Origin of the sequence: Streptomyces albipurpureus (assembly GCF_023701525.1) — a bacterium.
GTDB lineage: Bacteria > Actinomycetota > Actinomycetes > Streptomycetales > Streptomycetaceae > Streptomyces > Streptomyces albipurpureus.
The window spans coordinates 6,538-63,407 of the sequence record NZ_JAMQAW010000024.1 but is presented as its reverse complement, the minus strand read 5'-3'; the positions used below and the strand labels follow the sequence as shown (position 1 = coordinate 63,407).

49 protein-coding genes and 1 pseudogene (1 of these 50 running past the window's edge) are annotated in these 56,870 nt (G+C 68.7%); 20 read left to right on the top strand and 30 right to left on the bottom strand.

Annotated features, from left to right (window positions below):
• Together NBG84_RS18725 and NBG84_RS18720 are read right to left on the bottom strand one after the other, a co-directional pair.
• Positions 1-1,221: the 5' portion of a CitMHS family transporter gene (locus NBG84_RS18725; RefSeq protein WP_250920641.1), read on the bottom strand. 300 nt of this gene lie to the left of the window's left edge; the window shows 1,221 of its 1,521 coding nt (coding positions 1-1,221); it begins with the start codon at positions 1,219-1,221; its stop codon lies off the left edge, out of view.
• Positions 1,222-1,419: 198 nt separating this feature from the next.
• Complete coding sequence (locus NBG84_RS18720) at positions 1,420-2,034, bottom strand: TetR/AcrR family transcriptional regulator (RefSeq protein WP_250920640.1); 615 nt, start codon at positions 2,032-2,034, stop codon at positions 1,420-1,422.
• 82 nt (positions 2,035-2,116) lie between these two features.
• Here NBG84_RS18720 and hmgA point away from each other — a divergent pair, with 82 nt between their 5' ends.
• The 3 genes from hmgA to NBG84_RS18705 all read left to right on the top strand — a co-directional run bounded on the left by hmgA (position 2,117) and on the right by NBG84_RS18705 (position 5,584).
• Positions 2,117-3,499 (top strand): homogentisate 1,2-dioxygenase, encoded by a 1,383-nt coding sequence (gene hmgA / locus NBG84_RS18715; protein ID WP_250920639.1) that lies wholly within the window; start codon positions 2,117-2,119, stop codon positions 3,497-3,499.
• Positions 3,500-3,511: 12 nt separating this feature from the next.
• Positions 3,512-4,264: a GntR family transcriptional regulator gene (locus NBG84_RS18710; RefSeq protein WP_250920638.1), complete on the top strand. Its 753-nt coding sequence runs from the start codon at positions 3,512-3,514 to the stop codon at positions 4,262-4,264.
• Between the two features lie 144 nt (positions 4,265-4,408).
• Positions 4,409-5,584: a type ISP restriction/modification enzyme gene (locus NBG84_RS18705; protein ID WP_308312082.1), complete on the top strand. Its 1,176-nt coding sequence runs from the start codon at positions 4,409-4,411 to the stop codon at positions 5,582-5,584.
• A 218-nt stretch (positions 5,585-5,802) separates the two neighbouring features.
• Here NBG84_RS18705 and NBG84_RS18700 read toward each other — a convergent pair whose 3' ends face one another.
• Positions 5,803-6,153 carry a hypothetical protein gene (locus NBG84_RS18700; RefSeq protein WP_250920636.1) on the bottom strand — a complete coding sequence of 117 codons (351 nt, stop codon included), beginning with the start codon at positions 6,151-6,153 and terminating at the stop codon, positions 5,803-5,805.
• The gene (locus NBG84_RS18695) at positions 6,150-6,578 is read right to left on the bottom strand and encodes a hypothetical protein (protein WP_250920635.1); all 429 of its coding nucleotides are present in this window, start codon (positions 6,576-6,578) and stop codon (positions 6,150-6,152) included. Before NBG84_RS18695 ends, NBG84_RS18700 begins: the two co-directional genes overlap by 4 nt.
• Positions 6,579-6,838: 260 nt before the next feature.
• Between NBG84_RS18695 and NBG84_RS18690 the strand changes: the two genes are divergently transcribed.
• Positions 6,839-8,035: a CaiB/BaiF CoA transferase family protein gene (locus NBG84_RS18690; RefSeq protein ID WP_250920634.1), complete on the top strand. Its 1,197-nt coding sequence runs from the start codon at positions 6,839-6,841 to the stop codon at positions 8,033-8,035.
• Between the two features lie 81 nt (positions 8,036-8,116).
• Here NBG84_RS18690 and NBG84_RS18685 read toward each other — a convergent pair whose 3' ends face one another.
• The gene (locus NBG84_RS18685; RefSeq protein WP_250920633.1) at positions 8,117-8,383 is read right to left on the bottom strand and encodes a hypothetical protein; all 267 of its coding nucleotides are present in this window, start codon (positions 8,381-8,383) and stop codon (positions 8,117-8,119) included.
• A 504-nt stretch (positions 8,384-8,887) separates the two neighbouring features.
• Here NBG84_RS18685 and NBG84_RS18680 point away from each other — a divergent pair.
• Positions 8,888-10,564 carry a serine/threonine-protein kinase gene (locus NBG84_RS18680; RefSeq protein ID WP_250920632.1) on the top strand — a complete coding sequence of 559 codons (1,677 nt, stop codon included), beginning with the start codon at positions 8,888-8,890 and terminating at the stop codon, positions 10,562-10,564.
• On the opposite strand, the gene NBG84_RS18675 is transcribed toward NBG84_RS18680, so the two are convergent.
• Positions 10,548-11,357, bottom strand: coding sequence for an SGNH/GDSL hydrolase family protein (locus tag NBG84_RS18675; protein WP_250920631.1), 810 nt, complete (start codon positions 11,355-11,357; stop codon positions 10,548-10,550). The genes NBG84_RS18680 and NBG84_RS18675 overlap by 17 nt on opposite strands.
• Positions 11,358-11,519: 162 nt before the next feature.
• Here NBG84_RS18675 and NBG84_RS18670 point away from each other — a divergent pair, with 162 nt between their 5' ends.
• From NBG84_RS18670 to NBG84_RS18650, 5 genes are all read left to right on the top strand, one after another.
• Complete coding sequence (locus NBG84_RS18670; protein WP_250920630.1) at positions 11,520-11,954, top strand: hypothetical protein; 435 nt, start codon at positions 11,520-11,522, stop codon at positions 11,952-11,954.
• A gap of 436 nt (positions 11,955-12,390) precedes the next feature.
• On the top strand, positions 12,391-13,242 hold the full coding sequence (locus NBG84_RS18665; protein WP_250920629.1) for a glycosyltransferase family 2 protein: 852 nt from the start codon (positions 12,391-12,393) through the stop codon (positions 13,240-13,242).
• A complete protein-coding gene (locus NBG84_RS18660; protein WP_250920628.1) occupies positions 13,239-14,303 on the top strand; it encodes a glycosyltransferase family 2 protein in 1,065 nt (354 codons plus the stop codon). The genes NBG84_RS18665 and NBG84_RS18660 overlap by 4 nt, the downstream gene beginning before the upstream one ends.
• Positions 14,300-15,103, top strand: coding sequence for a polysaccharide deacetylase family protein (locus tag NBG84_RS18655; RefSeq protein WP_250920627.1), 804 nt, complete (start codon positions 14,300-14,302; stop codon positions 15,101-15,103). Before NBG84_RS18660 ends, NBG84_RS18655 begins: the two co-directional genes overlap by 4 nt.
• A gap of 94 nt (positions 15,104-15,197) precedes the next feature.
• Positions 15,198-16,325: a DUF5925 domain-containing protein gene (locus NBG84_RS18650; protein WP_425608658.1), complete on the top strand. Its 1,128-nt coding sequence runs from the start codon at positions 15,198-15,200 to the stop codon at positions 16,323-16,325.
• Positions 16,326-16,627: 302 nt separating this feature from the next.
• Here the strand turns inward: NBG84_RS18650 and NBG84_RS18645 are convergent, their stop codons facing one another.
• Positions 16,628-17,002 (bottom strand): GntR family transcriptional regulator, encoded by a 375-nt coding sequence (locus tag NBG84_RS18645; protein WP_250920626.1) that lies wholly within the window; start codon positions 17,000-17,002, stop codon positions 16,628-16,630.
• A 56-nt stretch (positions 17,003-17,058) separates the two neighbouring features.
• Between NBG84_RS18645 and NBG84_RS18640 the strand changes: the two genes are divergently transcribed.
• Together NBG84_RS18640 and NBG84_RS18635 are read left to right on the top strand one after the other, a co-directional pair.
• On the top strand, positions 17,059-17,265 hold the full coding sequence (locus NBG84_RS18640) for a hypothetical protein (protein WP_250920625.1): 207 nt from the start codon (positions 17,059-17,061) through the stop codon (positions 17,263-17,265).
• Positions 17,246-17,761 carry a ribonuclease FAU-1 family protein gene (locus NBG84_RS18635; RefSeq protein WP_250920624.1) on the top strand — a complete coding sequence of 172 codons (516 nt, stop codon included), beginning with the start codon at positions 17,246-17,248 and terminating at the stop codon, positions 17,759-17,761. Before NBG84_RS18640 ends, NBG84_RS18635 begins: the two co-directional genes overlap by 20 nt.
• Here the strand turns inward: NBG84_RS18635 and NBG84_RS18630 are convergent.
• The 4 genes from NBG84_RS18630 to NBG84_RS18615 are packed head-to-tail and all read right to left on the bottom strand — an operon-like array spanning position 17,737 to position 21,203.
• The gene (locus NBG84_RS18630; protein ID WP_250920623.1) at positions 17,737-18,186 is read right to left on the bottom strand and encodes a GNAT family N-acetyltransferase; all 450 of its coding nucleotides are present in this window, start codon (positions 18,184-18,186) and stop codon (positions 17,737-17,739) included. The genes NBG84_RS18635 and NBG84_RS18630 overlap by 25 nt on opposite strands.
• The gene (locus NBG84_RS18625) at positions 18,183-19,679 is read right to left on the bottom strand and encodes a tripartite tricarboxylate transporter permease (RefSeq protein ID WP_250920622.1); all 1,497 of its coding nucleotides are present in this window, start codon (positions 19,677-19,679) and stop codon (positions 18,183-18,185) included. The genes NBG84_RS18630 and NBG84_RS18625 overlap by 4 nt, the downstream gene beginning before the upstream one ends.
• A gap of 4 nt (positions 19,680-19,683) precedes the next feature.
• The gene (locus NBG84_RS18620; protein ID WP_250920621.1) at positions 19,684-20,223 is read right to left on the bottom strand and encodes a tripartite tricarboxylate transporter TctB family protein; all 540 of its coding nucleotides are present in this window, start codon (positions 20,221-20,223) and stop codon (positions 19,684-19,686) included.
• Entirely contained in the window at positions 20,220-21,203 is a 984-nt protein-coding gene (locus NBG84_RS18615) for a Bug family tripartite tricarboxylate transporter substrate binding protein (protein WP_250920620.1), read from the bottom strand. Before NBG84_RS18615 ends, NBG84_RS18620 begins: the two co-directional genes overlap by 4 nt.
• Positions 21,204-21,329: 126 nt before the next feature.
• Here NBG84_RS18615 and NBG84_RS18610 point away from each other — a divergent pair, with 126 nt between their 5' ends.
• Positions 21,330-22,010 carry a response regulator gene (locus NBG84_RS18610; RefSeq protein ID WP_250920794.1) on the top strand — a complete coding sequence of 227 codons (681 nt, stop codon included), beginning with the start codon at positions 21,330-21,332 and terminating at the stop codon, positions 22,008-22,010.
• Positions 22,011-22,317: 307 nt separating this feature from the next.
• Here the strand turns inward: NBG84_RS18610 and NBG84_RS18605 are convergent, their stop codons facing one another.
• On the bottom strand, positions 22,318-22,755 hold the full coding sequence (locus NBG84_RS18605) for a pyridoxamine 5'-phosphate oxidase family protein (protein WP_250920619.1): 438 nt from the start codon (positions 22,753-22,755) through the stop codon (positions 22,318-22,320).
• Positions 22,756-23,021: 266 nt separating this feature from the next.
• Between NBG84_RS18605 and NBG84_RS18600 the strand changes: the two genes are divergently transcribed.
• Both NBG84_RS18600 and NBG84_RS18595 read left to right on the top strand, forming a co-directional pair.
• Complete coding sequence (locus NBG84_RS18600) at positions 23,022-24,017, top strand: lytic polysaccharide monooxygenase auxiliary activity family 9 protein (protein ID WP_250920618.1); 996 nt, start codon at positions 23,022-23,024, stop codon at positions 24,015-24,017.
• Positions 24,018-24,245: 228 nt separating this feature from the next.
• Complete coding sequence (locus NBG84_RS18595) at positions 24,246-25,349, top strand: ABC transporter permease (protein ID WP_250920617.1); 1,104 nt, start codon at positions 24,246-24,248, stop codon at positions 25,347-25,349.
• A 23-nt stretch (positions 25,350-25,372) separates the two neighbouring features.
• Here the strand turns inward: NBG84_RS18595 and NBG84_RS18590 are convergent.
• Positions 25,373-26,252: pseudogene (locus NBG84_RS18590) on the bottom strand (S1 family peptidase).
• A gap of 319 nt (positions 26,253-26,571) precedes the next feature.
• Here NBG84_RS18590 and NBG84_RS18585 point away from each other — a divergent pair.
• Entirely contained in the window at positions 26,572-27,459 is an 888-nt protein-coding gene (locus NBG84_RS18585) for an alpha/beta fold hydrolase (protein ID WP_250920616.1), read from the top strand.
• 74 nt (positions 27,460-27,533) lie between these two features.
• On the opposite strand, the gene fxsT is transcribed toward NBG84_RS18585, so the two are convergent.
• From fxsT to NBG84_RS18560, 5 genes are all read right to left on the bottom strand, one after another.
• Positions 27,534-31,472: an FxSxx-COOH system tetratricopeptide repeat protein gene (gene fxsT, locus NBG84_RS18580; protein WP_250920615.1), complete on the bottom strand. Its 3,939-nt coding sequence runs from the start codon at positions 31,470-31,472 to the stop codon at positions 27,534-27,536.
• Positions 31,456-32,790 (bottom strand): TIR-like protein FxsC, encoded by a 1,335-nt coding sequence (locus tag NBG84_RS18575; RefSeq protein ID WP_250920614.1) that lies wholly within the window; start codon positions 32,788-32,790, stop codon positions 31,456-31,458. Before NBG84_RS18575 ends, fxsT begins: the two co-directional genes overlap by 17 nt.
• Positions 32,791-32,902: 112 nt before the next feature.
• Positions 32,903-33,679: an AAC(3) family N-acetyltransferase gene (locus NBG84_RS18570; protein ID WP_250920613.1), complete on the bottom strand. Its 777-nt coding sequence runs from the start codon at positions 33,677-33,679 to the stop codon at positions 32,903-32,905.
• Positions 33,672-36,161 carry a radical SAM/SPASM protein FxsBH, inactivated beta-hydroxylase extension form gene (gene fxsBH, locus NBG84_RS18565; RefSeq protein WP_250920612.1) on the bottom strand — a complete coding sequence of 830 codons (2,490 nt, stop codon included), beginning with the start codon at positions 36,159-36,161 and terminating at the stop codon, positions 33,672-33,674. Before fxsBH ends, NBG84_RS18570 begins: the two co-directional genes overlap by 8 nt.
• A 9-nt stretch (positions 36,162-36,170) precedes the next feature.
• A complete protein-coding gene (locus tag NBG84_RS18560; RefSeq protein WP_250920611.1) occupies positions 36,171-36,335 on the bottom strand; it encodes an FXSXX-COOH protein in 165 nt (54 codons plus the stop codon).
• Between the two features lie 204 nt (positions 36,336-36,539).
• On the opposite strand from NBG84_RS18560, the gene NBG84_RS18555 reads away from it, so the two are divergent.
• Positions 36,540-37,481, top strand: a complete 942-nt coding sequence (locus NBG84_RS18555; RefSeq protein WP_250920610.1) for a DUF4231 domain-containing protein — start codon at positions 36,540-36,542, stop codon at positions 37,479-37,481.
• A gap of 116 nt (positions 37,482-37,597) precedes the next feature.
• Here NBG84_RS18555 and NBG84_RS18550 read toward each other — a convergent pair whose 3' ends face one another.
• From NBG84_RS18550 to NBG84_RS18525, 6 genes are all read right to left on the bottom strand, one after another.
• Positions 37,598-38,077 (bottom strand): hypothetical protein, encoded by a 480-nt coding sequence (locus NBG84_RS18550; protein WP_250920609.1) that lies wholly within the window; start codon positions 38,075-38,077, stop codon positions 37,598-37,600.
• A 137-nt stretch (positions 38,078-38,214) separates the two neighbouring features.
• Positions 38,215-39,126, bottom strand: a complete 912-nt coding sequence (locus NBG84_RS18545; protein ID WP_250920608.1) for a S1 family peptidase — start codon at positions 39,124-39,126, stop codon at positions 38,215-38,217.
• A gap of 242 nt (positions 39,127-39,368) precedes the next feature.
• Positions 39,369-40,157, bottom strand: a complete 789-nt coding sequence (locus tag NBG84_RS18540; RefSeq protein WP_425608657.1) for a DUF1684 domain-containing protein — start codon at positions 40,155-40,157, stop codon at positions 39,369-39,371.
• Positions 40,158-40,377: 220 nt separating this feature from the next.
• Positions 40,378-41,682 (bottom strand): NtaA/DmoA family FMN-dependent monooxygenase, encoded by a 1,305-nt coding sequence (locus NBG84_RS18535; RefSeq protein ID WP_250920606.1) that lies wholly within the window; start codon positions 41,680-41,682, stop codon positions 40,378-40,380.
• Positions 41,679-42,761 (bottom strand): LLM class flavin-dependent oxidoreductase, encoded by a 1,083-nt coding sequence (locus NBG84_RS18530; protein WP_250920605.1) that lies wholly within the window; start codon positions 42,759-42,761, stop codon positions 41,679-41,681. The genes NBG84_RS18535 and NBG84_RS18530 overlap by 4 nt, the downstream gene beginning before the upstream one ends.
• A gap of 1,508 nt (positions 42,762-44,269) precedes the next feature.
• Entirely contained in the window at positions 44,270-45,508 is a 1,239-nt protein-coding gene (locus tag NBG84_RS18525; protein ID WP_250920604.1) for a DUF5685 family protein, read from the bottom strand.
• Between the two features lie 299 nt (positions 45,509-45,807).
• Between NBG84_RS18525 and NBG84_RS18520 the strand changes: the two genes are divergently transcribed.
• On the top strand, positions 45,808-46,254 hold the full coding sequence (locus tag NBG84_RS18520; RefSeq protein WP_250920603.1) for a cell division protein SepF: 447 nt from the start codon (positions 45,808-45,810) through the stop codon (positions 46,252-46,254).
• A gap of 124 nt (positions 46,255-46,378) precedes the next feature.
• Here NBG84_RS18520 and NBG84_RS18515 read toward each other — a convergent pair whose 3' ends face one another.
• Entirely contained in the window at positions 46,379-47,569 is a 1,191-nt protein-coding gene (locus NBG84_RS18515) for an acyl-CoA dehydrogenase family protein (protein ID WP_250920602.1), read from the bottom strand.
• A gap of 116 nt (positions 47,570-47,685) precedes the next feature.
• Complete coding sequence (locus NBG84_RS18510; RefSeq protein WP_250920601.1) at positions 47,686-49,449, bottom strand: MFS transporter; 1,764 nt, start codon at positions 49,447-49,449, stop codon at positions 47,686-47,688.
• Between the two features lie 488 nt (positions 49,450-49,937).
• Here NBG84_RS18510 and NBG84_RS18505 point away from each other — a divergent pair, with 488 nt between their 5' ends.
• Positions 49,938-50,990 carry a phosphatase PAP2 family protein gene (locus NBG84_RS18505; RefSeq protein WP_250920600.1) on the top strand — a complete coding sequence of 351 codons (1,053 nt, stop codon included), beginning with the start codon at positions 49,938-49,940 and terminating at the stop codon, positions 50,988-50,990.
• Positions 50,991-51,102: 112 nt separating this feature from the next.
• On the opposite strand, the gene NBG84_RS18500 is transcribed toward NBG84_RS18505, so the two are convergent.
• A complete protein-coding gene (locus NBG84_RS18500) occupies positions 51,103-51,318 on the bottom strand; it encodes an I78 family peptidase inhibitor (protein ID WP_250920599.1) in 216 nt (71 codons plus the stop codon).
• A gap of 406 nt (positions 51,319-51,724) precedes the next feature.
• Between NBG84_RS18500 and ctaD the strand changes: the two genes are divergently transcribed.
• Positions 51,725-53,437 carry an aa3-type cytochrome oxidase subunit I gene (ctaD, locus tag NBG84_RS18495; protein WP_250920598.1) on the top strand — a complete coding sequence of 571 codons (1,713 nt, stop codon included), beginning with the start codon at positions 51,725-51,727 and terminating at the stop codon, positions 53,435-53,437.
• Here the strand turns inward: ctaD and NBG84_RS18490 are convergent.
• The 3 genes from NBG84_RS18490 to NBG84_RS18480 all read right to left on the bottom strand — a co-directional run bounded on the left by NBG84_RS18490 (position 53,397) and on the right by NBG84_RS18480 (position 56,792).
• Entirely contained in the window at positions 53,397-54,353 is a 957-nt protein-coding gene (locus tag NBG84_RS18490) for a helix-turn-helix transcriptional regulator (protein WP_250920793.1), read from the bottom strand. The two genes, ctaD and NBG84_RS18490, sit on opposite strands and share 41 nt — an antisense overlap.
• 116 nt (positions 54,354-54,469) lie before the next feature.
• Positions 54,470-55,771: a glycosyltransferase family 4 protein gene (locus NBG84_RS18485; RefSeq protein ID WP_250920597.1), complete on the bottom strand. Its 1,302-nt coding sequence runs from the start codon at positions 55,769-55,771 to the stop codon at positions 54,470-54,472.
• A 316-nt stretch (positions 55,772-56,087) separates the two neighbouring features.
• Positions 56,088-56,792, bottom strand: coding sequence for a LysM peptidoglycan-binding domain-containing protein (locus NBG84_RS18480; protein WP_285367120.1), 705 nt, complete (start codon positions 56,790-56,792; stop codon positions 56,088-56,090).
• Positions 56,793-56,870: the final 78 nt, after the last annotated feature.

The window sequence follows — 56,870 nt, the reverse complement described above, 5'->3', positions numbered from 1 at the left end:
GATGGCCATGTGCGGGCCCATGCCTTCGGGGATGGCCCCCACGAGCCAGTCCGCCATGTGCTTGACCATGCCGGTGCCGGTGAGCACCCCGGTGAAGACCGCGGCGGCGAAGACCATGCCGGCGACATTGAGCACGTTCTCGGCGTGCGCGCCGATACGGGCCCGCTGGTCGTTCATGTTCGGGTAGTTGACCGTCAGAGCGAGTGCCGCGCCGAGGAGGAAGAGCACCGGGATGGGCAGCAGCTCCATGATCATCGCCGTGAGAAGGGCGATGGTGAGGCCGGCGTTGAACCAGTAGAGCTTGGGACGAAGGGTCTCGCGGTCGGGGTCGAGGCCCTGGAATCCGTCGTCCTGGCCGTCGAGGCCGTCCGAGGCGTCCATGGCACCGGTGGACCCCGCGGTCTGGGAGGAACCCTCCGGGCCCGGGACTCCCGCGCCGCCCCGCCCGGCCCTCTTGCCCGTGCCGGCCGCCTTGCCCCCCGTGGCACTGGCGCCCTTCCCCTTCGCCGAAGCGCCCCGGCCCAGCGGAGCGGTGGCGTCTGCTCCGCCACCGGTGGCGACCAGTACCGTGTCCGACTCCGGCGCCAGCACCTCGTCCAGGGAGAGGTACCCGAGCCGCTTGCGCTCCCTCATGCCCAGCACGTACGCGAGGATGAAGACGAAGAGCAGCCCCACGGCGAGTGCCGGAATCATCGGTACGAAGATGTCGGCGGCGTCCAACTTGAGGGCGGTGGCCGCCCGTGCGGTGGGCCCGCCCCAGGGCAGGGTGTTCATCACCCCGTTGGCGGTCGCGGCGATTCCGGTCATGACGACCAGGCTCATCTTCAACCGCTTGTAGAGGGGGTACATCGCCGAGACGGTGATCATGAAGGTGGTGGAGCCGTCGCCGTCCAGCGAGACGATCGCGGCGAGCAGGGCGGTACCCACCACCACCCGCATCGGATCTGCTTTGCAGAAGCGCAGGATGCCCCGGACGATCGGGTCGAAGAGACCGACGTCGATCATCACGCCGAAGTAGACGATGGCGAACATCAGCATCGCCGCGGTGGGGGCGAGGTTGCCGACGCCTTCGATGACGTAGTCGCCGAGGTGCGCGCCCTTGCCGACGAGCACGCAGAAGAGGGCGGGTATGAGGATCAGTGCCGCGATGGGCGACATCTTCTTCATCATGATCAGGACCAGAAAGGTCGCGATCATGGTGAAGCCGAGGATTGTCAGCATGGGGGGTACCTCACGTTCATCCTTGAACTCCCACCGGTTCGGCGGTCCGGACGACGTTAGGGGGCGCCAAAAGCTGTTAACAAGGTGTTGACATGCGAGCAATACGAGCAAAACACCAGGTCAACGCGGACACCGCGCTGACCTCCGGCTTCTTTGGCTTCCCTCGTTCCCGGCCCTTCAACCCAGCGCGCTCGACCCTCAATCCAGCACCCGCGCCAGATACGCCCGCAACAACTCCCTGGTCTCCCCGATGATCACCTCATCCCCGGTGGACTCCATCCGGAAGGCCAGTCGCAGCAAGGCGTCCGCGGCTTCCACGGCGATCAGCACCACCCGGCGCAGTTCCTCGTCCACCGCGCGCCCGACGTGGGCGGCGACCAGGTCAACGAGGGAATCGGCCACATGGCCATTGGCGCCGCCCGCAGGGGCCCCCGCGGGGAGCTGATGACCGAAGTCGATCAGCGAGAAGCCAGGGGCGGTTCGCTTCATCGCCAGATACTCGTCGAGTGCGGCATCGAGGAGCCCGCGCCAGTCCCCGTCGGGCGGTACCGGTAGCCGCTCGGTGATCCGCGTGGTGTACCGATCGAGATTTCGCTCGGCCAGCGCATCGGCGAGCGCCCTCTTGTTGCCGAAGAAGCGGTAGACCGAACCGATGGGCACCCCCGCCCGCGCCGCCACGGCACGAGTCGACAGTTCCTCATAGCCGACTTCGTCCAGCAGATCCGCACACGCATCCAGTATTCGGGCGAGCCGTTCGGCGCTGCGCCGCTGCACCGGCGCACGGCGTAACCGGCCATGGAATCCGCGCCTCATCGTGCCGTTCCGACGCCGTTGACGGGACAGTTCTGCAATCCTACGGTTGTCCATAGGATTCTTTCGGCACCGGGAGCGGACGATGAGCGGGATCGGGCAGACCCAGCAGACGCGGGCCGGGCAGGCGGGCACCCTGTCCACACGGGCCGAGCAAGCACGCAAAGACACCGAATCACTGACGTACTCCTCCGGCTTCGGCAATGAACACAGCTCCGAGGCGGTCCCCGGAGCTCTTCCGCTGGGTCAGAACTCACCCCAGCGCGCTCCACTCGGGCTGTACGCGGAACAGCTCAGCGGCTCAGCGTTCACCGAGCCCCGCGCCCGCAACCGTCGTTCCTGGCTGTACCGCATCCGCCCGTCAGCCGCGCATCCGCCCTTCAGCCGCATCGGCAACGGCTCGCTGCGCAGCGCCCCCTTCACCGAATCCGTACCCGACCCCAACCGGCTGCGCTGGAGCCCTCAGCCGGAACCGGCCCCGGGTACGGACTGGCTCGCCGGACTGTGGACGCTGGGCGGCAATGGGGACACCACCCAGCGGTCGGGCATGGCCGTGCACCTGTACCACGCCAACGCCGCCATGGACCGGGTCTTCAGCGACGCCGACGGTGAGCTGCTGATCGTCCCCGAGCACGGTGGCCTGCTGCTCGTCACCGAGCTGGGCCGGCTGGCCGCCCGCCCCGGCGAGGTGGCCCTGATCCCGCGCGGTGTGCGGTTCCGCGTGGAACTGCTGGACGAGCGGGCTCGCGGCTATGTCTGTGAGAACTACGGACAGCCCTTCCAGCTCCCCGATCTCGGCCCCATCGGAGCGAACGGACTGGCGAACGCCCGGGACTTCCTCGCCCCGACCGCCGCGTATGAATCCGAAGCCGATCGACCGGTGCAGGTGATCACCAAGTTCTGCGGCAACCTCTGGTCCGCCGACTACGCCCATTCACCGCTCGATGTCGTGGCATGGCACGGCAACCATGTGCCGTACGTCTACGACCTGCGCCGATTCAATGTCATCGGGACCATCTCCTATGACCATCCCGACCCTTCGATCTTCACCGTGCTCACCTCCCCGTCGGACACTCCCGGGCTCGCCGGCGTCGATTTCGTGGTCTTCGCGCCGCGCTGGCTGGTCGGTGAGGACACCTTCCGGCCGCCGTACTTCCACCGCAATGTGATGAGCGAGTACATGGGTCTGATCGAGGGTGCGTACGACGCCAAGACCGCAGGCGAAGGCGGCTTCGTCCCGGGCGGCGGGTCGCTGCACAACATGATGTCGGCCCACGGCCCGGACCGCGAGACCTTTGACCGAGCCAGTGCCGCCGAGCTGGCGCCACAGAAGATCAATGACGGTCTTGCCTTCATGTTCGAGACCCGCTGGCCGGTGACCGCAACCGAGCAGGCGGCCAACGCCCGCCATCTCCAGAAGGGTTACGACAACGTGTGGCAGGGTCTTGAGCGTCATTTCGAGTCCTGATACGGAGTCCCCGTGCCCTCCTCCTTCGCTCCCGACTCACTGGTCCTCAACCGCAAGTTGCCGTTGTGGTACCAGGTCTCGCAGTCGCTGCGCGCGTCCATATTGGGCCGGACGCCCGAAGCCTCGCTGCGGCTGCCCACCGAGGAACAACTCGCCGCGCACTACCGCGTGAGCGTGTTGACCATGCGGCAGGCCCTCAAGGAGCTGGAGGAGGAAGGGCTCATCAGCCGGCATCGACGGCGGGGGACCTTTATCGAACCGGGGGCCCGGCGCGGCGCCCCGAGACGGTTGCTGGGCTCGATCGACGCGATCGTGGCCCAGCAGTCCGGCGAGCAGACCACGATCCTCGGCCATGGGCCCGAGCCGGTGCCCGGCGAACTGACCGAGCACTTTCCCGATCTGGCCGAGGTGGTCATGTACCGGCGGCTGCGATGCGACGGTGAGAACGGTGAGCCGACCAACTGGGCGGAGAACGCGGTCCGCCCGGACATCGCCGCCAGCCTCGATGTGAAGGACCTGGAGCGCTGGCCGATGACCAAAGTGCTACGGGACGCGGTCGGGGTGCGGATCGGCAGGATCACCGACACGGTGGAGGCGCGGTTGGCGGACCCGCTGACGGCGGAGTTGCTGAAGGTGCCCTTGCTGAGCCCGATCCTGCACTACACCGGCGTCACCTGTGATCTGGCCGGCCAGGTGGTCGATGTGGCGCGCATCCGCTACCGGGGCGACCGGTTCTCCTTCTCGGTCACCGTCGACGCCGAGTGAGGCTCCTCCGCCACGGACTCCTCGCGGCCAGGGACTTTCGGCTGGATCGGGGGAGCCCGTCAGGATCCAGCCGGGAGGGCCCCGGCCCCCAGCCAACGACCCATGGGTGGCGACGGGTCACGGCAGGTCGGGCAGGATATCCCCATGCTGATGCTCGACGACCTCATGCCCTGGGGCGTACGACCGCTGCGAATGGGACGTTCCTGGGTGCTCTCCCCGGACGCGGGTGCGCTCAGGGCCCGCTGGGACGCGGTGCTCAGGGCGCGGGGCGCCGAGCAGGACGCGCTGTTCGGCTGTACCCGAACCAGGACACCGCACACAGCCGTGGGGCAACTGCCCGGACAGCGATCGGCAACGGGCCGCTTCGCCCGGGAGAGCGGCCGCTGCCCCGAGCCGATGCGGATCCTCCACGGTGCCTTCGACCACCAGTGGCTCATTCCGGACCATCGGCTCATCGACCTCGCCCGCCCGGAGCTATGGCGCGTCGCGGACGACCGGCAGGTCTTCGTCATCGAGCAGAACGCGGAGCGCGCGGAGACCCGGGGCCCCTCGGTCGTGGCGTCCGCGCTCCTGCCCGATGGCCATGCGCTCTCCGGTAGGGCCGGCCGCATCCGCCCGCTCTACCGTCGACCGGACGGCGCAGAGCCCAATGTCGCACCCGGGCTGCTGCCGACACTGAGCAAGCTGTACGGGAGCGAGATCACCGCGGACGATCTGCTGGCCTGGATCGTGGCCGCGGCCGGACACTCGCCCACGGGCTGCACGGTCCCGTTGCCCGCCGACCCCACCGTCTGGTCCGCGGGCATCGACATCGGCCGCCGCATGCTGGAGATCCAACTGCGCGGTGCTCATGGCAGGGCGCGACCGAGACTGCCCGGTGGCCGCCGCCCCTATGTGCGCGCGGCGGTCGACGCACAGCCGACCGGTATGGCGTATGACTCCACCGAAGAGACGCTCGCCATCGGCGCGGGCCGGATCTCGCCCGTACCGGCCGGGGCCTGGGAGTTCTCCTGCGGTGGGGTACGCGTTCTCGACCTCTGGTTCGGCAGCCGCACCGCAACCGCCAGTGCGGGAACCCTGGAAGCGCTGGGCTCCCTGGCCTGGCCGCAGGAGTGGACGTCCGAACTGTTGGAGCTCATCACGGTCCTGGCGCTGCTGGCCGAGGTGGAGGCCGATCGCACGGAGCTGCTGAAGACGGCGGCCACGGACCAGCTCGCCGAACTCCCGGGGATACTTCCCCTCCCCTCTGCCGCCCGCCGGCCGGCCTCGGTGCTCGACCATCCCGAGGAAGGCCCGGAGGGACAGTTCGCGCTGCTCTGAGCCGCGGCCCGGGCGCGGCCTCAGATGCTGCTCCGGCTCGATGGCAGGTCACCGACGCTCATCGTCGCAAGCCGACCGTTACGGGGCAGGCCAGCGGATTGCCCCGTAAGCGATGGGGGCGCCAGCCGCAGAGATGGGGAGCCGGCGACCGCTAGCAGGCTTGTCGGCGCAGCCGGGCAACCGGGCAACCGGGCAACGGTGGCGGGGGCTAGCCGAAATCATCCGCGCCGAGGGCGTTGGCCCCGACGACGCGGGCCCCACCAGGAACGCCGGGCCCTTGGCCGCGGCGGACGTCTACCGCCAGCGCGCCGCTGAGCGGCTTCGACCCGGCGCCGCTTCCATGGATCGTCGGGGGACGGAATCGGCACCTTGCGTTCCGCCTGTACCTGGATCTCGTAGTACGAGTCATGAGCGGTGATCCGAAAGGCCTCGTCGTGGGAGGCCATCGCGGCGCGGATGGCCGCGCCGGCGACACCTCGGCGTCGTGCGAGGGATGCCAGCCAGGCGAAGAAGCCCAGGATCGCGGCAAGTGCGCCGACGAAGACCAGCAACGGGAGGAGTTCACTCATCGGTCCACGCCTCCGTCGGCCACCTGGGAGCTCGGGCGAGCGGCCCTGGCGCCGCCCTCGCCCGGTAGGGCGCCTTCCGTACCGGACGGCTCGGCACGGCTTCCCGCGTCGGGGGCACGGCTCCCCGCCTCGGATGCGGTGGATCGAAAACGCACTACCCCGCTCTCCAGATCCACCTGGCCTGGTGGGCCCTCCGCGGGTCTGACGTTCTTGCGCACCCGCTCCTGCTCCATGGCGTTCCTGACGGCCCGTGCACCGGGGTCGCCCTCTTGGAGGAAGTCAACGCCGATGGATGACAGACCCTTGCGTCTGCGCCAGTAGACCCATCCCCGAGCCTCCATCCACAACAGGGTCCGGTCCAGGAGGTAGAGGGCAACACCGAGGGCTAACACTCCCCCGGCAACCTGCCACGCTGTGCTCACCATGCCCGGTGAACGGTCCATGCGGACCCGGGGTTCCCACCCGGACGGCAGTAGGCCGATAGTGGATCGGGGTGGCCGGGGCGGGGCGCCGGTCTCCTGGCCGGGGCAGGGGCCAGGCGTCGATCACGGGCCAGGGCCCCGGCCTTGACGGTCGGCGCGTATCCCCGCACCAGATCGGGACGGGTTATGCGCCACCGCAGCGGGATACACCTCACACCGGGTGTCTGATGACATATATGCCGTACACACGGTAGGCACGGCATATGCACACTCAGCCCCTGCCGCTCGAAGGCATCACGGTCGTCGCCGTCGAGCAAGCCGTCTCGGCTCCCTTCGCCACCCGTCAGCTCGCGGATCTCGGTGCCCGTGTCATCAAGGTCGAGCGGCTGGACGGCGGTGACTTCGCCCGCGGCTACGACACCGCGGCCCAGGGGCTCGCCTCCCACTTCGTCTGGTGCAACCGCGGCAAGGAGTCCCTCGCCGTCGACCTCAAGGACCCGCGTGGCCGGGACATCGTGCACCGGCTCATCGCCGACGCCGATGTCTTCGTCCAGAACCTCGCCCAGGGCTCCGCGGCACGTCTCGGTCTCGATGCACCGACCCTGTGTGCGGCACACCCGCGGCTGATCGCGGTGGACATCTCCGGCTACGGCGCTGGGGGCCCGTACGCCCACAAGCGGGCGTACGACATGCTGGTCCAGTGCGAAGCAGGGCTGGTGTCGGTCACCGGAACCAGCGAGCAGCCGGTCAAGGCCGGCGTTCCGGCCGCGGACATCGCCGCTGCCATGTACGCCTTCTCCGGGGTCCTCGCCGCCCTGCTGCGGAGAAGCACCACGGGTCGGGGTGGGCCGGTGGAGGTTTCCATGCTGGAGTCCCTGGCCGAGTGGATGGGACACCCGCTGCACTATGGGATGCACGGTGGTGAACCTCCGGCGCGCACCGGTATCGCGCACGCCGTCATTTCCCCGTACGACGCCTACGCCACCGCCGATGGCGGACAGGTCCTTCTGTCGGTGCAGAATGACCGCGAATGGCGGCGGATGGCCGACCAGATCCTGAAGGACCCGGCGCTCGGCAGCGACCCGCGGTTCGCCACCAACACCGCCCGCACCACACACCGTGAGCTCACGGACGCGGTGGTGGCCGGTGCGCTCTCCCAACTCGGCACGGAAGAAGCCGTGCGACGGCTGGAGGCGGCGGGCATCGCCTGTGCCCGGCTGAATGATGTGAAGGATGTGGCCGGACATCCTCAACTGGCCGCGCGGGACCGATGGCGGGAAGTGGAGACGCCAACCGGACCACTCAAGGCTCTGCTGCCTCCGATCACCCTGCCGGGTGGGCCAGAGGCGCAGATGGGAGCGGTGCCCGCCCTGGGCGAGCACACCAGTGCGCTGCTGAAGTCCTTGGGGATGACGGACCAGGAGACAGCGGCGCTACGCCGGGACAGCGTGGTCGCCTGAGCGCGGGGCCGCACAGGCGGTGACACGTGACATGTGGTGCGCGACCCAGGGTGCGCTTTGACCGAGCGAGTGGCCGAAGGATCAGCGGCGGCTACCGAACAGGGTCCGACGCAGTCTCCGCAGCGGCGCGAAGAGCGAGACGCGCCCGCTCCTGCTGGAATCGCGGTCGTGTGCCACATCGCGTGAGGTCAGCTCACGCATCAACGAGGTGGCCTCGACCGTCTCCCGCTGAGGCACGGCGGGACCGCCGAGCACCGAAAGATGCCGGTCGAGACGCGAGCTAGTCGCGCTACTCCCGCAGGTAATGGCAGGCACTCGCGGCCTGCTACGCATTGCTATCTGTTCCATGTCACTCCCCACCCGTACGACGCACCCGGCCCGGGCAGGTTAACCCTATCGCCCCGCCGGGACACCCGTGTATCCCGTCCCCAGGATTCACCACTGCTGTACGCGAGTTGACGGTCACTCTCCGAATTCATTCGATTCCAGGGCGAGTTGGACAACTCTCCGTCTCGCGCCTTGACTCCGCACAGCACGGCCGCTTCGGCCCTTCCATCCCTTTCGGTCACGTTCCGTCACACTCCATCGAGTCCTCCTCCATCCTTTCCCCGTGCCCCGACCGCGCACTCCCGGCCGGGGAGACCCATCAGGGGAGGGATGGGAGTGACCACACTCACACCGCGGAAATCGACCGACCCCGGCCACCCGGTGATGGCCGCGATCCGTCATCCGCAGCTGTTTGCCGCTTAAAGGGGCGCCAACAAGCGGGGGTTGAGCTAACTTGGAATGGTTTCCACCGAGATTCACCGAGATCCAATGAGTCGCCGTGCCGAGAACGCCGTGCCATGACGGATGGGAGCTCGCGTGCCCGAGGACCAGTTGATCGCAGGGCGGTACCGGCTGCTGAGCCCACTGGGCGAAGGCGGTATGGGGGTGGTGTGGCGGGCACACGACGAAGCGCTGGCCCGCGAGGTCGCGGTCAAGGAGGTCAGGGCTCCGGCCGGACTCAGCTCGGCGGACGAGCACAGGCTCTACCAGCGGCTGGAGCGCGAGGCATGGGCGGCGGGGCGCATTTCCCACCGCGGTGTGGTGACCGTCTACGACGTGGCCACCGAGGGCGGGCGGCCCTGGATCGTGATGGAACTCATCCGCGGACTCGCACTGTCGGACATCGTGGAGATGGAGGGTCCGCTCGCCCCTGAGCGTGTGGCCCACATCGGGGCGGAGATCCTCGCGGCCCTGTGCGCCGCCCATGAGGCAGGAGTGCTGCACCGCGATGTCAAACCGGGCAACGTGCTGATCGCCAATGACGGCAGGGTGGTGCTCTCCGACTTCGGGATCGCCGTGGTGGAAGGCACCTCCAACCTGACCATGACCGGCGAGCTCATCGGCTCGCCGGAGTTCCTGGCACCCGAGCGGGCCCTTGGGCACACCCCGGGCCCCGCATCGGACCTCTGGTCGCTCGGGGTACTGCTGCACACCACGGTGGAGGGGGCTTCGCCCTTTCGTCGGGAGAGTGCGCTCAGCACCCTGCGGGCCGTCGTCGACGAGGAACCGCCGCCACCGCGGCTCGCGGGTGAACTCGCACCCGTGATCGCGGGACTCCTGCGGAAGAACCCCGGAGAACGGCTCACGGCGCACGAGGCCGCTCGACTCCTCAGGGTGGTGGCCGCGGGCGGTACGGCCCCTGTGCTGACCGTGCCGACGCCCTCAGGGCCCCACACCCCATCGACCCACCCACCACTGGTGGGGGCGGGATTCGGCTCGGGTGGCTCAGGATCGGGGACCACCACCGTCGGAGGTACGGCCCCGGTCAACGGCGCCCAAGGCGAGCAGCCCCGGCGGGCGGTGGTGGTGTTGGCCGCGGGGGTGGCGCTCCTTCTGGTCGTCGCCGGCGGACTGGCCTGGGCGCTGGTCGACAGCCAACGGAACAGCAAGTCCGAGGCGAGGGGAACCGGCACCGCGGTGAGCTCCCAAACCCCCGGCCCCACCACGGGCACGGCCGGCACCGGCGGTGACCGGGAACCGGCGAACAGCGGCGGCGCGCGCCCGTCGGAGGGCAAGGGCAGCACCGCCCCCTCGGCGACCCAGGACTCCCGACCGCCGCAGCGGGTCGAGGTCTCCGTAAGCGCCGTCCGCGCCGGTTACTCGGGTTACTGCGCGCCGCCGCCGAGCGCTGCGCCCGCCTTCCGGGCGACGGTCAGCGTGGCGCGGACGCCGGCGACCGTGCGGTACCGCTGGACGACGGAGAGCGGGCGGACATCGGCGGACGGCTGGCAGACGCTTTGGTTCACCGATGGCGACGCACGGCAGCAGCGGGTCGAGCACACCGAGTTGACACACGAGGCCGAGGGCACGCACCGCGACCGGATCCGGGTGGAGGTCCGCGACCCGGTCGAGGCACGGTCAGGGTGGATCTCGTTCTCGGTCGACTGCGAGCCGGCGGCCCCCACGGGTGGGGCCTCTTCCTCGGCGGACGCCTCCGGCGTCGCAGTCAGTGCCGTGACGGCGGTCAGTCGTTGGCGTTGAGGACCGGCAGATAGCCGCCGGACTGGCCGGCGGCGGTCGGGTGGTACGAGTCGCCGATGCTCAGCAGGTTGAGGGAGTGCAACCAGGACGCTCCGGAACAGATCTCATGTCCGGTGAAGGCGGGAGTGACATCGCCGAAGGCATAGCCGTGGTCCGCGGCCCGCTTGGCGGTGGTGGCGTTCAGATGGTCGGCCGCGCCGTTGATCGCCGCCCGCTCGCGCTCACTGAGCCCGGCGATACAGGTGCCGTTGAGCTTGTAGAAGCGGGGGTAGCCGAGGACGACCACCCGCGCGGTCGTGGCCTTGGCCCTGATCGCCTGGTACACGCTGTCGAGTCTGGCGGGCAGGGTGCCGTCGATGTAGGCGCGCGCCTCATTGACCCGGTTGACGCAGGCGGTCTCCGACTGGAGGACACAGGTCGTCATGGTGTCCGCGAAGCCCGCGTCATTGCCTCCGATGGAGATGGTGACGAGGTCGGTCGCGGAGTTCAGGGGGCCGAGTTGCCCCGCGGTGACATCACTCGTACGAGCGCCTGAGCAAGCCGTGAACGAGAACGTCGAGGGTGAGTTCGCGGCCGCCCAGAGCCGCGGATAGGCCTTGGCGCTGCGCTTGCAGGCACCGCTGGCGCTGTCGTAGCTGCCCGCTCCGACACCCGATGAGTAGGAGTCGCCCAGTGCTACGTAGTCAAGGGCGGCCGCACTCTCGGCGGCCTGTGCCTGGCTCGCGCCGGTGAGCGCGAGGGCGGCACTGAGGAGGAGAGAGAAGGACAGAGCCGCAATACGGGACTGTTTCATGACATCTCCGTTTAGCAGATCCACTGCCTGAACATTGGTTGCAGACCGCATACTTCACTGGAAATGTCCATGCCAAACATGATGGCTCGTCAGCTTGACGGAAGTCCGCGTCGATGCGCAGCATGGGCATCGGAATTCGGGGCCTTGGGAGCAAAATCGGCCATGCAGAGCAGCAGAGACAGGCCGTCAGTGGTCGAGACGGATCTGCCTCCCATCCTTGCGGGTGCGGCGTTCGCCATCTCGGGCGTTGGAGTCGCCCTGGCGCTCAGCGATGCCCAGTCGCCGCTCCGGGCGCCCTTTGTGATCTTCTTCCTCTTCGCCGGGCCGGCCTGCGGCCTCTATACCGTATTGCCCGGACTCGACCCGGTAGCTCGCGCGGCCACCGCCGCGGCCGGTGCGGCCGGAATCGATATGGCCGTCGCAGGAACCTTGTCCGCACTGGATGTTCTGACCGCGGGTGGAGGCATCACCGCGGTCACGGCAATCACCGCGCTGCTCCTCCTCTGCGCCGCGACACGCCGGACGGGATGGCTCCGCTTAACTGGGCGGACCGGCTCGCCAACGACCGGATCCAACCCCCTCAGGGGGCGGCGCTAGACCATCTGGAGCAGGGCATTCCAGATGGGCGTTCGGTGAAAAGATCAAGGTAAAGCGGTCAGTGCGACCTTCGACCTGACCGCTGAATAGGTATCAAGAATGTAAAAAGCACAACCACGATCCGGGACTTGCCATACAGTCCTAAACATCAATACCGTCGTACAACCCGCAACGGTTCATCGGCTAAGCGGCTCATGGGGAGGGCTCAAGCGTCGCGATGATCCCGTTGTGGGGACGCGGTAGGGGGGTGCCGTGCCCGGTTTTCGTGCTCTTGTCGAGCCGTAAGACCGTGCGGCCAGTTCAGTAGCTCGCCCAACCATGGTCGGAGGGTCACTTCGCCATGGCCAGGTGAGTAGTAAACCCCCCTTTCAAACCGGAAACTCATCCGGACCGCCCGGGGGCGGGCGGTCCACCGGTGGAGAGGGAAAACAAACCCATGAGTTCAGTCCTGCACCCGGCCGCGCCGGGGCAAGATCCGTCGATCACCTCGGTGGAAACCAGCCGAATAGAAGGTGCCTACCGACCGATCTCCTCCCATCTGGCGATCACACCGCCCGTGAGCGTTGTGATTCCCGCCATGAACGAGGCGGAGAATCTTCCCTATGTGTTCAAGACCCTGCCCGACTGGATCCACGAGGTCGTGCTGGTCGACGGGAACTCCACTGACAACACCGTTGAGGTCGCGCGGGAACTGTGGCCCGACGTCAAGGTCGTCAAGCAGTCGGGTAAGGGCAAGGGAGACGCCCTGATCAGCGGCTTTGCCGCCTGCACCGGCGACATCATCGTGATGGTCGATGCCGATGGCTCCGCGAACGGCAATGAGATTGTGTCCTATGTCTCAGCGCTCGTCTCCGGCGCCGACTTCGCCAAGGGTTCCCGGTTCGCCAACGGCGGCGGCACCGACGACATGACCTTCATCCGCAAGATGGGCAACTGGGCCCTGTGCTCGGTGGTCAACGCCAAGTTCGGCGCGCGCTACACCGATCTCTGCTACGGGTACAACGCGTTCTGGAAGCACTGCCTCGACGACATCACCCTGGACTGCACCGGCTTCGAGATCGAGACCCTGATGAACATCAGGGTCGTCAAGGCCGGCCTGCGGGTCCAGGAAGTGCCCAGCCACGAGTACAACCGCATCCACGGCGTCTCCAACCTGAGCGCCGTCCGGGACGGGATCAGAGTGCTCAAGGTGATCCTCAAGGAGAAGGGCGTACGGCGTGCCGAGCGCCGCCGCAGCGGCACTCCCCTGAGTGTGTCCATCCCCACCCCTCGGGGAGAAGCGTCTTGAGCGACCGCCGTTTCTCGGTGGTGATCTGCGTCTACACCGAAGACCGTTGGGACGACATCCTCGCGGCCGTCGAATCAGTGCGGAATCAGTCACATCCGGCCCTGGAGACTCTCCTGGTGGTCGATCACAACCCGGTACTCCTGGGCCGGCTGGCCCAGGAGTACCGGGAGTACGCGGCCGACGGTTCCGATGTCGTACGCGGTGAGGAGGTGCGGGTGCTCGCCAACGCGGGCCCCCGTGGCCTGTCCTCCGGTCGCAACACCGGAATCGCAGCGGCGCGCGGTGACTTCGTCGCCTTCCTCGACGATGACGCCGTGGCCGAAGTCGACTGGCTGCGGTACTTCGCCGACGGGTTCGACGATGAGAAGGTCGTCGCCGTCGGTGGACGCACCGCGCCGGCCTGGGCCTCGGGGCACCGCCCCGCCTGGTTCCCGGAGGAGTTCGACTGGGTCGTCGGCGCCTCCTACCGCGGGATGGCGCCCGGCAAGGTGCGGGTGCGCAACGTCCTCGGTGGCAACGCCTCCTTCCGACGCACCGCGTTCGACGCGTCGGGAGGGTTTGCCACCGGCATCGGACGGGACGGCGACAAGCGGCCGCTGGGCTGCGAGGAGACCGAACTCTGCATCCGGATGGGCAACGCACTGCCCGACGCGGTCCTCCTCATCGACGACCGTGCGGTGATCCACCACAAGGTGCCCAAGGTCCGGGAGCGGTTCGCCTACTTCCGCACCCGGTGCTATGCCGAAGGGCTGTCCAAGGCTCTGGTCTCCAAGAGTGTGGGCTCGGGCGACGGACTGTCGTCCGAGCGGAGCTACACCACCAAGGTGCTGCCCGCGGGAGTGGCGCGCGGCGTGGGCGATGCCCTGCGCGGCCGTCGGGGCGGTGCCGGCCGGGCGGGTGCCATCATCGTTGGGTTGGCGACCACCGCGGGCGGCTATGTGGTGGGCACCGCCAAGGCCCGCAAGGGCTCGGTGACCTTCTCCTCAGAGCCGATCGCACCGCTGCCGTCGACCGACGCGGCGGCTACGGCGACCGCTTCGGCGGGTGGTGAGAGCCGATGAGTGGGCCGGTCCCCGTTCTGATGTACCACGCCGTCGCACCTCAGCCGGCGAAGGCCACCTGGGGCCTCTCGGTGACCCCCGAGGCCTTCGCCGAGCAGATGGCCGTGCTCGACGAGCAGGGCTTCACCCCGATCACCACCGCCGAGTTGGGTGAGTGCTGGCGCTCCGGTGGCCACCGGGCCCTGCCCGCCCGGCCGGTGTTGATCACCTTCGACGACGGGTACGAGGGCGTACACCGCTACTCGCTGCCCGTGCTGGCCAAGCACGGCTTCGCGTCGACGTTGTTCGTGTCGACCGGCTGGCTCCGCGGGGCCCACGACGAGGGTGGCGCGATCGACACCATGCTCGACTGGGGTCAGGTACGCGAACTGGCCCGGGCCGGAATGGAGATCGGCGGTCACACCCATAGCCATCCCCAGATGGATCAGCTGGGGGATGAGGAACTGCGGTACGAGACGGTCCGCTGCCGCGACATCATCGCCGACGAGCTGGGCTCGCTGCCGACCTCGTTCGCGTACCCCTTCGGCTACTCCAGTCGGCGGGTGCGCGAGATGGTCAAGACGGCGGGGTTCGCCCAGTCCTTCGCGGTGGGCAACGCGCTCGCCCGACCGGTGCAGGGGCCCTACGCCATTGAGCGGGTGACCGTGCGGCGCAGTACCGACATCGAGGAGTTCGAGCGGCTGGTCGAAGGGCGCGCGATCGCGCGCAACTTCGCGAAGGACCGCGCGCTGACCAAGGGGTATGCGATGGTGCGCCGCACCCGCAGGGCGGCGACCCTGTTGCGAGGCGCCGGACGCTGACGCCGGGGCCGGTGGCGTGCTGCCCGGATGGGAGACCACGCCACCGGAACAAAACTCCGTGCGTGAACGGACTTCGTGCCGGATCATGGGGCGCATGTCAGCCGTACAACCTCAGATGGAGCGCATGTCTGCCCTACCGCCCCACGACGCACTGCCGATCCGGCTCAACATCGATGACAGCGATTCGGCGACGGATGTCATCGATGCCCTGTTCCTCGGCCGGTTCGCCAATGGCGAGCAGCCCTACTGCCACAGCCACCAGATCGACCGGGTCAAACCCGGGTTCAAGCTGCTGCCGCCCGGCGCGAAGGTGCTCCGCTCCTCGCGCGATGACGACCGCAGTGCCGTGCTCGCGGAAGGCGACGGCTTCACCATCCTCATCTCCCACTGGAATCGTGGTGCGGATGTCACGGTGACCGCGGTCGACGCCGAGTTGGCGGAGAAGATCGTCAAGGACGCGGTGGCAGACGCGGCCGATGAGCCGGAACCGCAACCGGACGATGTGACGATGGGGTTCTGGTACGTCTCACCACGGCGTGGCCCGTACCGCACCACGCGCCAGATCTCGGCCGGCACCTGGGAGCAGGTGAGGCCCAACTACACGGCTCCGGTCGCGGATGCGATGGACGGGCTGATGAAGATGACCCCGGAGGACATCTCGGGTCGGCTGCTGCTGCTGCACGGCCCGCCCGGGACGGGCAAGACCTCGGTGTTGCGGACGTTGGCGCGTTCCTGGCGGGACTGGTGCCAGGTGGACTGTGTGCTCGATCCGGAGCGGTTGTTCACCGATGTCGGCTATCTGATGGACATCGCCATCGGCGAGGACGAGGGCACGGCCAAGAGCCGTTGGCGGCTGCTTCTGCTGGAGGACTGCGATGAACTGATCCGCGGGGAGGCCAAGCACACCGCCGGTCAGGCGCTCTCGCGGTTGCTGAACCTCACGGACGGGCTGCTGGGCCAGGGGCGCAATGTGCTGGTGGGTGTGACGACCAACGAGGACCTCGAACGACTGCACCCGGCGGTGGTCCGACCCGGTCGCTGTCTGGCCCGGATCGAGATGGGCCCGCTGACTCGCGCCGAGTCGGTGGAGTGGCTGGGCACGGAGAAGGGGGTGGGCCGTGAGGGCGCGACGCTGGCGGAGCTCTTCGCGCTGCGCCGGGGAAGCGGCCCGGCGTCGATCCCGGAGCAGGCCGACGGGACCGACGCGGGCCTCTATCTCTGACGCCCGCCGCTCGACCCGGCGTACGTAGCCTCGCCGCTGGCCCCTCGGGGATCACGGCACCCGACCAGGGCGACCAGCCGATGTCGGGTGCCGTGTCATGAAGCGGCTGGTTCGGGGCGCTGACGTGCGTTCCGCGGACTCCGCTGCTCCTCGCCGGCAAGACCGGTCACGGGGCTCGCAGCTGCCTCCGGGCGGGCCCTTCGGTGCCTGTGAGCGCGATCACCCCGGTAGGCGGTCCCTGCTGGCTACGGCCTCAGAGCGAGGCGTCCAGCGAGTAGTCGGAGGGGTTCTCGTTACTGCCCTCACTCCCCGTAGGCGGCCCTCAGGGCGTCCTGGGCCGCTGCCTGAGCTACCTGACGGGTGAGACCGAGCCGATGGGCTCGGTCGGCGAAGGCCTGGGCCGCCGCGGCGAGTTCCCGGGCCGCCGCGTCCGCCGCCGGTGCGACGAAGGTGCCGTTGCGCCCCCGGGTCTCGATCACCCCGTCCGCCTCCAGCGCGCGATAGGCCTTGGCGACGGTGTTGGCGGCCAGACCGAGGTCCTCGGCGAAGCCTCGTACGGTCGGCAGTCGGTAGCCCACCGGCAGCGCTCCGGTTCGCGCCTGCTCGGAGATGTGGGCCCGCAGCTGTTCGAAGGGGGCGACGGGCGAGCCCGGGTCGATGTCGATCTTCAAAGTCACTCCTCGATTCTCCCCCACCACCGGCCGTGGCACGGAGGAAAAGGGGAGGCGACACGATGGACGCGCCCGTAGCGTGCGAACACATGGCATGGATCATCCGTGAGTTCCGCTATCAGGACGCGCACGATGTGCGCCAGGCCCTCAGGGCCCCCCATCAGGTGGCAACGCCCGGCGCCGGCGACACCCCGCTGCCCGCGCTGGCCGCCTGGTTCGACCGTCGGATCTGTGCAACGGAGGTGCGTCATGTCCGCGCGCTCGGGTGAGTCCGCTGTCACCGTGCGGCTGGTGAAGGCCGGTGCGACCAAGATCCGGTACCCGGCGGTGCTGCTCTGGGACGACGGGACCCATGTGGCGGTCCGCGCGCCCTGGGCGTTCGAGGGGGTCCGCGACTTCGGCTTTGTGCGCTTCGAGCCGGGCGATGTGTTCCTTGAGCACTACTGGCGTGATCGCTGGTACTCGGTCAAGGAGGTCAGGACCGGCGGCGGTGTGCTCAAGGGCTGGTACTGCGACGTGACCCGGCCGGCCCGGTTCACCGGGGAGGAGATCTGGGTCGAGGATCTGGAACTCGACCTCTGGGTGTCGGCCGATGGATCGTTGGTGCTGCGGCTCGACGAGGACGAGTTCGCCGCAAGCGGGCTGACACAGAGCGACCCCGAGGCTGCCGAGGCAGCCGTCGGGGCGCTGGAGGAAGTGGAGCGGTTGGCACTCGCCGGCGCGCTGGGTGGAGTGCTGACCTACGAAGGGAGCCGCTTGCGGTAGTGCAGGCGGTCGTAGGGGCCATCCACCCGGCGCTCCGTCAGCTCGTATCCATACCTCGGATAGAGCGCCTGGTTCTCAGTCATCGCGGCGTTCGTGTAGAGCCGGATCTCCGGGAGCCCCAACTCCCGGGCCCGACGCTCGGCGAAGGCCAGCAGAGCGCGTCCCAGGCCCTTCCCACGGGCCTTCGGGTGCACCGCGACCGATTCCAGGAAGAGGTGATCGTCCTGGGTGTGCAGGACGATCACGCCCCGTACCGGGTCCTGCGTGACGAACACCCGCCCCGCTGCCACATCGGCCGCGTGGTCCGCCTCCATGGGGACGGGCACGACGCCGATGCGTGCGATGTAGGGGTGGTAGGCCGCGTCGGTCGCGGCCTTCACCTCGGCCACATCGGCGCTGGTCGCGGGGCGAATGTCCTCGATCATGCAGATACGTTACGTCGACTCTGGAACTTCTTCCTCAGCAGAGGCCAGGCCAGCAGGACCGCGATGATCAGGTAGATGGTCACCGAGAACGGCGTGTTGACCAGACCGGAGACGCTGCCGTCGCTCATCTGCAGTGCACGGCGCAGCTGCTGCTCAGCGGCCGGGCCGAGGATGACACCGATGACGGCCGGCAGCACCGGCAGTCCGTAGCGGCGCATACCGAGGCCGATGAGGCCGATGATCAACAGGATCACCAGGTCGAGGGCCTCGCCGCCGACCGCGTAGGCGCCGACTCCGGCGAAGAAGAGGATGCCCGCGTACAGGTAGGGACGCGGAATCTGGAGCAGCTTCGCCCAGACCGGCGCGAGCGGCAGGTTGAGCGCGAGGAGCAGCACCATACCGACGAAGAGGGAGGCGATCAGGCCCCACACCAGGTCGGGCTCGCGCTCGAACAGCAGCGGTCCCGGCTGGATGCCGTACTGCTGGAAGGCGGCGAGCATCACGGCCGCTACGGCCGTGGTGGGCAGTCCAAGGGTCAGCATCGAGACCAGGGTGCCCGCCGCGGAGGCCGAGGCCGCCGACTCGGGACCGGCCACGCCTTCGATGGCGCCCTTGCCGAACTCGTTCTTGTTCTTGGAGAGCCGCTTCTCGGTGACGTACGACAGGAAGGTGGGGATCTCCGCACCGCCGGCCGGGATCGCGCCGAACGGGAATCCGATGAACGGGCCGCGCAGCCAGGGCTTCCAGGTGCGCTTGAGGTCGGACTTGTCGAGCCAGGGGCGACCGACCGGGATCGGCGCCGCGGCGTTGCGGCGCAGATGGGCGGCGACCCACAGGGCCTCACCGATCGCGAAGAGTCCGACCGCGACGATGACCACGTCGATGCCGTCGGAGAGCTGGAGCGAGCCGAAGGTCAGCCGCTGCTGGCCGGTCATCGTGTCGAGGCCGACGAGTCCGATGGTGAGACCGATCAGCAGCGAGGCGAGTCCGCGGATGCGGGAGGAGCCGAGCACCGAGGTGACCGCGATGAAGGCGAGCACCATGATGGCGAAGTAGTCCGGCGCGCCGATGTCCACGGCCAGTTCGGCGATGGTCGGGGCGAGGGCGACCAGCAGGATGGTGCCGATCAGGCCACCGGCGAAGTGACCGACCGCGGCGGCGGCGAGCGCCTGGGAGCCGCGGCCCGATTTCGCCATCGGATTGCCTTCGATGGCCGCGACGACCGCCGCGCTCTCTCCTGGGGTGTTCAGCAGGATCGAGGTGGTGGAGCCACCGAACATCGCGCCGTAGTAGATACCGGCGAACATGATGAACGCGCCGGTGGGCTCAAGGCCGTAGGTCACCGGAAGGAGCAGGGCCACCGCCATGGCGGGGCCGATTCCGGGCAGTACGCCGATCGCCGTCCCCAGGAGGACGCCGATCACCGCCCACATCAGGTTGATCGGCGTCAGCGCTGTGCCGAAGCCGTCGATGAGTGAATTGAGAGAGTCCATCGATCTAGAGCACCCCCATCAGCGGGCCACCGGGGAGCGGAACGCCGAGCAGATTGTTGAAGATGTAGTACGTGGCCACCGAGAGAACCGCGGCGATCAGCGGGTCCCGCTGGGGGTGCCTGCTTCCCAGGGCATAGGCGGCGCCCCAGAACAGGAGCGTGCCGGAGACGGGGAAGCCCACGGGGTCGATCAGGACGGCGAAGCCGAGGAAGACCCCACCGAGGAGGAGGACCGTACGCCAGTCGCTCGGCTCGCTCAGATCGATGTCCTCGCCGCCTTCGGCCTCTCCCTGTCCGCCGCGCATAACGTCGAACGCGAGGAGGGCGGCGATCACCAGCAGACCGATGCCCACCACGATCGGCACCGTGGTGGGGCCGACGGGTCCGCGCTGGGCTATGTCGACATCCATGGTGAGGGCGTCGGTGAGGACGAGCACACCGAGGGCGAACAGCATGACGCTGACGCCGAGTTCGGAGTGGTCGCGCAGCCAGGAGCGGGTGTCCGACCGGGGGGCGGAGGGGGTGGGTGTCTGACGTGAGTTCACAGTCCCAGCTCCTTCAGCACGGTGTCCACGCGCTCGTTCTGCTCCTTGAGGAAGTCGCCGAAGTCGTCGCCCACCATGAAGGCGTCGTTCCAACCGTTCTTCTTGAGCGACTCCTGCCATTCCTTGGAGTCGTGCAGCTCCTCGACCAGGGCGGTGAGCTTCTCCCTCTCACGGTCGGAGATGCCGGGGGGAGCGACGATGCCGCGCCAGTTGGTGAACTCGGTGTCGAGGCGGGCCTCACGCAGGGTGGGGGCATCGAGTCCGGGGACCCGCTCGGGCCCGGTCACGGCGAGCAGTCGCAGCTTGCCCGACTTGATCTGGTCCAGGTATTCACCGACGCCGGAGACGCCGAAGCCGACCTGGTTGCCCAGGATGGCGGCGAGGAGCTCGCCACCGCCGTCGAAGGGGATGTAGTTGACGTTCTTCGGCTTGATCTTGGCGGCCTGCGCCATCAGCATCGGCGCGAGGTGGTCGGGGCCGCCGGGTGAGGAGCCGCCGCCGACGGTGACCTTGCTGGGGTTGGCCTTCCATGCCTTCAGCAGGTCGTCGATGGTCTTGTACGGGGAGTCGTTGGAGACGACCACGATGTCCTGCTCTTCGGTGAGCCGGGCGATCGGGGTGGTGTCCGCCAGCGTCTTCTCCGACTTGTTGGAGTGGACCGCTCCCACGACGCCGAGGCCCATCGACATGGCGAGCTTGCCGTTGCCGTGCTCGCCGACGAGGCGGGCGAGGCCGACCGTGCCGCCGGCGCCGGGAAGGTTGAAGACCTCGATGTTGTGAGTAAGTCCGGCGTCTTCGGCATTCTTTGCCGCTGTGCGGGCAGTGATGTCATAACCACCGCCGGGAGTATTGGGGACCATAAAGCGCAAACCGGGGATCTGCGTGCCGGTATCGGAACCGTCACCCGCACTGAGCAGGGGCGGCCCCACGAACACCAGCAACGCTGCCCCGAGCAGGGCGAGGGGAGTGCGCAATCGCACGTGAGCCGCCTCTCGGTAGAGATGTGTGAAGTGGCCCACATGTTGCCTGTGCGTTAAGAAAGTGTCTCTCTTCCGGAATCAACGGACGTTGTGGTCATTGTGGTCGCGCCATAGCGTGTGGTCGTGATGAATGTGCTGGTAGTGGACGACGACTTCATGGTCGCCAAGCTGCACAGCCGCTATGTGGCCGCGACCGAGGGTTTCAGAGTCGTCGGCGTGGCACACAGCGGTTCCGAGGCTCTGCGTGCGGCTGAGCGGCTACGGCCCGACCTTGTTCTACTTGATATATATCTACCCGACATGGATGGTTTGACGGTTTTGCGGGAGTTGCGGGCTGCGGAAGAACGGGATGCGACACGGGCCAGCGTGGACGCCTTGTTCATCACGGCCGCCCGGGACGCAGGGGTGGTGCGAGCCGCCCTCCGAGCGGGCGCGCTGCACTATCTGATCAAGCCGTTCAACCAGGCCGCCCTCCAGGAGCAGCTGCGCCACGTAGCGGCGCTCAGGTCGCGCTTCGACCGGCTCGGAGAGGCGCGCCAGGAGGATGTGGACCAGATATTCGGGACCAGGCCGCCTGGCTCACGAGAGCTGCCCAAGGGGCTCGCCCCGCACACGGCCGAGCTCGTGGAGCGGGTACTGCGCGAGCACCCGGGTGATCTCTCGGCGACCGAGTGCGCGGAACTGGGCTCGCTGTCCCGGGTGAGCGCACGGCGGTATCTGGAGTACTTCGTGGAGACCGGACGCGTCGAGGTCACTCTGCGTTACGGCGGTACCGGGCGGCCCGAGCGTCGGTACCGGCTGGTGTGAGACGAGGGCGGAGCGACCAGTGAGATCCACAGGCCGCGAGGGCAGCGCCGGGAGTACAGCAGCGGCGCCCCGACCCGCCCCCTCGCCCCCGACGCAGAAGGGCCGCCGGCGACGGGCCCCGGATCGGCGACGGTAGCCACTCCTGCCGGATGGCCCAATTCCACTTCAGCGGCGAGATCCCAGCTGAGAAGGCCCCAAAGGGCTGGGGCAGTAGATCCCGAGGCAGCTTCCGAGGCGGTTTCCGAGGAAGAACGCCCCTGGCAACGGTCCATACCGGCCAGGGGCGAAAGGCGGCGCTGGCAGTGGCTCAGATGGCGCCCATGTCAGCGCTGAGCCAGTGCTCCGGGCGCAGATAGATGACCACCTGATCGCCGAGTTCCTTCATCGCGAAGTCGACATAGGCATCCACCTTCTCCGCCGGGAGATAGCGCTCAGTCACTTCGACCAACTGCTCATGGGTCGCCGGGACCGTGTCAGTCACCGGCCCCTCGACGGAGACATAGCGCACGCTCGGCGCCACCCGGTCGACCATCAGCGAAAACCGCCCGGCCTGGGCGATCAGTTGGTGTTTGCGGGAGTTTCGGCCCGTCATGATCCAGATGTCGCCATGGTCCTTGTCGGGCGCGTACTGGTACCAGATCGGCACCGTGAGCGGTGCCCGCTGCTCCTCCTGGGCAGCCACGGCTAAAGCCGCGATATGCGGCTCTGCCAGGAACTGTTCGCGTTCTGCACGGGTCAGGGCCAAGGCCGACTCCTTCGTTCGGGAGGGACGAGCGCCCGGCGGGCTGGGGACCTGCACGCCCTTCCTCAGCCACCGCTTAGCGCCTCCTTAAAACAAGGATAAGGATCTCGGACATTCCGCCGTCCGACCCCTCTACGGGGTTTCAAGGGGCTAACTTGCGTACCGCCGAGGTCGGTTCGAACAGTCGAGCCACTGGCGAACCGGATTCCCACATCCGTTCGGGCTGACCTGGCATTCCCCCCATATCCCTCAATGAGGAGAACCACACGATGACCGCTCGCCGCAAGGTCGCCATGGTCGCCGCACTCGGTATCGCACCGATCGCCCTGACCGCGCTGGCCACCGCGCCCGCCGTCGGCCACGGTTCCATGAAGGACCCGGTCAGCCGGGTCGCGGCCTGCTTCGCCGAGGGCCCGGAGAACCCGGACACGGCGGCGTGTCAGGCCATGGTCGCCGCAGGTGGCACCCAGCCCCTGTACGACTGGAACGAGGTCAACATCGGTGATGTGGCGGGCGCCCACAAGTCGCGGATTCCGGACGGCAAGCTGTGCAGCGTCGGCCGTGAGAAGTACAAGGGCCTTGACGCTCCGCGCGCCGACTGGCCCTCGACGGCGATGACCGCCGGGAACAACACCTTCCGCTGGCGCGCGACCGCTCCGCACCGGGGCACCCTGGACCTGTACATCACCAAGGTCGGCTATGACCCCACGCAGCCGCTGAAGTGGTCGGACCTGGAGGCCCAGCCGTTCGCGTCGGTGACCAACCCGCCGCTGGAGAACGGATCGTACGTCTTCAACGGCAGCGTCCCCGACCGGTCGGGCCGCCACCTGATCTACTCCATCCTCCAGCGCTCCGACTCCCCCGAGGCGTTCTACACCTGCTCCGATGTGGTCTTCGGCGGCGGTGGCGGCAACGCGTCCAACCCGGCCGTCGCCAAGGCGCCGTCGGACAAGGCGATCGAGCAGGGCGCCGGGAAGTCCTCGGTCGACCACCAGGGCCACGGCGGGGACACCCCGAGCGAGGTCAAGAAGAACGCGGCGTACACCGCGGACCAGGCGGACGGCAAGCCCGCAGCCGCCGACGCGGCCGACGAGCCCGCGGCCGACAACGCCCCCGAGGCGCAGGGCGCGACCGAGAACCTCGCCGAGACCGGTGGCGACAGCAACACCACCTACATCGCCATCGGTGGAGCCGCGGCGCTCGCGCTCGGTGCCGCGGCCATGTTCGGTACGACCCGCCGCCGCGCGGCGAGGAGCGGCCGCTGATGACCGCCTGAGGACGCACTGACCGGTGATGCGCCTGCGCGTCCGCCCCTGGGGTGGGCGCGCAGGCGGTGCGCGTGAGGAGGGAGCGCCCATAGGGGCGCCCGGGCCATCCCGTCAGGCGTGCCGACCGCGGGTTGACCGGTGGAAGCGCACCCGGATGAGCGCATTCCACGACCATTCGGCCCCGCTCCGACTGCGTCCTGGGACCGCGGCCGCGACCGTTGGGCCATGACGCGAACACCGGACGGCCCTCCCCAGGGCCCGGCTCGCAAAGGATTCATCGCCGAGGTCAAGGATGCGGTGAGCCTGCGTGCCGCCCTCCTGGTGTTCGGGGTGCTGGCGCTCCAGTTGGCCTTCATCACCTCCTACGTCGGTGCCTTCCACGAGCCGAAGCTCCATCAGGTCCCCTTGGCGGTCGTCGCCCCTTCGCAGCAGGTCGCCGGCGAGGCGGCACGGCGGCTCGCGGTGTTGCCGGGTGATCCGGTGGACCCGCGGGTGGTGGCGGACGAGACCACGGCCCGGCGAGAGATCGAGAACCGCGATATCGACGGGGCCCTCCTCGTCGATCCCCGTGGCACCACCGATGTGCTGCTGGTCGCCAGTGCCTCCGGCGCCTCGCTCTCACAGGCGATCATCGAGACCGTCACCGCGGCGGAGGCGGACCAGCGGCGGTCCGTCCGGATCGTCGACGTCGTCCCGGACTCCCCCGGCGACTCACGGAGTCTGACCTCCTTCTACCTGGTCATCGGCTGGTGCGTCGGCGGCTATCTCTGCGCGGCGATCCTGGCCATCAGCGTCGGCGCACGGCCCGCCAACACCCATCGCGCGCTGATCCGACTCGGTGTGCTGCTGCTCTACTCCATCGCCGCCGGGCTCCTCGGTACGGTGATCGCCGGCCCGATCCTCGATGCCCTGCCGGGCAGCGTGCCCGCGCTCTGGGGCCTCGGCACCCTGCTGGTCTTCACGGTCGGGGCGATCACCCTCGCCTTCCAGGGCCTCGCCGGGGTCATCGGCATCGGTCTGGCGATCCTGCTGGTGGTCGTGCTCGGCAACCCCAGCGCGGGCGGGGCCTATCCCTATCCCCTGCTGCCACCGTTCTGGCGATCGATCGGTCCGGCGCTACCACCGGGAGCGGGGACCTTCGCGGCACGTTCGATCACCTACTTCCGGGGCAATGCGATGACCGGGCCGATGCTGGTGCTGTCGGCGTGGGCGGTGGGCGCGTCCCTGCTGACCGTGGCCAGTGCGCTCCGGCGCCACAGTCCATCCACCAAGGGGGCGGAGACGGCGGATCGGTCCGGTCCGCCGTCGGCGGGCCGGACCGATCCCTAGGGCGGGACGGTATGGGAGGGGCCTCAGCCGATCTGTGCCCCGTAGGCCTGGAGGGCCTCGGTCACCGGCTGGAAGAACGTCACCCCACCCGCTGAGCAGTTGCCGCTTCCGCCCGAGGTGAGTCCGATGGCGGCGGAGCCGGCGAAGAGGGAGCCACCGCTGTCGCCAGGCTCGGCACAGACATCGGTACGGATCAGCCCGTCGACGATATCGCCGTTGCCGTAGTTGACCGTGGCATCCAGTGCGGTGACCCGACCGTTGTGCAGTTGGGTGGTGGAGCCGCTGCGCTGCACCTGCATGCCGACGGTGGCCTCACCCGCCGATGTGATGGGTTGAGCACTGCCGTTGTACAGGTTGACCTCGCTGGGATGCTCCGCGCCGCCGCCGTACTCGACCAGGGCGTAGTCATCGGCGGGGAAGCGGGAGTCGGTCATGGTGCCCAGGGCCGAGCCGCCCGCCGACGCGGACCATGAGCATACGGTCCGCGGTGACGACGACCTTGTTGGCGACGGGGTCCATCGCCCAGGAGGTACCGGGGATGCCGGCCCGTCGGGCGAGCGTCCGCTGGGCGGATTCGAGCTCGGTGAGGCTGTTCGCCACGACCCTTGCCCGGCCGCCGGCTTCCCGGACGGAGTGGGCGGCCTTCTTCTCGACGACATTCACGACCAGTGCCCTGGCCCCGGCGTCGTAGTAGCTCCCGGCAGCGGCGGCCGGACCGAGTTCGGTGGTGAGGGCCTTGCCCAGGGTTCCCGCGGCCGGGGCCGAGAGGGACTTCACCGTGTGCTGTCGCGTGGGCTCCTGGGCATGGGCGCTCTGGAGCGTGACGGTGGCGGTGATCACCGCAAGGGCGGCCCCGCACGTGACTGCCATTCTTCCGCGGGATATGCGTCGGTGCTTCAACATCGACCTCCTGTGGGGCCGTGCCCGGGCGAAGAGGGTCCCGTGACACGGAGGATGGGGCCGCCCACTATGGCGAGACGGATGTAGGGCACACAAGACTGGTTACCGGACGGTCACACGACCATGCGCGGGCGTTCACCGCGCCTTCACGTCCCCTACCCCGGCGGTTCGCACCGCCCTGGGAGACGAAGTCCGCGCCTGACGGCAAACGACCCGCCCAGTCGGCGGGGTGATGGGTAATCATCATCTGGCGGGGAATGCCACAGACGCATGGACGGCCACACACGGCACGTCCGGAGCACATTCGGCAAAGGGGGCGGAGGTGCGACGTCGGGTGCGCGCGGCGGACGGGCGGCATCTGATGGTGGAGCGGCTGGGAGATCCACGCGGTAGACCGGTGTTCCTGCTGCATGGCACGCCCGGAAGCCGACTGGGGCCGGCTCCCCGTGGCATGGTGCTGTACCAGAGTCGTACGCAACTGATCACCTACGACCGTCCGGGCTACGGCGGTTCGGACCGGCTGGCCGGGCGCAGTGTCTGCGATGTGGCCCAGGACGTTCGGGCGATCGCCGATGAGTTGGGCCTCGATCGGTTCGCCGTGGTGGGGCGTTCGGGCGGCGCGCCGCACGCCCTGGCCTGTGCGGCGCTGATACCGGATCGGATCACCCGTACCGCCGCACTGGTCACCCTCGCGCCCAGGGACGCCGTCGGTCTGGACTGGTTCGAGGGCATGGCCGCCTCCAACGTCCTGGAGTACACCTCTGCCTCCAATGACCCCGCCGGGCTCACCGAACGGTTCATCCTGCGCTCGGCCGAGATCAGAAAGGACCCGATCCGGCTGCTGAACGATCTCCGTCGGGAGTTGACGGAGTCCGATCGGATGGTGGTGAAGGACACGGGCGTGCGGTCGATGCTGCTGCGCAACTACCAGGAAGCGCTGCGGACTTCCGCGTACGGCTGGATCGATGACGCGCTGGCGTTCTGCAGCCCCTGGGGCTTCGACCCCGCGGACATCGTCGGTCAGGTGATGCTCTGGCACGGCGAGAAGGACGTCTTCTCGCCGGTGGGCCACTCCCGCTGGCTCGCGGAGCGCATTCCCGGTGCGACGGCTGTCCTGGAACCGGCGGCGGCCCACTTCGACGCCCTCCACGCGCTGCCCGGCATCCTCACCTGGCTGCTGGACGACGGCGCACGATCCCCGCGGCCCTGACAACGCCGACAACGCCTACGGCACCGGCAACGCGCGGTGTCCGGGGCCTGGCGACCCCGGACACCGTCGGGTGATCAGACGGCCAGCGGCTCCAGGTCCCGGTGGACCCTGCGCTCGTCGCGGGCGATGCGGGTCAGTGCGTGGTCCTCACCGACCTGGCGCTGAAGCTCCTCCACCGTCTCCAGCCGCAGTGCGGTCGACTCGTCCTTGCGCCCGAGCATCCCGAGGGTGACGGCGAGGTTGGAGGCGATGCCGAGCACCTCGGGGTGGTAGGGGCCGAGGACTTCGCGCAGCCGGGTCACGGCCCGCTGTTCGATCCTCAGCGTGTCCTGGAGATCACCGAGGTCGGCTCGGGCGTTGGCCAGGTTGATGGCGCTGTAGAGGGTGTGGGGATGGGACTCCCCCAGTACCTCCGTCATCGTCGTCACCACCTTCTGGAGCAACTGTTCGGCGGCCTCGGCGTCGCCACAGCCCCAGTGGAAGATGCCGAGGTTGTTGATGGCGGCCAGCGTGTACGGATGGCGTTCGCCCGGCACCAGCATGTACTCGTCCACGACCTCCTGAGCCAGGTCCCGGGCGGCGACGGGTTCGCTCGCCGCGAAGAGGTCGGCCGCCAGATTGAGATCGCAGGCCAGCAGGTCCGGGTTGGCCGAGGTGTAACGGGCGCGGTAGCGATTGCGGGTCGCGGTCGTCAACCGCCGGGCGTCCTCCAGCCGGCCGGCCCGGCGCAGTGAGACCGCCAGGCTCTTGGCCGCCGCGAGGGTGCCGGGGAAGGTACGGCCCAACTGCGCCTTGTGGAGTTCATAGGTCCGGCTGAGCAGCGATACGGAGTCCTCGTACCGGCCGACTTCCCGTAGGTCACGGGCCAGGTTCATGGCGGACGAGAGGGTGTACGGGTGCTCTGGTCCCAGCACTTCGGTGCGTCGGTCGAAGACCTCCTGGTCAATCTCCAACGCTCGTGAGTAGAGGCCCGTCATCCGCAGGTTGAGCGCGAGGTTGTTGGCCGCGGCCAGCGTGCGCGGATGGGACTCGTGGAAGATCTGGCTGAACCCTTCGTGGGCCTTGGTCGCCAACTCCATCGCCTCGCTGTACTGGCCGAGCGTCCCGAGGTCCATCGCCAGACCGCTGGTGGTCATATAGGTGTGCGGATGGGTGGCGCCGAGGACCTCCCGCTGGCGGTCCAGGGTGACCTCGTCGAACTCCTTGGCCTCCACATAGCGCCCCTGGGAGCGGTAGATGTTGGAGATGTGGAAGCGAAGGTAGAGGTACTGGAGGTCCTTGTTGCCCAGTTTGGCTCGCCAGACCTCGCGGACTTCGTTGGCGAGGGTCGACGCGCTGGACCAGTCGCCGCGCTTCCAGAGGTAGCGCACCCGGTCGATGATCAGTCGCCGGGTCTCGGGCTCCTTGCAGTCCCAGGCCTCGGAGGTACCCAGATGCGGCCAGATGGTGGCGAACCGGGGCCAGGTCTCGGGGTTGTCGATGGGCTCGTCGTCATCGGGCCGCGCTCCGGCGAGGACCCGGTGGACGGCGTGCCGTGCGTCCTGCTGCTCCTGCTCGGTCAGCTGGGCCCGAATCACCGCCTGCACCAGTCGGTGGACCTGAATGCTGTTGTTGACCTGGTCGACCTTGGCCAGGGCGAACCGGCCGATCTCCCGAATGACCCGGCCCAGGACCAGTTTCTCCTGGAGGGAGGCGTCATACGGCTTGAGCGCCTCGATCATCTCCTTGCTGTAGAGCAGGTTGGCCGAGATGGGCTCGGGGGCGAAGAAGGCGCAGAGTTGGAGCAGCCGGACCGCGGCCGGCGAGCGCTCCTTGAGCCTTTCGATGGAGACGTTCCAGGTCGCGGCGACGGGCTGGGGGTAGCCGGCCGGCTGGTTGAGGGCGAGGACGCTGGTGGCCTGTTCCCGTAGTTGGTCGAGGTAGTCGGTGACCGGAGTCGCGGTCTCGGCGATCCAGGCAGCGGCCTGTTCCACGGCCAGGGGCAGGTCTCCGACCGCGGTGGCGACCTGGTCGGCGTCGTTGAGGGTCAGACCGCGGGCTCTGCGCTGGAGGTGCTCGATGGACTCCTCGCGGGTGAACACATCGATGGGCAGGGCGTCCCCGTACTGGGACCAGGACTGGTTGCGGGAGGTGACGAGGATATGGCCGGGTCCCTGGGGCGGGAAGAACCGTTTGAGCTGTTCGGGGTCATCGGCGTTGTCGAAGACGAGCAGCCACCGGGATGAGGGGACTCCGCGCCGCAGGAGGTCGATGGCCTCCCGGGAGGCGGAGGCCATGTCCTCACCGCCCTGTGCGCCGAGGCGCACGGCGAGTTCGGCGAGTCCCGCGATGACGTCGTCGGGTTGCTCCGCCGGAATCCACCACACCAGGTCGTAGTCGGCCATGAAGCGGTGGACGTACTCGATGGCGACCTGGGTCTTGCCGACCCCTCCGAGGCCGTACAGGGTCTGTGGCTGTGGCAGCACCGCGGCCACCGACATGCCACCGCCGAGCCGGTCCCGCATCCCCTCCAGGGCCACCGACCGGCCGGTGAAGCCGGGGTTGCGGGGCGGGGCGTTCCAGATCTTGGGAACGGTGCCGGGGAACCGAGGCCCGGGGGACGCGGTCTCGGGCAGGTGGGCCGGGCGGTCAAGCGCTCGCAGAAGGGCGGCGGACGCCTGCACTTCGTCGAGTCGGAAGAGGTCCACCGGGTTGCGGTCGATATACGGCGAGGTGAGTCGGATGTCCCCGACCCGGACGGGCAGCAGATGGTGCCGACCACCGGTGGGGTCCTCGGCGGCCGCCCGCTGCCAGAGTTCCATCGCCCGGGCGGACTTCAGATAGGACCCGGAGAGCAGGACGACGGTCCGGGCCGCGGATTCCCACATCACCTCGTCGCTGGGGTGGGGTTCGGCGGACACATCGCGTGGGATGACCCGGAATCCGGCCCGGGTGAGCAGGAACTCGATCCAGTCCGCCCACATCCGGTTCTCCGCCACATAGCTGAGGAAGAGATCCGCGGGTAGTGCGGGCCTGCGCCGGGTGAAGGCGTCGCGGATGCGGAGCCTGACCTCATCGCTCACCGTGGGCATGGAGGTGGTCTCCCGCTCGGTGATGACCGAGGTCAGCCGCTCGAAGGCGGAGAGCAGGGAGTTGGTGAGCCCCGCTTCGTCGCCGAAGGTGGCAAGGGTCTCCTCATAGGCGTAATAGGGCCGGTAGGGAATTTCCACCGCGCCCCAGTAGGAGGTGAGGTCTTCCCCGGCGAGACCGCTGGGAAAGCCGTTGAATTTCACCCGCGCCAGCGCGCGGCCGGCATCCGCCTTCTCCTTCTCACCTTCGTCGATCCGCATCGGAACCGGATAGATCTTGATTCCCCGGCCGCCGTATCTCTCATCGATCTGGCGGGCGACGGAGGCGGCGCCGTCGATGGACTGATCGCTGAGGGTGAAGCAGTCAACGAGGACATCGGGAAGATGCACGGTGCAGATATCGGCGATATCGCTCAGACCGGTACGACTGTCAATGAGGACGTAGTCGTAATTGGCCTTCATGTCATCGCGCAGTGCGTCGAAGAACAGGCCACCGCCCAGCCGGTCGTAGAAGTTGTCCCAGTCGAAGGTGGAGACGGTCGCCGAATACTCACGGTTCTGACGGCCGGCGGAGACGAAGTCGAGAGTGCCTCCGTCGGGGAACTCCCAACCGAGGATCTCGGGGGTGAGGGAGACGGCATGCGGCTGGATGCGGGCGTAGTCGAGGTGCCAGTCGTCACGGCGGGCGGTTTCGGGGGTGATCGCGGCCCAGGCGTACTCGGTGATCAGATCGATGATCCCGGTGGTGGCCCCGAGGGTGGAGGGATCGAGGAAGGGGTGGAAGAACCGGTGCAGACCGGGCGCTTCCAGGTCCCAGTCGACGGCGAGGACGCGCTTGCCGTTCGCGGCGAGAATCCACGCCGTGTTGGCCAGCGCCATCGTGCGCCCGGTGCCTCCCTTGTACGAGTAGAAGGTGACGATGCGTCCGTCACGACTGGCTGTCATCCGTGTCCTCCGCATCGGGGGATGCTGCACGCAGGTGTGGGACGTAGTGGTTGGCGCCGTACTCGACCATCGGACCGCGGAGTCTGGGCCGTTCGGGACGGGAGACTCCAACGGGTGGTGCGGGAGCGTAGACGGCGGCGTGCCGTAGATACTCCTGGGCAACCGATTCGACAACCTGCGGAAGCATCTGTCCGAACGCCTCCATGCTGAGGACTCCTCTGGCCGCGGCCCGGCAGGCGGGTCTGCCCTGTCTCATCTGGTGCGGCATGGCCCGCTCCAACTTCTCGACGAGCTGGGCCTCGGAGATCCGGCTCTGGGGGTCATCGCGGTTCCAGGGGACGACGACGCTGACCCACGGCCGGGGCTCGGCGTCAAAGGCGGCCAGCCGGGCACAGCGATCATCGTCTTCCAGGGCCCAGCGGTCGACGAGGAGTATCTCGGGACGGGTGGGCGGCTGCTGCGGATCGGGGGGCACCTCATGGTCGAAGGAGGAGATGGTCGCCTGGTAGTTGAGCGAGCGGACCAGATCCTGGGCGACGTACGCCAGCGGGCGGGCGGACTCCGGGTGGTAGGGGTTCCAGTCCTGTGACTGTTTGCCGTAGTAGTCGGGAGAGCGCCCGCCGGGGAGGTCGTGCCGGGTGGGCGCCGCGATCGTCAGATGCATCGGACGGGGACCACTGGCCCGCTTGCCGAAGGCACTGGGCGCATGGCGGTAGTCGACGGGGCTGCCGGAGGCGATCCGGGTGGTGTCGGCGACACTGACGATGCGTTTGGCCAGCTCATAGACCGCGGCTTCGTACTCTTCGGCGAAAATCCGCAGTTTGATCAGGCCGTAGAGCCCGTCGGTGACATAGCGGTCGCCGAAGGCGCCATGGTTGAACTGGAGTCGTTCGGCTGGGCCGGGTAACTGCTCGGGGGGCATGGGCACCCAGAGGGCGGGCACGATCGCCTCGGCGGATCGATTGCTCTTGGCCTGGTGGTAGATCGCCCGCTGGGCGAAGGCGTACCACTCCTTGCCGCACATCTCACTGGCGAAGTAGCGGGGGGAGAAGAGCGGGACGAAGACACGGCAGTTGGCGAGCACTTCGCCGAGCCGCTCCGACCAGCCCTCGCCCGAGCGGATCTCCCGGTCTATGAATCCGGCCTGGGCCCCGGCCGGTAGATCGGTCATCGCCATGACATGACCGCAGAGATCGCGGAACAGCCGCTCCACCCACATATCGGGATCGGGGCCTCCCGCCCCGTACCGCGGTGTGTGGGCGTAGCTCAAGAAGAAGTACGGCCGATGGTCCGCGGCACGCTGCGCTGAATCCGACACACGACCCCCGTCCTGTGTGAACGCCCGCCTCCACAGCCGGCATCGAGATGAGCTGCGGGCGAATTCATCATTCCGGAGCCCGGCACGCTCCGCCCCCCTGCCGTTCAGTCAATCAAGGCCGCTTTTCGGTCATCCACTGCACGGCGTGATCCACTGCGGCTCTGATCGAGAAGAGCCGTGCGGGCGTTCCGCCCAGTTGTCCGTTCCGCTCCACTCCCCAGGTGAAGGCCGCGCCGATCGCACTGAAATCGCTCTCGTCGAGTTGGACGTCCTCGTACTCCGTCCATTCCTTACCCCCGTCGGGGAGGGGAACTACACAACGGTACGACCGCAGGGGTGCTTTCGTCCGGTATTCGGCGAGATGGAATGCCGTACAAACAGCAAAATCTACATTGATCATGAATACCTGGGCGTCTGCCCGATAAAGAGCGCCGAGCGGAGAGCTCTCCCCGAGATGGGAGGTGAGGAAGTGGTCTTCCAGAAGTTCCTGAGCGCGTCTGCCCACCGCCGCGAAGGAGGTCTGCGGGTGGGTGCTGCGGACGGCTCCCGGCGCGGTACGGATGGACTCCGCCAACCGGCCCATGCCCTGGCTCGGGGTGCTGGCCGGGTCGAAGGCCGGCATATCCGCCCGGAAGGCCGCCGCCTGCTCGGGTGTCATTCCGCGCACCCGGGCGCGGTAGGCATCGGAGGTGTCGGAGTTCTCCGCGGTGAAGGCGGGCGTCACCAGGGTCCCGCCGGGGCCCACCGCCTCCGAGAGCGCCTCGCGCAGCGAGTCGGCGTGCAGGCCGGTGGCCCGGAGCGCGGCGTGGATGAGGAGGGTCATTCCCTCGCGTACACCGCAGTCCCGCAGGGAGCCCACCAGTCGGTCCCGAGCGGCGGACTCAGCCATCACACGACGCGTTCCGCGCAACGCTGCCGGGACTGTCGGCCGAAGCGCGGCACCCGGTGCTCGGAGCGCTCTGCTGCGGCTGGGAACGCAGGTGCGGCGGGGAGGGTGCCAGGGGAGCCCACCGCGCCGCCCCATCGCTACCGCCACCCTGGCCGGGACGGCCGTCACCGGGGCCGTCCGACCCCTGCCGGGGCAGCGGTCCGGGGTCGGTTGCCAGCTCTCGACGCAGCTGTGCCAGCAGTCGATGGCCGCTGACGGTGAGCTCCGCCGCCCGCTCCAAGGTGGCCAGGCCGCGCTTGGCCTGATCTGCTCCCTCAGGGTCAAAGGCCGCGAGCCCCGCCCGCTCCCAGACTCCTGCCAGCAGTTCGGACACCGGAACCTCCTCGCTCCGCCAGGGGGCCGGGTAACGCCACCAGCCGTCCTGTGCGTACAGATCGCCGACTTCGAGCAGGGCGTTCAGCTTCGCTCGCCGGAAGCCGCGCAGCAGCTCGACCGCCAGCTGTTCGGGGTTACGGGCCGGGGCGATACCCAGCGCTCCATAACCGTGCCCGCGCAGAGCCCGCTCACGCGTGGACGACCGGCCAAAAAGCGACGGTGCGGCAGGGGTTTCGGTGGCTCCCGGGGGACTGGAGGTCAGGGGCGTGAGCGTGGTGAGCCAGCCGGCGGCCTCGGCGGCTTCCTCGGCCGCGAACTGTCGCAGCAGTGCCCACGCTTCGCTCAGCAGTCCGTTCCAGCGCTCGACCTCAGCGGACGTCAGCCGGTCCGCCGTGGGCGCGGCGAAGCAGTCCCGATAGGGGTCGAGGTCATCGAGGCGCAGGAGTGGCACTCCCTGCGTACCGCCGAGCGTACGAACGGGCCGCCAGTCGTCGTCCTCCGTCCGCCGGGTGGAGGTGAGCCGCACCTGACGCGTCCGGCCGTGCGCCCGCACCACGAAGCCGTCGCCGGTGGCCTCGACCTCCGCCTCGCCGGATGCGCTCGGCTCGCCCATGCGCAGCTCGCCGAGGCCGGGCAGTCGCAGCACCCCTTCCTCGTAGGGCGTCCGGACCGGCGTGGGACTGCCGGCGGCCACCAGCGCGGCGGCGAGATAGGACGGCAGTCGCAGTGCGCGTTCGACGGCGTCGGGGCGTTTGCCGGCCAGTGCCCGGTGGGTGTCCTGCAACCAGGTACGGGTGTACGGATGGCGCCAGAGGGAGTCCAGCGGATCGCCCTGGGCATCGAGGGCGAGGGTCAACTCCCAGCCGCGGTCCCACCTCGTACCGCCACGGCCGGCCAGTTCGCCGTGGAGGGAGACCAGGAGCGCGCGGGTGAGGTCCTGGTCCTCGGCCAGGAGGGCGCTGGGCTCGGTCAGTGCGGCGGGAACGAGCTCGTCGGCGACGCGCCGCTCGATACCGCGGATGAGCGCTTCGAGATCGGAGCAGTAGACGGAGGTGTTGTCGAAGTCCGTGGCCTCGCTGTAGCGGTGGGTGTAGAGGCCACCGCCGCAGGAGCGGACGACCGGGCACTGCCGGCAGGTCTCACTCACCCCGGCCAGCTCCCGCTGGCGGGCCTTGACCCCGGGGTGGGCGGCGACCTCGTCGAAGGAGTGGTGGAACACGTCGAAGCCGGTGGCCGCGGCGCCTTCGTAGGCGCTCTTGAGGGAGTCGACCTGTTCCAGTGCGCCATCGGTCTCCACCACGACCAGGTCGGTGGGGGCGAGACCGAGCGATTCGGTGAGGCTGGGGCCGCCCGCCAGGGTGGAGAGCACCGACTCGAAGAGGCGTACCGGCACCCGACGGCCGAGCGTGTCCCAGCGGTCGAAAACGGTCAGCAGCCAGTCGGCGTAGACCGTGGGTGAACCATTCGGTCGAACCGGGGGCGCGTCCCAGGTGGCGTGGGGCAGCAGGAAGTCGATGCGGGGCGGGTCAAGCTCGGTCAGGGCGTCGTACACGGCGATCGGGTCATTGGCCACGTCCACGGTGCACAGCAGGCCGAGATAGAGATGGCGATAGCGATCTTCGCGAAGGAGTTCAACGGCTTTGAGAACCAGCGGATGGCTGGTGCGGCCGTCGGCGAATCGGCGGTGCCTGTCATTCGCGCTGCGGTCACCATCGAGGGAAATTCCGACTTTGACATCGTATTCGTCAAAGAGGTCAAGATATCGCGGACTCAGTTGTAAGCCGTTGGTGTGGATGCGCAGATCGAGTTCCGCGAGGGGTTGGATAGCCGCGGTGAGCTCCGCGCAGACACGCCGGAGTCGTAAAGGCCCGGCGAGCAGAGGCTCCCCTCCGTGCAGGATCACTGACACGGAGGGCAGGGCATGGCTCTTTACATGCTCGGCCAGTCGCTGAGCTGTCCAGGAAATCGCTTCGTCAGAGATTGCCTTAGGGCGGGTGAGCCAGCTCTGATCAGCGTGTTCATAGATGTAGCAGTGGTCACATGCGAGGTCACATCTGCTGTGGACCTTCAGAACGATCTCGCGGAATGGGACCGGTGGTCCTGTCATTCGGCCAGTCTAGAGCGCCGAGTTGAAGCTGGATGTCCGCACGGTGCGGTCGGCGGTGGCCGGGATGATCCGCGCGAGCTTCTTGGCTACCTCGCCGCCCCGGACGTCGATCTGCGCCAGGGGGACGCGGTTTCTCTTCGCAACTGCGAAGGATGCGGGGGTTTGAATTGCCATGGGGGGCCGTCCTTGATCTTGTGTCCAGCGCGGATCACCACGCACCATTGCGGTGGTGGCGGCACGACTTTACTCTCATGGCCACTCGCAGCAACTCAGGTCACCGCCACGGAACAAAAGAGTTGCGTCACATTCCCAGGAACGAGCGCGGAGCATCCCATTCCGCCTAAAGAGTGAAGGTCATAACCGCAGACAGGGGGGCACATGACCGGGATTCCTGGACAAACGGGCAGCATCGTGTTCCGTAACATGGATCTGCCGGCTCTCTTCCATCACACGGACGCCATAGCCATCGCCCGCCAGCGAGAGGCCATCGGCTCTACCCGGCGCCAACTGCTGTTCCTCGTCCTGGGCGCCACCGCGGCGGCACTACCCACTTCTGTGAAGGTGGGCGATTCCGTTCAACTCGGAGGCGTACTAGCCGCATTGGCGTACGCCGGAGTACTACTCCTGGGCTACCGCGCATCCAGACACAGTGCAAAGTCGCATTGGCAACTAAATCGCTCTGCGGCCGAGTTCATCAAGTCAATGTGCTGGCGATACTCCGTTCATGGAGCACCCTTCGCCACCGCAGGATCAGAATCGGACGAACTGTTCATTACCCGACTCGATGAAGGGCTTCGGGAGCTGACGAAAGTCGGGTGGGAGGATCCGCGCACCGGTCGTACTTCCACGGTGTCCAGCGAACTGATCACCCCTCCGATGCGTCAACTACGCGCCCAATCGTTCAGCATGCGCAAAGAGACATACATCAGAGACCGGCTGATCGAGCAGCGAAACTGGTACCACCGCAGCGCCGAGAACTCCCGTAGAGCCACCCGATTATGGTCGTTCTCGATCGGCCTGCTGACCCTGGTGGCACTGTTCTTTTCGCTATTGCACACCTTCTCGCTCGTCGACTCCATCGAAGTGGCGGGGGTGACGGGAGTGCTTTCGACCGCCGCGGCCAGTTGTCTGGCGTGGAGCGAGATCCGCCGGCATCAACCGCTCATCGCCGCGCATTCCCTGGTGAAGGAGGATCTGGCAGCCATGCACACGGCCATGGAGTCATCGGTGACCGCCGCCCAGTGGCCGTCGGCGGTGTACGAGACCGAGCGCATCGTCTCTCCCCAGCACACGGACTGGCTGGCCCGACACCGCAGCTGATCACTGGGGGATCGCGGCGCCGGCCCGGTGAGCTGCGGGATCCGGCTCACCCGCCGGGGAGCCCGTCGCATGGACAGGCTCGCCCGTCGCCCTCGTTCGACCCGGCCGGTAGCGGGTCAGTCGCGCACCAGTCCCTCGCGCCAGATGACCGTTACCGGTTTCCCCAGGTCCCGCGCGTAGTGAACGATGTCGGCTGTCCCGCCCAGGCCACGGGCCGGACAGCCGTCCCAGACCGCGAGGAGGCGGTCGCAGTTGTCGGCGATATAGGCGCCGGCCGCGTAGTAGGCCTCATCCGTCGAGTGGGCGAAGGCCAGTCTGACCTCTCGGGTGGCCCGCCCCCTCAGCGCCTCGTAGCACGCGAGTTCGCCGGGTTCGGTGAATCCGTCCGCGTAGTCCCCGCTCGGGACCACCACGGTCAACTCGGCCCCGCAGGACAGGGCGAGGTCCGCGAAGAGCTGGTCAGCTCCCACCGCGAGGCACGACAGCGCCTCCATCGCTCCCCCGTGCTGCCGGAGGACAGCGAGGATTTCCGCCCGGATATGGCCCTGGGCCGCACGAGGGATGTTCCGGTGGCCGGTCACTCCGATGCGCTTCACTTTCCGGCGCCCCCGTCTCTCCCCACCCCCGTCGGGTTGGGGTGCTGACATCGTCCCAGAAGGCCGCGCGACGTCGAACCCCCGTCCTCGATATGGACGGGGGCTGACCGCTCCGGGTCCTCTGATCGGATACGGGATCAGTACAGACTGACCCCGTACGCGCTCAGTGCCTCGGTAACGGGCTGGAAGAACGTCGTACCGCCCGTCGAGCAGTTGCCGCTACCGCCCGAGGTGAGGCCGACGGCCCGACCGCCGGAGTGGAGCGGGCCGCCGCTGTCACCCGACTCGGCGCAGACATTGGTGCGGATCATGCCGTAGACGACATCACCGCCGCCGTAGTTCACGGTCGCGTTCAGACCCGTGACCGTGCCGCTGTGAATGCCCGTGGTGGAGCCGCGGCGGGTGACCTGCATGCCGACGGTGGCGTTCGCGGCACCGGTGATGTCCACATTGCCGACGGTGCCGGGGCGGGGGACCGCGGCGTTGCTGTAGCGCACCAGGCCGTAGTCGTTGCCGGGGAAGCTCGATCCGGCGGTGGGGCCGATGACATTGGTGCGGGCCGAGTTGGTGTACCAGTTGGTGGCACCGTCGGTGCAGTGCCCCGCGGTGAGGAAGTAGTAGGTGTTGCCGCTGCGGACGTTGAAGCCGGCCGAGCAGCGCCAACCGCTGGCGTAGGTCGCGTCGCCGCCCGAGAGCAGCTTGCTGAGGACACCGGGGGTGCGCTCGATGCGCAGCGCACGGGAGTCCATGCCCGCGGCCTTCTTGATCACGGATATCTCGGCCGGCGAGACCGTGCTGTCCGCGGTGACGACCAGGGACTTGGTTGCGGGGTCGACATGCCAGGCGGTACCTGCGACATCCGCGCCGAGCACGGCGTCGCTCGCGGCGCTGAGTCGGGCGGTGCTCGGGGCGCTCTGGGCGCCGGCCGGGTTGGCGGTGGCCTGGGGTACGGCGACGGCGGCTGCGGCGATGAGGGCAACGCCGACCGCGAGGAGGCGGGTGCGTCTGGCCCTGGCGGTCCGGGGGGTGGCGGTGGGCTCGTTCCTCACTGGTGGTTCCTCCGAGGGGAATCAGGGGCCCCTGGTGGGGTTGAGGGCCCGTGAGGCGCAGCCGGGGGTACGTCCGATATATGAACTGGTCGTGCCCCTGACAAGCACTGCTGCGGAGTATTCGTGGCGTCAATAAGCGCCGCAAGGGAGGTTTTCAGCCGCGTGGAGCGCTCAGCACCCGGCGCCCCCGGTGGCCTTTCGGCGGCCGGGGGCCGGGTGTGGCGCTCAGCTCGAAGCCGGGGTCAGCCGGCCAGTAGGCGCCGCTCCCCCGCTGGTACCGGGATCGGAAGGGTGTTCCCCGGCGGCGGGAAGGGGCAGATGAAGTGGTCGGCGAAGGCACACGGAGGTAGTTGTGTGCGGTTGAGGTCCACGGTCACGGTGCCGTCCGGTGCCGGAGCCGCCGGCCGCAGGAATCGGAAGCGGTAACTGCTGTTCCCGCTGGTGGAGTCCGCGAAGACGGCCCAGAGGGTGCCGTTGTCCTCGATCGCCACCTGGAGGGTGTACTCCGTACCGCCGAGGGTGAAGGCGATCTCGCCACCGAGGCCGAGACCACGCTCCTGACCGTCCGCGTTCGCCACCCGGACGCTACGGGTAGCCGGATAGCCGCGGAAGCGTCCGGGCACCGACCAGCGGGGGTCGTACGGGGTCGCCTCGATTCCCTGGAAGGAGCGTCGGGCGGGGGCCTCAGGGTCGAAATCACGTACCGCCCAGAGGCCTTCGCGACTGAGTACGAACAGTCTCCGTGCGCCATGGGCGACCCGGGACTCAGGGATCGGCCCATGGTCGGCGCCGAGCCGAACCGTGCCGGTGAGCGGCTTGTCGTCCACGGTGAGGCCGTCTGCGGCGGTGGCGCTGAGGACCACCTGGTCACCGCCGTGGGTCCAGTTGCCCGGGACGGCCGGAATTCGACCCTCCGGGTAGTCGTCGAGCCAGTGGGTGCCGGTGAGCGCGAGCGGGCCGTAGGGCGCGGAAATCGTGGCGACGCGCCGTTCATGCCATTTGCGCCACTTCTGAGCGTCCACTCCCCCCACACCGTTGGGCCCACCGGGGTGACGGTCTCGCCGTCCACCAGGGCTGGCTGGATTGCCTGCGCTGCTCGGGTGGTCTGGGCTGCTCGGGTCGAGAGAATTCTGGGGCTCGGCTGCGCTCGCTGCGCCGTTCGCGCTGTCTGGGGCGGACTGACCGTTCCTGGCGCCCGATCCACCCTGCCCGTCCGGGCTGTCTGCTCGCTCCTCGTCAGCTCTCATACCGTCAACCCTTCCACACCGGTTGAGCCAACCCGAGGTGGGCACGGAGCGTCGTGCCCGAGTAGCAGGTACGAAACACTCCGCGCTCCTGGAGCAGCGGCACCACCTCGTCGACGAACTCGTCGAGATCGCCCGGGGTGAGATGGGGTACGAGCAGAAAGCCATCGGCCGCGCCCTGGCTGACGAAGTCGGCCATCGCCGAGGCGATGGAACGGGCGGTACCGACGAAGGACTGCCCTGTGGTCGCCTCGATGACCGTCTGGCGGATGGACAGCCCCTTCGCCCGGGACAGTTCCCGCCATCGAGCAGCGGTCTCCAGGGGGTCGCCGGTCTGCGTCAGCCCCTGGGTCAGCAGGACATCAGGTTCGGGATCGATCTCGGGAAGCGGCCCGTCGGGGTCGTACGAGGACAGATCCCGGCCCCACACCTGCTCCAGGACCAGCAGCGCACGCTCGGGGGAGATCTGCTCGTGCCGGATGGCGGCGGCCCGCTCCCGCGCCTCGGCGTCGCTCGCGCCCAGTACGAAGGTGACCCCCGGCATGATCTTGAGATCGCTCGGTTGCCGCCCGTAGGCGGCGAGTCGGGCCTTGACATCGGCGTAGAAGGCACGGCCGGCGTCCAGGGTGCCGTGCCGGGTGAAGGCCACGTCGGCGAAGGCCGCCGCGAACTCCCTGCCTTCGTCGGAGTCCCCGCTCTGGATGACCACGGGGTGTCCTTGGGGCGAGCGCGGCACGGTGAACTCGCCCTGGACGGCGAAGTGCTGGCCGGAGCGGAAGATGGGGCGAGGCTGTCCGTCGGGGGTCCAGGAGTCCCACAGTTCCCGGGCGGTCGCGATGAACTCAGCGGCCCGGGTGTAGCGGTCCACCCGGTCGGGACAGCCTCCGCGCCGGAAGTTCTCGCCGGTGAAGGCGTCGGACGACGTCACCACGTTCCAGCCGGCGCGCCCGCTGCTGAGGTGGTCAAGCGAGGAAAGCCGGCGGGCGAGTTCATAGGGCTCGTTGAAGCTGACATTGACGGTGGCGGCCAGACCGAGTCGATCGGTCACCGCGGCGAGGGCGTTGAGCAGGGTGATCGACTCGGGCCTTCCGGCCACGTCAAGATCGTGGACAAGCCCTTTGTGCTCGCGTAACCGGAGCCCCTCGGCGAGGAAGAAGAAGTCGAACAGACCGCGTTCAGCGGTTCGGGCGAGGTGTTCGAAGGACGCGAAGTCGATCTGGCTGCTCACCGGGGAGTCACTCCAGGCGGCGGGGCCGCCCGCTCCGGGGAAGTGCGCGGCGAGGTGGAGGCTGCGTGGCTGGTCGACGGTCATGAGTTCCCCTTGCTGAGCGCGTATCGGTTGGCTGGCCGAGCGAGGCCGAGGTGCTCCCGGAGAGTGCCGCCGGGGTGGAAGGTACGGAAGAGACTGCGGTGTTGCAGCAGGGCGACCGTTCCGTTGACGATGCGTTCGAGGTCGCGATGGGGTGCGATGGGGGCGAGATGGAAGCCGTCCACAGCCCCACCGCCGTGCCACTTGCCGATCAACTCGGCCAGCTCCACCGGACCGCCGCTGTAGTACGAGCCCTGGGTGGTCAGCCGAGGGCGGGAGTGGAAGCCGCCGAGGCCGGGTTCCGGGGTCGCTTCACTCCCACCGAGATCGACCGCGAGCGAGAGCAGGACCCGCAGGGACGACGGGTCCCTGCCGTGTGCCTCGGCATCGCGGTGGACCGTGGCGCGCAAGGAGGCGGCCTGTTCGGGGGTGGCGGCCCTGATGAAGACGACATCGGCGTACCGGGCCGCGGTGCGGCGTCCTTCAGCTCCCGCCCCCGTGATGTCAATGGCGGTGATGGGGCGGCCCTGCGGCGGCCGGGGCACGGTCGACGGCCCGCGGACACTGAAGCGGGTGCCCTCGAAGTCGACATGGTGCAGCTTGGATCTATCGATGAATCGGCCCCTCGCCGCGTCGCGGACCTCGGCGCCGTCCTCCCAGCTGTCCCAGAGCCGGGCCACAGCGTCGGCGACCTCACCCGCCTCCCGCCACAGTTCCTCGGCGGGGGCGGCCGGGCGGCGGCCGAAGAGCCGGGCCTCCGCTTGCGTGGCTGAGACACCCACCGCCCAGCCCGCCCGGCCGCGGCTCACCCAGTCGAGGGTGGCGATCGCGGTGGAGACATGGAAGGGCTCGGTGTGGGTGGTGGTGACCGTGGGCACCAGTCCGATGCGCCGGGTCGCGGGGGCGACCCGAGCGAGTACGGCGAGCGCGTCGAGCCCTGGCCTGGCGAATGAGTCTCCGAGCGTGACGAAGTCCAGGGTGCCGCGCTCGGCCAGGGTGACGAGTTCGGTGTAGTGATCGGCGTCGTACCGCGCCGGGCCGTCGAGCGCGACGGCCAGATGCAGGGGACGGGTTCGTGACATATCGGGTGCCTCTCCGGATGGTCGTTCCAGGGCGGGCTCGGTGGTCGGACTCCCCGGCCGCTGGCTGGTCGCGTGCGGGTTGGGGGATGTGCGGGGGGTACGGACTCCGGGTGCGCGAAAGCCCGGTTGGGGCTCGGGGTGATCAGGGCGATCGGGTTCCGCTTTCCGGCGACTGGTCGGGACGCTGGCGGGGGGCCCGTGCTGAGGGTGAGCGCGACTGATCGAGTGCCGGGCGCGAGGTGGATCAGGTGCACTGCGCTCGGCGGAAAGTGCTTCAGACGGTGCGCGAAGGACAGACCGCGGACGGAGAACAGACCGCGGACGCAGGACGGACCCGGTGCGAGGGGGCGACCGGGGGTGAAGGGCGGACGGTTCGCGAAGGGCGACAGGACCGTCGGCGGAACGGGGGGCGGGCCATGCGCACGAAGTCGGCGCTCGGCGGGAGTTCCGGTCCACCGAGGCGGGAGAGGCGCAACGCACCGCCCGCCCGGGCATCGGTGGACAGGCCGCGGGCAGCGGGCGAGGGCCGCCGGGGGCGGGGGCGCCCCTGGTCAGTCCTGGGCAGCCCGAGGCGCACGGTGCCCTTTGGGTAGCGCGAGAGTGAGGAGAGGACGGGTTGGGTGGGCCGGGGCTTCTCCAGTACCCGAGCAGCGGGCCGCTGAAGCCGGGCGAGCACACTGGCCTCTCCCGCCCCAGAGCATCTCCGCTGGGTCTCCACCGTGCGTCCCATGCCGGGGAAACCGCCCGCTCCGGCACGGCCAACCCAGGCGCGGTCAGGCCCGGCCCGGTCGGCCCCGGCGCGGTTGAGCCCATTTCGCCCTGGTAGCCGATGCGGCCGTGCTGCGGGGGCTCTCAGGGGCACGGGGGAGACGCGCGCACAGGGGGCGGTGGCCGGCAGGGGGCCGGGAGGCGTCGGGAGGGTGTCGGGAGACACGGCCATGGCAAGGCTCCGTCGATGCGGGGGCCGAACTCGGAATTCGCCTTCACCGGACACACAGGCAGCACCGGACAGTCGCACCGGGTCTCCCGGTGCGTTGGTGACGCGCACGATGGACCGCGCCCCTCAGCACGGTCTGGTCTTGAGGCTGAGGGTGGCAACCGTCCGCTGTCAAGGCTGTCCATACTGTGAGCAGGTTGTCTCATGACAGTTGACGGTTAGTGGGATGCCTGTTCCACTTGGGCCATGTATCGACAGCGGTTGCTGGTCAGGCGCTCCCACATCGACTTCGGTCATGTGTGGTCCGCATCCTGTTGAACCCACCCGTTGTCGTGACCCGCGCCCATTGAGGCGCTTGCCCCTTGCGTTCTCCTCGCGTCCGCTATCGCCGCCGTCCACAGTTGGATGGAGCGCTACGGCCACCCCTTCGCCTGGACCGACCGCCGGGATGCCCGCCCTTCACCCGCACCTTGACGCACACCCCCTCCCCTCATGCGCACGGCACTGATCGGGCTTCCCCGGGGAAGCCCGATCGCCGCTGTCCCTGCCGCGTTGCCCTCTGCGCGTTCCCTCAGTCGCAGGGGCAGCAGCAGCCGTCGCAGCTGCCGCAGTCCACACAGTCACCGTCCCGGCAGCAGCCCTTGCGCCTCTTGCGCGACCAAGGGCCCTCGTACCCCTTGGCACAGCAGATCTGACAGGTGCAGAAGAGGTACGTGAACATGCCGCAGCCGGGCAGAAGAGAGCGCGGCCTGGGGCGAGGGGGCTCCCCGCCGAACGACGGCGGCTGTCCCCCACCGGGACCAGCCGGGCCACCCGGGCCACCCAGGTCACCGGGCACTCCAGTACCACCGTACGGATTTCCGCCGTAGGGGTTCGTCCCGTACGGGCCGGCTCCGGGGCCCTGGGGAGGGTTGTACGGGCCGGGCGTGGAGGCAGTGGCCTGGTGGGAGCAGGCGGCCGTATCGAAGGTGCGGTTCACCGCGGACGCCAGTTCATGGGCGAGGAGCACATGCACCAGCCGGTCGTCCGCGAACCGGGTGTCCCGCAGGGCGAGCCGCACCCCGTGCACCGCGTCATCGGCGAGCCGACGGGCCTCGGGCAGTGAGGTGCCGGTCGCGGTGAGCGGATTCCAGGCACCTGATGCGGCGTCAGCCTCCTGGTCCTCCACCGCGTCGAGCAGATGGGCGAGCCGACCGAACAGACGCCCGGCCTCGGCAAGAGGAGCCTCGTTCTCCGGGCGTCCGGCGAGCACGGCGGTGTAGGCGAAGGCGGCGGCGGTGGCGGTCTCGGTGGGTTCGGTGACGGTCAGCAGCGGGGTGCCGGGGCCGGCGAGCGCCTCAAGGGCCGGCTGTCGATCGACGGCGTCCAGGAGTACGGCGGTGTCGAACCCGAGCTCAGCCCCGGCCCGGGCACCAGCACGATCCCAGCCGCGGGCGACTCGGCGGGCGGCGGCGGCCAGCGGCCGGCGGGCCAGCACCCCATCCCGGTCGGCCACATGGTCGCGCACCTTCGCGGATGCCAGCACCAGGGACACGGCCGCGGCGAGCCGGGCGCCTTCGCCACGGGCGACGGGGGTGGTGCGCATGGCGCGCAGCGGGCAGGGACCCGCGGTACGACGGGCGGCCGGGGTCCGCTCGGACTGAGCCTCCGTCAGAACCGAGATGATCAGCCCGTCGTAGTTGGTGACCACCCGGGCGAACTGACCGTGATCGGCGCGCAGCGCCAGGCAGAGCCCGCAGAGATGGGCCATCCACTCCGTCTTCAATCCATCGGTCAGACGGTGGCTGCAGGGCCTGACTATTCCGAACATCTCGTTCCCCCGTGAATCGTTTCAGCATGCGGGGGCATCGTAGCGAGCAGGGCTGGCGGGGCCAGTTCACCCGTACGTCCCCCACATCACCCATCTGGCCTCAGATTTATATTTTGATCCGATGACCGCCTGTGTACAGGAAGAACTCTGACGAACCACCACATCTTCTGCACCAGTACCGTCACGAAACCCGTGTGCGGCGACAATCCACTTGGCGCGCGATCCGCATGATGAACGAGCATAGGGACAGGAAAGACGAAAGACCGCTAGCAAGCGGACCGCAGTGGAAGGAGGCGTCGATGGGATCTGTGCGCAAGGCCAGCGCCTGGCTGGGACTCGTCGAAGACAACGACGAGCGTTACTACGGCGACGACTACGCCGAGTACGCCGAGGGCGCCGAGACGGGTGAAGCGTGGGTCACCGACCCTGAACTGCGGACGCCCTCTGATTCCGCACAGGAGGAGGAGAGCCGCAGGATCGCCACGGTCTCGCCCTCCTGCTTCCGGGACGCGCGCGGTATCGGCGAGCTCTTCCGGGACGGCGTCCCGGTGATCGTCAACCTCACCTCGCTGGAGTCCCCCGACGCCAAACGGGTGGTGGACTTCTGTGCCGGGCTGACGTTCGGCCTGAAGGGCTCCATCGAGCGGGTCGCGACCCGAGTCTTCCTGCTGAGCCCGGCACACACCCAGGTCGTCAACGCGGAAGCCCCGGGGCGCACCCCGGACGGGTTCTACAACCAGAGCTAGGCAGGGTGCTCGCCAGCCGCCTCCGGGCGCCGAGCCTTCGCCGTCAAACGAATCGACCGGTCCACCCGATGGCACGCTGGCCGCCCCGGGGCACCGGCCGATCGAAACGTCGTGGCGGACCGGCTCACCGGAAGGCGTCGAGGCCGGTGAGCGCCTTGCCGAGCACCAGTTGATGCATTTCGACGGTGCCCTCGTAGGTGAGCACCGACTCCAGATTGGTCGCATGGCGCATCACGGGGTACTCCAACGAGATCCCGTTGGCGCCGAGGATCGTGCGCGCGGTACGGCAGATGTCGATCGCCTCCCGCACGTTGTTGAGCTTGCCGAAACTGACCTGCTCGGGGCGTAGCCTGCCGCGGTCCATCCGCAGGCCCAGGTGGTGGGCGAGCAGAATGCCCTTGTGCAGTTCCACCGCCATGTCGGCGAGTTTGGCCTGGGTGAGCTGGAAGCCGCCGATGGGCCGGCCGAACTGCTCGCGGGTACGGGCATAGTCCAGCGCGGACTCGAAACTCGCCCGGGCCGCGCCCATCGCGCCCCACACGATTCCGTAGCGGGCATGGCTGAGACAGCTCAGGGGCCCCTTGATCCCGGTGACCCCGGGCAGCACGGCATCGGCGGGCAGTCTGACCTCGTCCAGTACGAGTTCACTGGTGACGCTGGCCCGCAGGGACCACTTGTGCTTGATCTCGGGGGCGGAGAAGCCGGGGGTGCCGGTGGGAACGGCGAAGCCGCGGATGCCGTCGTCGGTCTGCGCCCAGACCACCGCGACGCCCGCCACCGAACCATTGGTGATCCACATCTTGCGACCGGTCAGCACCCAGTCCGAGCCGTCCCGCTTGGCATAGGTCCGCATGCCGGCCGGATCGGAGCCGTGGTCGGGTTCGGTGAGCCCGAAGCAGCCGATGGTCTCGCCCGCGGCCATCGAGGGCAGCCAGCGCTGCTTCTGCTCCTCGGATCCGTAGCGGTGGATGGCGTACATCGCCAGGGACCCCTGGACGGAGACGAGGGAGCGGATGCCGGAGTCAGCCGCCTCCAGTTCCAGGCAGGCCAGTCCGTACTGGATGGCGCTGGCACCCGCGCAGCCGTACCCGTCGAGTGACATTCCCAGTGCGCCCAGCGCACCGAGCTCTCGGGTCAGCTCATGGATCCCGGGCAGCTCTCCGCGCTCGTACCAGTCGGCGATGGACGGCAGGATCCGGTCGGCGGCCCAACCGCGGACGGTGTCGCGGATCGCCAGGTCTTCGGGGCTGAGCAGCTCATCGATACCGAGGGGATCACGGGGATCGAAGGGGGCGGACTTCGGTGGTGCGGACATCGCGTGGCCTCCGGCAACACTCACTGGGGTTCGTCAGCATCGGACAGCACAGAAAACTAGCAGCGCTAGTTACGGGTCCGACGTTACGGGTCAGCGCGGGGTCAGTCCAGACCCGGTCACCTTGGCGTGTTCACGGCTCGCCGGGCCCGCCCCTCGGCGGTCGCGCCGTGCCCGGCGCCGTGCTCCTCGGTGCGACCGGAGTGCTCGGGTGCCGTCGGCTGGCCACTCCCGTGCCCCCTGGCGCCCGTGGCCTCCGCGCCGCCACGACGAGCCGGCAGCTGCACACCGGACGGGCGCCGGGGTGTCTCAGCGCACCGCGGCGGCGGACAGTGCTGCGCCGCCGTGGTGCAGTCCATGAGCCGGGGCAGCCTCAGCGCGGCGAGCGCGCCGAGCATCAGCAGGCCCGCGCTGACCAGCAGCGTCACATGCAGGCCATGGACGAAGGACTCCCGGGCCGTGGTACGCAGCACCGCTCCGGGGGCGCCGCCCAGCTGGTCCGCCATCCGGTACGCGCCGCCCAGGGAATGGGACGCCGCTTCCCCGGCCGACTCCGGGACCCCGCGCAGCGACTGGAAGGCCGGTGCGTAGGCGGCGTTCATCACGCTTCCGAGGAAGGCGATGCCCATGCCCGCGCCGAGCTGGTACGAGGTCTCACCGATCGCCGCCGCCCCGCCCGCGTGCTCCGGCGGAGCCTCACTCAGCATGGATTCGTAGGCGGCGAAGAGCGTGGTCTGCAGCCCGTAGCCGAGCAGGACGAACCCGGTGGTGAGCAAGAGGGGACGATCTTCCTGGCCCATCATCACCAGCAGCAGTACGGCCGTGGCAGTCAGCACGAAGCCCCAGCCCGCCATCTGGCGTGGCCCGACCCTGCGCAGGGTGTACGAGCCGGTCGCCCCGGCGGCCATCGCCGCGAAGGTCAGGGGCAGCAGCCGCAGTCCGGTCTCCAGCGGGCTGAGACCGAGGATCAGTTGGAGGTACTGAACGGCGATCAGCTCCAACCCCACCAGTGCGAGCATGGCGAGGACGATGCAGCCGACCGCGGTGGAGAAGGTGGTCGAGGCGAACATCCGCACATCTATCAGCGGATGGCGGCGCCGGCGCTGGCGGTAGACGAAGAGCACCAGGAGCGCCACCCCGACCAGCAGCGGGCCGGCGGTGCCGGCGTCCAGCAGACCGTGCCCGACACCGAGCCGCTTCACCCCGAGGACGACCCCCAGCACCCCGGCGGCGGCCATCAGGGCACCGAGGACATCCCACGGACCCTCGAATCCACCGCGGGATTCGGGCAGCAGCCAACGGGCCAGCGGCAGGATCATCAGCATCAGCGGGATGTTGATCAGGAAGACCGAGCCCCACCAGAAGTTCTCGACGAGGAAGCCGCCCAGGACCGGTCCGGCGGCGGCGCCCACCGCGGCGACGGCGGTCCAGACGCCGATGGCCGTCGCCCGCTCGCGTCGGTCGGGAAAGACCGCGCGGAGGATGGAGAGAGTCGCGGGCATGATCATCGCGCCACCGAGACCCAGCAGGGCACGCGCCGCGATCAGCACCTCGGGCGTACCGGCGAAGGCGGCCATCGCCGAGGCCAGACCGAAGACGCCGTAGCCGAGCAGCAACACCCGACGGCGGCCGACCCGGTCCCCCAGCGTGCCGAAGAGGATCAGCAGCGCGGCGCAGACCAGTGGGTAGGCGTCCACGATCCACAGCAGCTCCACCCCGCTGGGGCGCAGATCCTCGCTGACGGCCGGCACGGCGACATGGAGCACGGTCGCATCGACGGCGACCAGAAGCAGGCTCACACACAGGACCAGCAGGACGACCCAGCGGCTTGCGCCGCCACCCGCGGCACGAAGACGTGCCACGGCCGTGGTCATCCCGGACATGCAGTACCTCCAGTGGTTCCCTCGCGCTCGGCGGGCCAGCCAGGGACGGGACGGTCCCTCAAGGGTGGTCCAGGCATCGACGGGCGAGTGGGCCGTCAGAGTACGCCAGTTCACGCCAGTGACGCGTGGTCCGCATCTCAACGATTGAGGACCAGGCATGTGGCATACGCCACGCGGGTACCCGCGAGTCAGGTCGGCGGCCACCGGCCCCGGCGCCGTGAATGGGTCGGCCGGGCGGTTGGACAAGTACCCGGGAAGAGCATCGCCAAAGATGAGAAAGAATTCATACGACTAGCCGGGGAGAGATACTTTGCAACACAGAAAGGACATTCGACAGGAGCGTAGGAGCAAATGGGACGTGGCCACTCGGGAATTTCCAAGGCGGCCGCGAATATCACTCGCGGCTGAGACCTACTCCACATCACATCGTCATCACAAAGACGCTGGATCGGGCTAGTCGTGAGCTCACTCGCTGTAACGTCGATTGGGTGCGTACCGACATCTTCGCCCGCTTGGACCGGGAGCCGGAACCGCCGAAGATAGAGATCCCGCGGATGAGCCGCACCCGTCTCGCCCTCTTCGGCGGGACGTCTGCGTTCTACCTCGCCATCGTCATCGCCGTACTGGCTTCGACCTGGCTGGTGATCATCGACTGGAAGGTGATGTTGTTCCGGCCCTATCAGCAGTGGCCTGAGCTGCATCCCTATCTCGACTACTTCGTCGTGCTCGGCCAGCGCGGACCCACGGCCGTGATGGTCGCCGCGTGGCTGGGCTGGCGCTCCTGGCGCCAGCACACCGTGCGGCCCCTACTGGTGCTCGGCGTGTCGCTGTTGTTGCTCAACACGACCGTCGGCGCGGTCAAGATCGGCCTCGGCCGACTCGGCCCTCATTACGCGACCCAGATCGGATCGGCCGAGCTATTCGCCGGCGGCGATATATTTCCCTCCGGGCATACCGCAAATGCGGTCGTGACCTGGGGAATCCTCGCCTATCTGGCCACCACTCCGAAGACCAGGCGCTATTTGTCGGCGCTCTCCGCGACGGTCTCGCTCGGTGTCGGTCTCACCACCGTCTATCTCGGCACCCACTGGTTGAGTGATGTGCTGCTCGGCTGGGCCGCCGGTCTGTTGATCCTGCTGGCACTGCCCTGGTGCGAGCCGCTGATCGGGCGGGCCGAAGCGTGGATCTTCGCGCAGCGCGAGCAGTGGCGTGCACGCCGCAGGCTGGCGCCCTCGCTACCGGTCGCATCGGGCGGCCCGCGGGGTACCGGGGTGCCGCGGCGCCCGGCGCCGATCTCCTCCAGCGCGTCGGAGGAGAGTCCGACGCGCGAGCCGGTGGCAGCGGGCGGCCTGGTGGTGCCAGCACCCCCCAGCGGGAGGTCTCCAACCCAGTTCGCCCAGCCCAGACAGCATGCAGCCAGGGCTGAGCGGGCCGGTGTGAGCTCGGCGGGCCGACGTCACATCGGTGGGCCGACGGGGACAGCCGGCCACTCGGGGAAGCTGGGCAGGAAAGAAGCGAAGACGCCGTTCGACAGAGGCTGAGACAGCGGCGTAGCGAGAGGGCCCCGACCGATGGTCGGGGCCCTCTTCCGTTGGTTCGGCCCTCAGGCACGGGCTCCCGGGGTCCCCCGCCGCCGGGCCGGGTCGGGGTCGCTCACCCGGGCCAGCAGCGGGTGACCCGGCCGTTCTCCACCTCGAAGTTCAGTCGACCCGCCACATACTCCAGCGTGATCATCGTCCCCGGTGGCAGCGACCGGACCGTGGTCCAGCCCCGTTCCCGAGCACGCTCCTCAGCGCTCTCGGCGAGGAGCCCGACATAGGAGTCATGGGTGTCTTCGGGTTGCGATGGGGGGGTCGGTAGGGGTGCCATGACATCCACCGTAAGCGGCAGCGGACGGTGACGGAAGCGGAACGAGGGACCCGCTTCCCCGTGACGGATGGGGAGGCGGAGGCAGGCTCCAGCGGCCATACGTTCCTCGGTGGTCACGCTTCTGTCACGGGAAGCCCACCTGCGTTCAGCTCAAAACGGGTCACTCAAACGGGCAGTTCGACGCCGTGCGCGCGGTAATTCAGAAGCGATACCCGATCATGGAGAATTCCCGCCTGTGGAATGTGCAGGGCTGCTTCCGGCACTCAATGGGGGGCCGCGGAGAATTCACTATTTCCGTACCGAATCCCCTCTCTCTCCCAGCTCGGTCGACGACTGAGCAAAAGGGCGGCGGGGAGCCGGCCGGGCCCTCACCGCCAGGCGGGGTCGCGCGAGTGAGGGGGCAGCGATGGGTACGGAGACGGTCAGCGAAACGGTCACCGGGCAGAGGCCGTCGGCGGACCGGGGACGGCTGGTGGCGCTGGTGGACTGGCTGACCACCACCGACCACAAGAAGATCGGTCATCTCTATCTGATCACGTCGTTCGGGTTCTTCTTGATCGCCGGTCTGATGGCCCTGCTGATGCGCGCGGAGTTGGCCCGTCCAGGGCTTCAGCTGCTCGACAACGAACGCTTCAACCAGGCCTTCACCCTGCATGGCACGATCATGCTGCTGCTGTTCGCCACACCTGCGTTCGCGGGTTTCGCCAACGAGATCATGCCGCTCCAGATCGGCGCCCCGGATGTGGCCTTCCCCCGGCTGAACATGCTGTCGTACTGGCTCTACCTCTTCGGCGGGCTGATCGTGCTGAGCTCGCTTCTGACCCCGAGCGGCCCCGCCGACTTCGGTTGGTTCGCCTACGCGCCGCTGAACTCCCTGGAAAGGTCCCCGGGGATCGGCGCCGACTTGTGGATCATGGGACTCGCGCTCGCCGGCTTCGGCACGATCCTGGGCGCGGTGAACTTCATCGCCACCATCGCCGGTATGCGCGCCCCTGGGATGACCATGTTCCGACTGCCGATCTTCACCTGGAACGTGCTGTTCACTTCGATCCTGGTGCTTTTCGCTTTCCCGGTGCTGGCTGCGGCACTGCTGGTGCTGGAGGCCGATCGACGGTTCGGCGCGGTGGTGTTCCAACCGGAGAACGGCGGGGCGCTGCTCTGGCAGCACCTGTTCTGGTTCTTCGGCCATCCGGAGGTGTACATCATCGCGCTGCCGTTCTTCGGCATCATCACCGAGATCCTGCCGGTCTTCTCCCGCAAACCGATCTTCGGCTATCTCACGCTCGTGGGCGCGACGATGGCCATCACCGGACTCTCCATCGTGGTGTGGGCCCACCATATGTTCGCGACAGGGGCCGTACTCCTACCGTTCTTCTCCTTTATGTCCTTTATGATTGCGGTGCCCACCGGGGTGAAGTTCTTCAACTGGACGGGCACGATGCTCCGCGGGTCGCTCTCCTTTGAGACACCGATGCTGTGGGCGGTCGGTTTTCTGGTCTCCTTCCTCTTCGGTGGACTGACCGGCGTCATCCTGGCCTCGCCCCCGATGGACTTCCATGTCACCGATTCCTACTTCGTGGTGGCGCACTTCCACTACGTCGTGTTCGGCACGGTCGTTTTCGCGACCTTTGCGGGATTTCACTTCTGGTGGCCCAAGTTCACCGGCAAGATGCTGGACGAGCGACTCGGGAAGATCCACTTCTGGACGCTCTTCGTGGGTTTCCACAGCACCTTCCTGGTGCAGCACTGGTTGGGCGCGGAAGGCATGCCCCGCCGGTACGCCGACTACCTGGAGGCCGATGGCTTCACGGCCCTCAACACCATCTCCACCATCGGGTCGTTCCTGCTCGGCATCTCGACGCTGCCGTTCCTCTACAACGTCTGGAAGACCGCGAAGTACGCGCGGAAGATCGAGTTGGATGACCCCTGGGGGTACGGACGGTCATTGGAGTGGGCCACTTCCTGCCCACCGCCCCGGCACAACTTCACCGCGTTGCCGCGTATTCGCTCCGAGGCGCCCGCGTTCGATCTGCACCATCCGGAGTTTCTGCCCCTCCAGCAACCGCCGCGGGGCGCCGTCAACCCAGGGCCCTCGAAAACCGGTCCCGGGCCCTTCTGATGTACTCCGTCAGTTCCACCGGTTCGACCACCTCGAAGTCCACCCCCATCAGCAGTACATGGATCACCAGCACCTCCATGCTCGTGGCACCCGTTCGCAGCAGGCAACTCGCATCGTCGACGGCTTCCAGAACCCCGTCGGACGGACCGATGACCTGGGCCGCTTCCTCCATCGGCAGCTTCAGGCGAACGGTCGCCCGAGCCGCGTAGGTCCGAGTGGACACTCCCGCCGATACATAGGCCGCCAGATCCTCGGCCGGTGCCGGGCGGGGTGTGAACCGAGGGCCGTGCGGAGGTTTGGGGGTGATCCGGTCCGCCCGGAAGGTGCGCCAGTCGCAGCGGTCGAGATCCCAGGCGACGAGGTACCAGCGGTGCTCGGTACAGACCAGCCGATGGGGTTCGACCGTCCGTCGCGTACCGGCCCCCGCGTGGTCGCGGTAGGCGAACCGCACTTGCTCGCTGTCCCGGCAGGCGTTCGCCAGTTCGGTGAGGACGGATGCGTCCACCGGGGAACCGGGGGTACGCATCATGGGCACGGTGTAGGCGTTGAGGGCGCTCACCCGTCGACGTAGCCGATGGGGCAGTACCTGCTCCAGCTTGGCCAGGGCGCGCACCGAGGTCTCTCCGATGCCCTCGATGCCCTGGCCCGCGGCGGTGCGCAAGCCGACCGCCACGGCGACCGCTTCCTCGTCGTCGAGGAGCAGCGGGGGCAGTTGGGCACCCGCACCGAGTTGATAGCCGCCGCCGGTGCCCGGGCTGGCGTTGACCGGATAGCCGAGTTCGCGCAGGCGGTCCACATCGCGGCGGACGGTACGGGCGGTGACACCGAGACGGTCCGCGAGGTCGGCGCCGGACCAGTCGCGATGGGCCTGGAGCAGTGAGAGCAAGCGCAGTAGTCGTGCCGAGGTCTCCAGCATGGAGGCAGTCTGCCAGCCCTTGCGGACGGCTTCTGTCCGCAAGGGCTGGGAGGGTCGGGTTCGCCCGCGGGCCCAGACGCCCCTTCCGGTGTTCGCTCAGGGCCCCGCGGGTGACCTCAACGGGCTTTCGCCGGCTTGACGATCCCCTTGGCCCTGCGGGCCATGGCTCCCAGGGCGTGCCGCGTCGTGTACCCACCGCTGTAGACCGCGCCTCGACCGCGGTGGAGGGCGTCCCGCAGTGCGCTGCGCGAGCCGCCCTCTCGGGCCTGTGCGATCAGCGCGGTGAAGAGCTCCTCATGGCGTGCGGCGATCCGCGCGGGGTCGAAGCGCTCGGACGCGGCAAGGGCCGCGGCTCCGGTGCGCCGGCGCAGTTCGTCGTCGACGATCAGTTCAAGCAGCGCGCCGGCGACGGCGTCCACATCGCCGACGGGCACCAGCCGCCCGTCCACCCCGTCCGAGATGATCTCGCGCGGCCCGTACGGGCAGTCCGTCGAGACGACGGGCAGCCCACAGCGCATGGCCTCGACGATGGTCATCCCGAAGGACTCCCGGGTGGAGGTGACAGCCGCGATGGAGCCCTTGACCCATTCCTTCTCCAACGGGTTGGCGTTGCCCATCAGGAAGACGTGCTCGGTCAGTCGCAGGCGGGCGATCTGGGCGGTGAGGGCATCGCGCTCATTGCCGGTGGCATCGCCGCTGCCGTAGATCCGCAGCTTCCAGTCGGGGTGGGCGGCGGCCACCTTGGCGAAGGCTTCCACCAGGATGTCGTACCGCTTGACCCGGGTGAGCCGGCCGGCCGCGACCACGCACTTGGCGGTGGAGTCCGCCGGCGGTACGACGGGCGCCGGCACGCTGTTGGGTACGGCTTCGATCCGCACACCGCGCAGCCGTAGATCGCGGTAGGCGCGGGCATCCGATTCGGTGACGGTGGTGACGGCGTCCAGGAGGGGGTAGCGGTAGCCGATCTCGCGGCGCAGTCGGTAGCCGTGGCCGTCCAGGCTGAGGTGTTCCTGGGCGACCCGGATCGGCCCCCGGGGCGTCTCTCGGGCGATATGGACGTTGAGGCCGGGACGGGTACCGACGACGACATCGGCCTGGAGGGACCGCAGATACCCGCTGATGCGCGTGTCGGTGAGGACGCTGTACTGCTTGTGGCGACCGTCCCCGCGGGGGAAGACCCGGGCCGGTCGCCGGTAGTCGGGGTGCTCGCCGTCGTAGTCCCGGCTCTTCTTCCGCAGGTCGACGAGATGCCTCAGGGTGACGCCGGCGGGCGATCCCATGAGGGGGTCCTCCCGGTGGCGAAAGACCGAGACGATCTCCACCTCATGACGTTCAGCAAGGTTCTGAGCGAGATTGAACGTCGTACGGATCGTGCCACCGATCCCGTACGCGTTGTGAAGCAGAAAAGAGATGCGCATACGCCGCAGCGTCCGTTCCCCCAGATATCAAATACGGTCGGGAACGGACTTTACTGGGGCTTCACCTTTTCCGGAGTCCTCGGGGTCACCGGGGACTTGCCGCCGGACGGCCTCCGGCTCCATCCGCGCACCGCTCAACCGGTGGAGGGATGCTGTTCCGATCCGCCCCGCCCCGGTCAGGGGTGGCGGAGCTCGGCGCACCCGAGCCGAGCGCGGGACTCGGGCCTGCGGAGTGCGCCATCGCGGAGGCGGTCTTCGCCTCCGCGCCTACGTCCCGTCCCCTCGCCGCTGGGCGGGACGCAGGCGCGGGCAGCCGTCAGAGCGTGAGCCGCTGCCCGGGCAGGATGAGATGGGGGTCGGCCCCGATGACGTCCTGGTTGGCGGCGTACACCGTGCGCCAGTGGAGGCCGTGGGCACCGGCGATCAGGCTGAGGGTGTCTCCCGACCGGACGGTGTAGTCGCCACCGGGGACGCCGTCGCGCCCGCTCCGGTCGGCGGTGCGGTTCACGGTGCGGTGGGTGCGCTCCTCCAGCGGGGAGCGGGCCGTGGACGCCACCGGGGGCTTGGCCCGGGGCTTGAACGCCTTCGCCGGCGCTGCGGCGGGCTTGGCCTTGCCCTGCGGCCGGTCGGCCGCGGGTGGGCTGCCCGTGGCTCCGGCCCGTACCGAGCAGGTGGGCCAGGCGCCCCAGCCCTGCACCCGCTGGACCTTGGTGGCGATCGCGATCTGCTGGGCCCTGCTGGCCCGATCGGCGGTGGGTGCGTACGCCGCGCCACCGAAGCCGCGCCAGGTCGAGGGCGAGAACTGGAGGCCGCCGTAGTAGCCGTTGCCGGTGTTGATGTGCCAGTTTCCGCCGCTCTCACAGCGGGCGATACGGTCCCACACGCCGCTGTCCGCGGCCCTGGCCTGTCCAGCGGTGGCGCTGAGCAGTGCCAGCGGCGCCACCAGCGCGGCGGCGACCAGGGCCGCCGTCTCGCGTGTCCTACGGGGGGAAGCAGGCGTCGAACGGGAACTCGTGAACATCGAATCCCTCTCAAGGGCCCCGGGGTACCTCACAGCGGTGCGGTCCCGCGACGCGTCGGGCGTCCGAGTCCGCTCCGC

Bases quoted from the DNA above. Each gene is read 5' to 3' on its own strand.
- NBG84_RS18720 (WP_250920640.1), bottom strand. From the start codon at position 2,034: ATGAGGCGCGGATTCCATGGCCGGTTACGCCGTGCGCCGGTGCAGCGG.
- NBG84_RS18670 (WP_250920630.1), top strand. From the start codon at position 11,520: ATGCAGAGCAGCAGAGACAGGCCGTCAGTGGTCGAGACGGATCTGCCT.
- NBG84_RS18700 (WP_250920636.1), bottom strand. From the start codon at position 6,153: ATGAGTGAACTCCTCCCGTTGCTGGTCTTCGTCGGCGCACTTGCCGCG.
- NBG84_RS18675 (WP_250920631.1), bottom strand. From the start codon at position 11,357: ATGAAACAGTCCCGTATTGCGGCTCTGTCCTTCTCTCTCCTCCTCAGT.
- hmgA (WP_250920639.1), top strand. From the start codon at position 2,117: ATGAGCGGGATCGGGCAGACCCAGCAGACGCGGGCCGGGCAGGCGGGC.
- NBG84_RS18630 (WP_250920623.1), bottom strand. From the start codon at position 18,186: ATGATCGAGGACATTCGCCCCGCGACCAGCGCCGATGTGGCCGAGGTG.
- NBG84_RS18690 (WP_250920634.1), top strand. From the start codon at position 6,839: ATGCACACTCAGCCCCTGCCGCTCGAAGGCATCACGGTCGTCGCCGTC.
- NBG84_RS18655 (WP_250920627.1), top strand. From the start codon at position 14,300: ATGAGTGGGCCGGTCCCCGTTCTGATGTACCACGCCGTCGCACCTCAG.
- NBG84_RS18515 (WP_250920602.1), bottom strand. From the start codon at position 47,569: ATGTCCGCACCACCGAAGTCCGCCCCCTTCGATCCCCGTGATCCCCTC.
- ctaD (WP_250920598.1), top strand. From the start codon at position 51,725: ATGGGTACGGAGACGGTCAGCGAAACGGTCACCGGGCAGAGGCCGTCG.
- NBG84_RS18595 (WP_250920617.1), top strand. From the start codon at position 24,246: ATGACGCGAACACCGGACGGCCCTCCCCAGGGCCCGGCTCGCAAAGGA.
- NBG84_RS18510 (WP_250920601.1), bottom strand. From the start codon at position 49,449: ATGTCCGGGATGACCACGGCCGTGGCACGTCTTCGTGCCGCGGGTGGC.
- NBG84_RS18650 (WP_425608658.1), top strand. From the start codon at position 15,198: ATGTCAGCCGTACAACCTCAGATGGAGCGCATGTCTGCCCTACCGCCC.
- NBG84_RS18560 (WP_250920611.1), bottom strand. From the start codon at position 36,335: ATGGCAATTCAAACCCCCGCATCCTTCGCAGTTGCGAAGAGAAACCGC.
- NBG84_RS18635 (WP_250920624.1), top strand. From the start codon at position 17,246: ATGTCCGCGCGCTCGGGTGAGTCCGCTGTCACCGTGCGGCTGGTGAAG.
- NBG84_RS18665 (WP_250920629.1), top strand. From the start codon at position 12,391: ATGAGTTCAGTCCTGCACCCGGCCGCGCCGGGGCAAGATCCGTCGATC.
- fxsT (WP_250920615.1), bottom strand. From the start codon at position 31,472: ATGACAGCCAGTCGTGACGGACGCATCGTCACCTTCTACTCGTACAAG.
- NBG84_RS18490 (WP_250920793.1), bottom strand. From the start codon at position 54,353: ATGCTGGAGACCTCGGCACGACTACTGCGCTTGCTCTCACTGCTCCAG.
- NBG84_RS18685 (WP_250920633.1), bottom strand. From the start codon at position 8,383: ATGGAACAGATAGCAATGCGTAGCAGGCCGCGAGTGCCTGCCATTACC.
- fxsBH (WP_250920612.1), bottom strand. From the start codon at position 36,161: ATGACAGGACCACCGGTCCCATTCCGCGAGATCGTTCTGAAGGTCCAC.
- NBG84_RS18625 (WP_250920622.1), bottom strand. From the start codon at position 19,679: ATGGACTCTCTCAATTCACTCATCGACGGCTTCGGCACAGCGCTGACG.
- NBG84_RS18610 (WP_250920794.1), top strand. From the start codon at position 21,330: ATGAATGTGCTGGTAGTGGACGACGACTTCATGGTCGCCAAGCTGCAC.
- NBG84_RS18485 (WP_250920597.1), bottom strand. From the start codon at position 55,771: ATGCGCATCTCTTTTCTGCTTCACAACGCGTACGGGATCGGTGGCACG.
- NBG84_RS18530 (WP_250920605.1), bottom strand. From the start codon at position 42,761: ATGTCACGAACCCGTCCCCTGCATCTGGCCGTCGCGCTCGACGGCCCG.
- NBG84_RS18705 (WP_308312082.1), top strand. From the start codon at position 4,409: ATGCTGATGCTCGACGACCTCATGCCCTGGGGCGTACGACCGCTGCGA.
- NBG84_RS18555 (WP_250920610.1), top strand. From the start codon at position 36,540: ATGACCGGGATTCCTGGACAAACGGGCAGCATCGTGTTCCGTAACATG.
- NBG84_RS18535 (WP_250920606.1), bottom strand. From the start codon at position 41,682: ATGACCGTCGACCAGCCACGCAGCCTCCACCTCGCCGCGCACTTCCCC.
- NBG84_RS18695 (WP_250920635.1), bottom strand. From the start codon at position 6,578: ATGGTGAGCACAGCGTGGCAGGTTGCCGGGGGAGTGTTAGCCCTCGGT.
- NBG84_RS18500 (WP_250920599.1), bottom strand. From the start codon at position 51,318: ATGGCACCCCTACCGACCCCCCCATCGCAACCCGAAGACACCCATGAC.
- NBG84_RS18520 (WP_250920603.1), top strand. From the start codon at position 45,808: ATGGGATCTGTGCGCAAGGCCAGCGCCTGGCTGGGACTCGTCGAAGAC.
- NBG84_RS18600 (WP_250920618.1), top strand. From the start codon at position 23,022: ATGACCGCTCGCCGCAAGGTCGCCATGGTCGCCGCACTCGGTATCGCA.
- NBG84_RS18480 (WP_285367120.1), bottom strand. From the start codon at position 56,792: ATGTTCACGAGTTCCCGTTCGACGCCTGCTTCCCCCCGTAGGACACGC.
- NBG84_RS18640 (WP_250920625.1), top strand. From the start codon at position 17,059: ATGGACGCGCCCGTAGCGTGCGAACACATGGCATGGATCATCCGTGAG.
- NBG84_RS18570 (WP_250920613.1), bottom strand. From the start codon at position 33,679: ATGGCTGAGTCCGCCGCTCGGGACCGACTGGTGGGCTCCCTGCGGGAC.
- NBG84_RS18525 (WP_250920604.1), bottom strand. From the start codon at position 45,508: ATGTTCGGAATAGTCAGGCCCTGCAGCCACCGTCTGACCGATGGATTG.
- NBG84_RS18680 (WP_250920632.1), top strand. From the start codon at position 8,888: ATGGGAGCTCGCGTGCCCGAGGACCAGTTGATCGCAGGGCGGTACCGG.